General features: G+C 35.7%; 46 protein-coding genes, 3 tRNA genes and 2 pseudogenes (1 of these 51 only partly in view). 36 read left to right on the forward strand and 15 right to left on the reverse strand.

Annotation, left to right across the window (positions count from 1 at the left end; all coding sequences use genetic code 11):
* The 3 genes and pseudogenes from pyrC to B9T31_RS12610 all read right to left on the reverse strand — a co-directional run.
* Positions 1 to 36: the 5' end (the start) of a dihydroorotase gene (gene pyrC / locus B9T31_RS12600; RefSeq protein ID WP_086182302.1), read on the reverse strand. 999 nt of this gene lie to the left of the window's left edge; the window shows 36 of its 1,035 coding nt (coding positions 1-36); it begins with the start codon at positions 34 to 36; its stop codon lies off the left edge, out of view.
* Between the two features lie 322 nt (positions 37 to 358).
* Positions 359 to 1,702, reverse strand: coding sequence for an argininosuccinate synthase (argG, locus tag B9T31_RS12605; RefSeq protein ID WP_086182303.1), 1,344 nt, complete (start codon positions 1,700 to 1,702; stop codon positions 359 to 361).
* Between the two features lie 223 nt (positions 1,703 to 1,925).
* Positions 1,926 to 2,777 (reverse strand): annotated as a pseudogene (locus tag B9T31_RS12610) (LysR family transcriptional regulator).
* 158 nt (positions 2,778 to 2,935) lie between these two features.
* Here B9T31_RS12610 and B9T31_RS12615 point away from each other — a divergent pair.
* Positions 2,936 to 3,853 carry a DMT family transporter gene (locus tag B9T31_RS12615; RefSeq protein ID WP_086182304.1) on the forward strand — a complete coding sequence of 306 codons (918 nt, stop codon included), beginning with the start codon at positions 2,936 to 2,938 and terminating at the stop codon, positions 3,851 to 3,853.
* A gap of 209 nt (positions 3,854 to 4,062) precedes the next feature.
* On the opposite strand, the pseudogene B9T31_RS18060 reads toward B9T31_RS12615, so the two are convergent.
* Positions 4,063 to 4,222, reverse strand: a pseudogene (locus tag B9T31_RS18060) (IS5/IS1182 family transposase); the annotation flags it as partial.
* A 397-nt stretch (positions 4,223 to 4,619) separates the two neighbouring features.
* Between B9T31_RS18060 and B9T31_RS12620 the strand changes: the two are divergent.
* The 12 genes from B9T31_RS12620 (at position 4,620) to B9T31_RS12675 (ending at position 20,289) form a co-directional block, all read left to right on the forward strand.
* Complete coding sequence (locus B9T31_RS12620; RefSeq protein ID WP_086182386.1) at positions 4,620 to 6,218, forward strand: hypothetical protein; 1,599 nt, start codon at positions 4,620 to 4,622, stop codon at positions 6,216 to 6,218.
* 164 nt (positions 6,219 to 6,382) lie between these two features.
* Entirely contained in the window at positions 6,383 to 6,604 is a 222-nt protein-coding gene (gene tatA / locus B9T31_RS12625) for a twin-arginine translocase TatA/TatE family subunit (protein WP_086182305.1), read from the forward strand.
* 29 nt (positions 6,605 to 6,633) lie between these two features.
* A complete protein-coding gene (tatB, locus tag B9T31_RS12630) occupies positions 6,634 to 6,999 on the forward strand; it encodes a Sec-independent protein translocase protein TatB (protein ID WP_086182306.1) in 366 nt (121 codons plus the stop codon).
* Entirely contained in the window at positions 6,986 to 7,756 is a 771-nt protein-coding gene (tatC, locus tag B9T31_RS12635; protein WP_086182307.1) for a twin-arginine translocase subunit TatC, read from the forward strand. The genes tatB and tatC overlap by 14 nt, the downstream gene beginning before the upstream one ends.
* A gap of 858 nt (positions 7,757 to 8,614) precedes the next feature.
* Positions 8,615 to 10,285 carry an L-lactate permease gene (gene lldP, locus B9T31_RS12640; protein WP_171264756.1) on the forward strand — a complete coding sequence of 557 codons (1,671 nt, stop codon included), beginning with the start codon at positions 8,615 to 8,617 and terminating at the stop codon, positions 10,283 to 10,285.
* 21 nt (positions 10,286 to 10,306) lie between these two features.
* Entirely contained in the window at positions 10,307 to 11,050 is a 744-nt protein-coding gene (gene lldR / locus B9T31_RS12645; protein ID WP_086182309.1) for a transcriptional regulator LldR, read from the forward strand.
* A gap of 2 nt (positions 11,051 to 11,052) precedes the next feature.
* Positions 11,053 to 12,207 (forward strand): FMN-dependent L-lactate dehydrogenase LldD, encoded by a 1,155-nt coding sequence (gene lldD / locus B9T31_RS12650; RefSeq protein WP_086182310.1) that lies wholly within the window; start codon positions 11,053 to 11,055, stop codon positions 12,205 to 12,207.
* 186 nt (positions 12,208 to 12,393) lie between these two features.
* Positions 12,394 to 14,085 (forward strand): D-lactate dehydrogenase, encoded by a 1,692-nt coding sequence (dld, locus tag B9T31_RS12655; protein WP_086182311.1) that lies wholly within the window; start codon positions 12,394 to 12,396, stop codon positions 14,083 to 14,085.
* A 678-nt stretch (positions 14,086 to 14,763) separates the two neighbouring features.
* Positions 14,764 to 15,357, forward strand: coding sequence for a common pilus major fimbrillin subunit EcpA (gene ecpA / locus B9T31_RS12660; protein WP_086182312.1), 594 nt, complete (start codon positions 14,764 to 14,766; stop codon positions 15,355 to 15,357).
* 57 nt (positions 15,358 to 15,414) lie between these two features.
* Complete coding sequence (locus B9T31_RS12665; RefSeq protein ID WP_086182313.1) at positions 15,415 to 16,095, forward strand: hypothetical protein; 681 nt, start codon at positions 15,415 to 15,417, stop codon at positions 16,093 to 16,095.
* A gap of 5 nt (positions 16,096 to 16,100) precedes the next feature.
* Complete coding sequence (locus B9T31_RS12670) at positions 16,101 to 18,617, forward strand: CS1-pili formation C-terminal domain-containing protein (protein WP_086182314.1); 2,517 nt, start codon at positions 16,101 to 16,103, stop codon at positions 18,615 to 18,617.
* Positions 18,610 to 20,289: a hypothetical protein gene (locus tag B9T31_RS12675; RefSeq protein ID WP_086182315.1), complete on the forward strand. Its 1,680-nt coding sequence runs from the start codon at positions 18,610 to 18,612 to the stop codon at positions 20,287 to 20,289. Before B9T31_RS12670 ends, B9T31_RS12675 begins: the two co-directional genes overlap by 8 nt.
* A 167-nt stretch (positions 20,290 to 20,456) precedes the next feature.
* Here the strand turns inward: B9T31_RS12675 and B9T31_RS12680 are convergent, their stop codons facing one another.
* Together B9T31_RS12680 and B9T31_RS12685 are read right to left on the reverse strand one after the other, a co-directional pair.
* Positions 20,457 to 20,741: a cell division protein ZapA gene (locus B9T31_RS12680; protein WP_086182316.1), complete on the reverse strand. Its 285-nt coding sequence runs from the start codon at positions 20,739 to 20,741 to the stop codon at positions 20,457 to 20,459.
* On the reverse strand, positions 20,742 to 21,293 hold the full coding sequence (locus tag B9T31_RS12685) for a hypothetical protein (protein ID WP_086182317.1): 552 nt from the start codon (positions 21,291 to 21,293) through the stop codon (positions 20,742 to 20,744). It lies immediately after the preceding gene.
* A 64-nt stretch (positions 21,294 to 21,357) separates the two neighbouring features.
* Here B9T31_RS12685 and B9T31_RS12690 point away from each other — a divergent pair, with 64 nt between their 5' ends.
* From B9T31_RS12690 to B9T31_RS12745, 12 genes are all read left to right on the forward strand, one after another.
* A complete protein-coding gene (locus B9T31_RS12690; RefSeq protein WP_086182318.1) occupies positions 21,358 to 21,975 on the forward strand; it encodes a UPF0149 family protein in 618 nt (205 codons plus the stop codon).
* Positions 21,976 to 22,055: 80 nt separating this feature from the next.
* Positions 22,056 to 23,378, forward strand: a complete 1,323-nt coding sequence (locus B9T31_RS12695) for an aminopeptidase P N-terminal domain-containing protein (protein WP_086182319.1) — start codon at positions 22,056 to 22,058, stop codon at positions 23,376 to 23,378.
* Positions 23,379 to 23,808: 430 nt separating this feature from the next.
* Entirely contained in the window at positions 23,809 to 25,161 is a 1,353-nt protein-coding gene (locus B9T31_RS12700) for a spinster family MFS transporter (RefSeq protein ID WP_086182320.1), read from the forward strand.
* Between the two features lie 159 nt (positions 25,162 to 25,320).
* Positions 25,321 to 26,310 carry an AraC family transcriptional regulator gene (locus B9T31_RS12705; RefSeq protein ID WP_086182321.1) on the forward strand — a complete coding sequence of 330 codons (990 nt, stop codon included), beginning with the start codon at positions 25,321 to 25,323 and terminating at the stop codon, positions 26,308 to 26,310.
* Positions 26,311 to 26,421: 111 nt separating this feature from the next.
* On the forward strand, positions 26,422 to 27,528 hold the full coding sequence (locus B9T31_RS12710; RefSeq protein ID WP_086182322.1) for an NAD/NADP-dependent octopine/nopaline dehydrogenase family protein: 1,107 nt from the start codon (positions 26,422 to 26,424) through the stop codon (positions 27,526 to 27,528).
* A 1-nt stretch (position 27,529) separates the two neighbouring features.
* A complete protein-coding gene (locus B9T31_RS12715; RefSeq protein ID WP_086182323.1) occupies positions 27,530 to 28,525 on the forward strand; it encodes a 3-hydroxybutyryl-CoA dehydrogenase in 996 nt (331 codons plus the stop codon).
* A gap of 507 nt (positions 28,526 to 29,032) precedes the next feature.
* A complete protein-coding gene (locus B9T31_RS12720; RefSeq protein WP_086182324.1) occupies positions 29,033 to 30,094 on the forward strand; it encodes an HlyD family secretion protein in 1,062 nt (353 codons plus the stop codon).
* Positions 30,094 to 32,844 carry a ribosome-associated ATPase/putative transporter RbbA gene (gene rbbA / locus B9T31_RS12725; protein ID WP_086182325.1) on the forward strand — a complete coding sequence of 917 codons (2,751 nt, stop codon included), beginning with the start codon at positions 30,094 to 30,096 and terminating at the stop codon, positions 32,842 to 32,844. Before B9T31_RS12720 ends, rbbA begins: the two co-directional genes overlap by 1 nt.
* 1 nt (position 32,845) lies before the next feature.
* Positions 32,846 to 33,973 (forward strand): ABC-2 transporter permease, encoded by a 1,128-nt coding sequence (locus tag B9T31_RS12730; protein WP_086182326.1) that lies wholly within the window; start codon positions 32,846 to 32,848, stop codon positions 33,971 to 33,973.
* 158 nt (positions 33,974 to 34,131) lie between these two features.
* On the forward strand, positions 34,132 to 35,340 hold the full coding sequence (ubiH, locus tag B9T31_RS12735; RefSeq protein ID WP_086182327.1) for a 2-octaprenyl-6-methoxyphenyl hydroxylase: 1,209 nt from the start codon (positions 34,132 to 34,134) through the stop codon (positions 35,338 to 35,340).
* A 5-nt stretch (positions 35,341 to 35,345) separates the two neighbouring features.
* Positions 35,346 to 36,581 (forward strand): FAD-dependent monooxygenase, encoded by a 1,236-nt coding sequence (locus tag B9T31_RS12740; RefSeq protein WP_171264758.1) that lies wholly within the window; start codon positions 35,346 to 35,348, stop codon positions 36,579 to 36,581.
* A 178-nt stretch (positions 36,582 to 36,759) separates the two neighbouring features.
* The gene (locus B9T31_RS12745; RefSeq protein WP_086182329.1) at positions 36,760 to 37,008 is read left to right on the forward strand and encodes a hypothetical protein; all 249 of its coding nucleotides are present in this window, start codon (positions 36,760 to 36,762) and stop codon (positions 37,006 to 37,008) included.
* 114 nt (positions 37,009 to 37,122) lie between these two features.
* On the opposite strand, the gene rsmI is transcribed toward B9T31_RS12745, so the two are convergent.
* Entirely contained in the window at positions 37,123 to 37,962 is an 840-nt protein-coding gene (gene rsmI / locus B9T31_RS12750; RefSeq protein ID WP_086182330.1) for a 16S rRNA (cytidine(1402)-2'-O)-methyltransferase, read from the reverse strand.
* Between the two features lie 134 nt (positions 37,963 to 38,096).
* Between rsmI and B9T31_RS12755 the strand changes: the two genes are divergently transcribed.
* From B9T31_RS12755 to B9T31_RS12765, 3 genes are all read left to right on the forward strand, one after another.
* On the forward strand, positions 38,097 to 38,516 hold the full coding sequence (locus tag B9T31_RS12755) for a YraN family protein (protein ID WP_086182331.1): 420 nt from the start codon (positions 38,097 to 38,099) through the stop codon (positions 38,514 to 38,516).
* A gap of 72 nt (positions 38,517 to 38,588) precedes the next feature.
* The gene (locus B9T31_RS12760) at positions 38,589 to 39,242 is read left to right on the forward strand and encodes a BON domain-containing protein (RefSeq protein WP_086182332.1); all 654 of its coding nucleotides are present in this window, start codon (positions 38,589 to 38,591) and stop codon (positions 39,240 to 39,242) included.
* On the forward strand, positions 39,232 to 40,113 hold the full coding sequence (locus B9T31_RS12765; protein ID WP_086182333.1) for an alpha/beta hydrolase: 882 nt from the start codon (positions 39,232 to 39,234) through the stop codon (positions 40,111 to 40,113). The genes B9T31_RS12760 and B9T31_RS12765 overlap by 11 nt, the downstream gene beginning before the upstream one ends.
* Here B9T31_RS12765 and nudC read toward each other — a convergent pair.
* On the reverse strand, positions 40,110 to 40,886 hold the full coding sequence (nudC, locus tag B9T31_RS12770) for an NAD(+) diphosphatase (protein WP_086182334.1): 777 nt from the start codon (positions 40,884 to 40,886) through the stop codon (positions 40,110 to 40,112). The genes B9T31_RS12765 and nudC overlap by 4 nt on opposite strands.
* A gap of 324 nt (positions 40,887 to 41,210) precedes the next feature.
* Positions 41,211 to 42,584 carry a DNA polymerase III subunit epsilon gene (gene dnaQ / locus B9T31_RS12775; RefSeq protein ID WP_086182335.1) on the reverse strand — a complete coding sequence of 458 codons (1,374 nt, stop codon included), beginning with the start codon at positions 42,582 to 42,584 and terminating at the stop codon, positions 41,211 to 41,213.
* A gap of 200 nt (positions 42,585 to 42,784) precedes the next feature.
* Between dnaQ and B9T31_RS12780 the strand changes: the two genes are divergently transcribed.
* The 6 genes from B9T31_RS12780 to B9T31_RS12805 all read left to right on the forward strand — a co-directional run bounded on the left by B9T31_RS12780 (position 42,785) and on the right by B9T31_RS12805 (position 52,246).
* Positions 42,785 to 45,943 (forward strand): lytic transglycosylase, encoded by a 3,159-nt coding sequence (locus B9T31_RS12780; RefSeq protein ID WP_086182336.1) that lies wholly within the window; start codon positions 42,785 to 42,787, stop codon positions 45,941 to 45,943.
* A 32-nt stretch (positions 45,944 to 45,975) separates the two neighbouring features.
* Complete coding sequence (locus tag B9T31_RS12785) at positions 45,976 to 47,814, forward strand: extracellular solute-binding protein (RefSeq protein ID WP_086182337.1); 1,839 nt, start codon at positions 45,976 to 45,978, stop codon at positions 47,812 to 47,814.
* A gap of 22 nt (positions 47,815 to 47,836) precedes the next feature.
* The gene (locus B9T31_RS12790; protein WP_086182338.1) at positions 47,837 to 48,901 is read left to right on the forward strand and encodes a microcin C ABC transporter permease YejB; all 1,065 of its coding nucleotides are present in this window, start codon (positions 47,837 to 47,839) and stop codon (positions 48,899 to 48,901) included.
* Positions 48,901 to 49,914 carry an ABC transporter permease gene (locus B9T31_RS12795; RefSeq protein WP_086182339.1) on the forward strand — a complete coding sequence of 338 codons (1,014 nt, stop codon included), beginning with the start codon at positions 48,901 to 48,903 and terminating at the stop codon, positions 49,912 to 49,914. Before B9T31_RS12790 ends, B9T31_RS12795 begins: the two co-directional genes overlap by 1 nt.
* On the forward strand, positions 49,889 to 51,472 hold the full coding sequence (locus B9T31_RS12800; RefSeq protein WP_086182340.1) for an ABC transporter ATP-binding protein: 1,584 nt from the start codon (positions 49,889 to 49,891) through the stop codon (positions 51,470 to 51,472). The genes B9T31_RS12795 and B9T31_RS12800 overlap by 26 nt, the downstream gene beginning before the upstream one ends.
* Before the next feature lie 210 nt (positions 51,473 to 51,682).
* Positions 51,683 to 52,246, forward strand: coding sequence for a CC0125/CC1285 family lipoprotein (locus tag B9T31_RS12805; RefSeq protein ID WP_086182341.1), 564 nt, complete (start codon positions 51,683 to 51,685; stop codon positions 52,244 to 52,246).
* A gap of 154 nt (positions 52,247 to 52,400) precedes the next feature.
* On the opposite strand, the gene B9T31_RS12810 is transcribed toward B9T31_RS12805, so the two are convergent.
* The 3 genes from B9T31_RS12810 to B9T31_RS12820 form a co-directional block, all read right to left on the reverse strand.
* Positions 52,401 to 52,476 (reverse strand) — tRNA-Glu (locus tag B9T31_RS12810).
* A gap of 38 nt (positions 52,477 to 52,514) precedes the next feature.
* Positions 52,515 to 52,590 (reverse strand) — tRNA-Glu (locus B9T31_RS12815).
* 25 nt (positions 52,591 to 52,615) lie between these two features.
* Positions 52,616 to 52,691, reverse strand: a tRNA-Glu gene (locus tag B9T31_RS12820).
* Positions 52,692 to 53,034: 343 nt separating this feature from the next.
* On the opposite strand from B9T31_RS12820, the gene B9T31_RS12825 reads away from it, so the two are divergent.
* Positions 53,035 to 54,489, forward strand: coding sequence for a M48 family metalloprotease (locus tag B9T31_RS12825; protein ID WP_086182342.1), 1,455 nt, complete (start codon positions 53,035 to 53,037; stop codon positions 54,487 to 54,489).
* A 243-nt stretch (positions 54,490 to 54,732) separates the two neighbouring features.
* Here B9T31_RS12825 and B9T31_RS12830 read toward each other — a convergent pair whose 3' ends face one another.
* On the reverse strand, positions 54,733 to 55,179 hold the full coding sequence (locus B9T31_RS12830) for a GatB/YqeY domain-containing protein (protein WP_086182343.1): 447 nt from the start codon (positions 55,177 to 55,179) through the stop codon (positions 54,733 to 54,735).
* Between the two features lie 33 nt (positions 55,180 to 55,212).
* On the reverse strand, positions 55,213 to 55,428 hold the full coding sequence (gene rpsU / locus B9T31_RS12835) for a 30S ribosomal protein S21 (protein WP_001136722.1): 216 nt from the start codon (positions 55,426 to 55,428) through the stop codon (positions 55,213 to 55,215).
* 146 nt (positions 55,429 to 55,574) lie between these two features.
* Between rpsU and tsaD the strand changes: the two genes are divergently transcribed.
* Positions 55,575 to 56,600, forward strand: a complete 1,026-nt coding sequence (tsaD, locus tag B9T31_RS12840; RefSeq protein ID WP_086182344.1) for a tRNA (adenosine(37)-N6)-threonylcarbamoyltransferase complex transferase subunit TsaD — start codon at positions 55,575 to 55,577, stop codon at positions 56,598 to 56,600.
* Positions 56,601 to 56,659: 59 nt separating this feature from the next.
* On the opposite strand, the gene B9T31_RS12845 is transcribed toward tsaD, so the two are convergent.
* Positions 56,660 to 57,625 carry an Lrp/AsnC family transcriptional regulator gene (locus B9T31_RS12845; RefSeq protein WP_086182345.1) on the reverse strand — a complete coding sequence of 322 codons (966 nt, stop codon included), beginning with the start codon at positions 57,623 to 57,625 and terminating at the stop codon, positions 56,660 to 56,662.
* Between the last annotated feature and the right edge of the window lie 46 nt (positions 57,626 to 57,671).

Consider the following 57,671-nt stretch of genomic DNA (forward strand, 5'->3'; position numbering starts at 1 on the left):
CCAATCATCTGGTTGGACTATAGTAATCGTATTCAAAGCAATTCATACAATGCAAATAATATGAATGATAATCTAAATATAAGGAAAAAGATAATCACAAATTATAAAAAATGGGTCGGAAAAAATAAAAATCTAGTTTTAAGGATTGAAATTAATTTTATGATGAAAGTATTGATATAATATTACAAGATACGATAGTTCACGTAATAGGGAATGCTTTGTTTGATACAAATTATTTTATTCTGGGGTGCTAGAATATCTTTGAATAAGACATCGAGTTTTTCTGTATGATTGATAAAAAAATTAGAAAATGATTAAAAAAACCACCAAGAGGTGGTTTTTTTATAACCAGATCAACTTACTTTTCTTTATCTTTTAACTGAGGAATGGCTGAACCCGTACCTACAGCAAGTAAGCCTGAATTGGTATAAATACCTAATTTTGCACGTGTATCAATGATATCAAGATTACGCATCGTTAACTGACCAATACGATCTGCTGGACTAAACATAGAATCACCTTTTTCCATTGTTAAACGCTCAGCTTCATAAGTGAGGTTTGGAGATTCAGTGTTCATAATAGTATAATCATTACCACGACGTAACTCTAAAGTTACAGTACCTGTAATGGCTTTAGCCACCCAACGCTGAGCAGTTTCACGTAGCATGAGTGCTTGAGAATCAAACCAGCGACCTTGATACAGCAAACGACCTAAACGTAAACCATTAATACGGTATTGTTCAATCGTATCTTCGTTGTGAATGCCAGTCACTAGGCGTTCATATGCAATATGAAGTAATGCCATTCCTGGTGCTTCATAAATGCCACGAGATTTTGCTTCAATAATACGATTTTCAATTTGATCAGACATGCCTAAACCATGACGACCACCAACACGGTTTGCTTCTAGAATAAACTCTACTGGGTCTTCAATTCGTTGACCATTTAACGCAACTGGGAAGCCTTCTTCAAACGTAATAGAAACTTCTTCAGCTTCAATTTTTACATCATCTTTCCAGAAAGCTACACCCATAATTGGGTCAACAATTTTAATACCTGCATCTAAGTATTCTAGATCTTTAGCTTCATGTGTCGCGCCCAGCATATTCGAGTCAGTTGAATATGCTTTCTCTTTTGACATTTTGTAATCAAAACCATTGTCAATTAAGAACTGTGACATTTCTGCACGGCCACCTAATTCATCAATGAATTGTTGGTCTAACCACGGTTTGTAGATTTTAAGTGCTGGGTTGGTTAATAAACCGTAACGATAGAAACGTTCAATATCGTTTCCTTTATAAGTCGATCCGTCACCCCAAATATTGACGTCATCTTCTTTCATTGCAGTAACAAGCATGGTACCAGTCACTGCACGGCCTAATGGGGTAGTATTAAAATAAGGTACACCACCAGTACTGATATGGAATGCGCCACATTGAATTGCAGCAATGCCTTCTAATGCAAGCTGTAAGCGACAATCTACCAAACGTGCTTTGACAGCGCCATATTCTTCAGCTTTTTTAGGGATTGCATCATAGTCATCTTCATCAGGCTGTCCTAAATTTGCAGTATATGCATAAGGTTCTGCGCCTTTTTGTTTCATCCATAATAAAGCTGCTGAAGTATCTAGACCACCAGAAAAGGCGATACCAACTTTTTTGCCTACTGGTACATTCTGCAAGATCGTTGCATTATCAGTCATTGCGAGTCCTAACTATTTTCAAAATAGGCACCACATTACATGGGTGGCCAGAGAGAATTTTATAAACGCAGTATTATAACACTCTCAAAACAATTTTTTGTTGTTTTAGCTCGAATTTATTCTTTTAATCAGAAAAAGAATAAATATCTTGTAATAAGCAATGCATAAATTCAAAAAGTTAATTTTAAATAATACATCTGTACGCATCGTAAAAATTGTGTTGTTAAAGCTTATCGTTTAGACCAATAAATTGTTTTTCAATTGAAGTAAATCCGTGATCTTGCCGAGCAATTAAATAGAGCCCAATATTGCGATATTGTTCAGGAAGTTCCATATAGTGTTGAATTTTGTGTTTTTCAACCAAAGATTTTGCCACAATGGAAACGCCCATTCCCAGTTGAGTAAATTGAATCAAGGCTTCATAATCATAAATGTGTGTAAGCTCACCTTTTGTCACTTGGTAGTCATTGTAAATGGCTTGAAGTGTTGTCAAACAGCAACAATCTTCTGATGCGAACAAAATATTTTGGCGATCAATACAATCTGCAATATTATCGTGATTCAAAACATTCTTTCCAATCAGGACTAAATGCTCATCGGCTTTATGAATATATTGCAAATTCTTATGTTTTGGATAACCAAGTACATAGGCAATATCTAAATTTCCCTGTAAAACTTCATCTTCAATATAATTAGTTGCACCCGTTTTCATGGTAATTGAAAGATCAGGATAAGTTTCATAAAGTTGACGAAATGAAGGATAAAACAACATTCCCCCTAAGCTTGCATTGGTGCCAAAGCGTAAATAACGCTCTTGTTGATAAATTTTATGTTCTGTTTCTTCCCACGTAAACATCATTTTTTTGTATTACTGATAGAGATTAAGACCTGATTCGGTCAGCTCAACGCCTTTAGGTTTTCGAATAAAAAGTTGACGTTTATAGTGATTTTCTATTTTTTTTATTTTGGCAGTCATATTCGATTGCAGGTAATTGAGCTTGTTGGCTGCTGCGGTAATGCTTTTCATTTCAGCAACAGTTACAAATGATCGGATATCACTCATATCAATATTCATGTCTATTTCTCGGTTATATTTACATTAATATTTAAAGTGCTTTTTGATTAATCTTTCATAGGCATCAAAAATAGTGATGGACACATTAAAACATAGCATTATTCATGATGTCATTTATTTTTTACACTAGATTGACTCAACGTTGTTAGATGTAGCAAATGAATATTAAAGTGATTAGTGCCATTACTGTGTTATGTCTAATTTGGGGGTCTTTATGGGGACTCATTAAATTTAGTTTACAAATTTTTCCACCTTATTTATTTATTTCTGTGCGACTGATTTTGGCGGCATTAACACTTACTATTGTACAATTATTGCTTAAAAAATCAGTCGTTCCAGAATTCGGAGATTGGCGAAAACTCTTTATTCTTAGTTTTCTGACATGTTTAGGTTTTTATGCAACTCAAACATTCGCGATGCAATTTGTAGATTCAGGTTTATCTGCTGTGTTGGTCTTCACTATGCCGATATTTGTTGGTGTTCTGGCGCATTTTATTTTAAATGAGAGGCTGAACAAACAGAAAATAATTGGTCTTATATTTGGCGCATTAGGATTATTTTCTATTCTTTTGCCTCAACTTCAACATATCCACTTTAATTTGTCATTGCTGGGACAAGGACTTTTAATTTCATCTGGTTTTTTCTGGGCACTGAGTACGGTTTATATTAAGAAAAATTTTGCAACATATGACAAAATTAAACTCACCATTTGGCAAATGTTACTTGGTGGCACGGTGATTCTAATAGGCGCCTTAATTTTGGAACCTATTGAAGTTCATGTATGGTCAAATCCTTTGCATAATAGTATTTTATTCTATACAGCAATTATTGGAACTGGTTCGACCTTAGCACTTTGGGGCTGGATTATCAGTCAGGTTGATACGTTTGTAGCTTCAATTTCAATTATGTGTATTCCAATTCTCAGCCTTTTATTTGGTTATATTTTTTGGCATGAGCCGATCACAATTAACATTTTAATGGGTGCGATGTTTATTTGTATTGGTATCATTTTTAGCTCAATGAGTTTAAAAATGAAGAAGAAACCAGAAATACAATTAAAATTAGACCGACGTTAACTGATTTAATTTACTAGAATGTGAGGGGGTAAAAGAAATCAGAGATTAAATAACTAAAGTTTTATATAAAAATAATTAGAAAAAATCTTGGTATTTTTAATATGTTAGAAATGAATATGAAATATTTCGGAGAAAGGATTTTATAGAGAGTATAATACAAAATTATTTTGCATGATTTCTATAAAAAATTAATAACCGTTAATATTCCATTTAGTACTATTTCCATGAATGTTTTTAGAAATAGATTGGTCTTTAATTCCTATTGTATGTTGATGTGCTCTTATATGACCTAGCATCAATAAATATTCAATCTAAGTCAGCATGACTAGATAATAGTTTAAATATTTTGAGCAACTTATGATCTTTAGACTAGCAATTAACCACAGAGATTAATGGGGATAGATTCTAGCTTATATCCGTATTGATGATTCAGTATTGTTCGAGGTATAGCGGAAGTAAATTTAGTTTAGCAATTGAATTTTACTTCCTCGCTATTATTTTGAACAGTAAATATCAATATACACGAATCAATATTTTAAAAATCTGGGTGAAATTAGTTTTTTGACATTTCCAATGAGTAACGTTATTAGCTTATTAAGTATGCAGTTAAAGATGATTATGAGAAATATAATTGATTTCATATGGATATATGAACTTAATGTAATAATTTTAGTTAGTTTAACTTTAATTATTAGTTAGGTAAATTAAATATTGGCATGAAAATTGTTTAAAAAATTACTCGAAGATGAATCTAGAGAAATTATTAATGAGTAATCAACAAGAAAAACAGACTTATCAAATTTTAAATACGTTATTAACACGACGTTCAGTCCTTATTGGTGGTATGGCTTTACCTGCAATATCAATGTTTACGGCATGTACTGAAGAAAATGCTCAGAAACATTCAATTAAGTCTGATTTTATAATACCTTTTGGTCCATATTCACCAGAAGATGCACCAAAAAAATTAGAAAATGCACCAATTATTCCCGATGAAAAATCTGAGCCTATTATTGACCCTAATGCTATAAAAATGAATGTAGGCATTTATAACTTTGAATATAATTCATTTAAACAATTGCGAGGTCGTCGTCTAGTGAGTAGGGGTACACCTGGATCGGTGGTATTTAGAGGTAAAGATGGTTCATTTGCTGTATATGAAAGCATTATCGACTATGTGAAAAGATCAGTTGATAACCGATTTGTACTTCTATATAGAGGGATGTTAACTGCATTTAATGCAAGATCTCCTAAAGATTATGATGTTAGTTTTTTTACTGCACCAGAATTTTACTGGAATGTTCCTTGGGGAGAATTTTTAAATATTGATGAGGTTTTAGTTGCTTCAGATTTATTTTTAAAATTGGTTACTCAAAAAGTCCGCAGCTTGATAGCTAATTTTCCAGAATGTGATTATGGGAAATTAATTTTATTACCAGGAACCATTGCTGCCTTAAAACCATCAGTGAGTGTTTTTAATAAAGATGGCAGAACAGCCAGCACGAAAGAAAAGCCAATTTATAATGCATCTAATCATTTGGTTTGTGTACATAATTTGCCCTTAAATGACGTATATCAAAGACCAGCTTATATGATTTGGCCAAAACGTACCGTTTCAGGAATTGATTTTATTAATGGTAAAAGATGTGAGTTTGATGAAAATACGAAGCTTGCAGCGAATCGAATAAATCCAGATATTAACCATCGTGTAAAAATATGCAAATTAAATCCAGATAAAAGTTTAGTTATAAGAATTCATAATGTTTCTTCAGATAAAGTTGAAGCATTTGATGACTATGGTCGACAACTTTTAGATACAAGCTTTAATAATGAATTAATCCCAGGTTTACCATTTGGAATAAATATTTGTTTAGATCATGTAGCAGCTAGTTCTACACATGATCGCTATCGAATGGCACAACTCAAAAATACGAAGTTTAAATTAGATTTTGTTATTGCAGCAGGCATTGGATTGGACGAAAATAGTTATGGAAAATCAACAACCGTACAATATGCGATCCATAATGATGGTATTCAGGGAAGTAATCAGAATCCTCAGCAATTAAGTAAAATATTTTATAGTAATGTATCACAGGTTATTTCTGATCAAAATAAAATACGCTTTTTAACATTACCAGCGCTAAAAATATCAAAAGATGAAAAAAATAAATATCCGAGCATGATACGCATAGATCATAGTGCTGATTTTAATTATCCAGATAGATATTCAGGAATGCCCTCTATTATTGGTCCTATTAATCCAGCAAACGTACGTGTTTGGAATATTCCTGTCGATGTGAGAGATACATTAAAAACTCCAGAAGAGCTTAGAAGGGTTGTATCGGAAAAATGTGCATCTGTTTGAGCAGTGTTTTATTGTCTAAATTAATTAATTTAATATTATAAGTGAGTTTTGTAGCTTAAATAAACTTTTATTAATTAAATTTAATATTTTTTAGTTTTTTCGATATTTTAAATATTTAATTATTTTCTATATCAATAGATTTTATTTTTATTTGGATTTTTATTATGATCGGTTTATCTATTTGGCATATTTTATTGTTTTTATTGATTGTTATTTTATTATTTGGAACATCTAAAATAAAAAACCTAGGAAGAGATATTGGTAGTGCCATTAAAGATTTTAAAGAATCAGTAAAAGATAATGGAAAAGAATGTATTGAGGAGGATAATAAAATTATTAATCTTCCTTTAGATAATGTTCAGAAAATTTCAGCTGAAAAAAAATAGTTTAAATTATTATAAAGGTAATATGATCTATGTTGGACATGGGTTTTAGTGAAATATTATTATTTTGCATTGTTATGGTTGTTGTACTTGGTCCAGATAAGTTACCACAAGCAATGAGATTTGTTGGACATTGGTATAGTAAAACTCGACGATTAATAGTGAGTGTTCAAAGAGATATAGAGAGAGAACTGAATCTATTAGAAATGAAAGAACAACTTCATAAAGAACTGGAGCAAATCCGAACCTTAGAAGAAGATATGCAGCAACAACTTAAAGAAATGAAACAATTGATTAATGTCAGCCCTGATCATTCACAAGAGAATGTTTTTCAGAAATCTGAAGCATCACATCAAATAAAATCGAATGAAATGGTGAAAAACAATGATATCAGATGAGTTAAAGCAAGAAAAAAATTCATTAGCTTCTATGGAATTATTATCTCATATTATCGAGCTTCGTAAATATTTAGTAAGAATTTTTGGAATAATATTAATTCTTTTACTCTGTATTATCCCTTTTTCAAATAATTTATATGAAATATTATCGGAGCCTCTTCGTTTGCAGTTGCCAACGAATACGACGATGATTGCAACAGATATTACGACAACATTTATGGCGCCATTAAAACTGAGCCTTTTTATAGCAATGATTGTTGCGATGCCTTTTATTTTATATCAAATTTGGTTATTCGTAACGCCAGCTTTATATAAACGAGAAAAAAAAATTGCAATTCCGCTATTGTTTTCAAGCATTACATTATTTTATATTGGAATTTCTTTTGCCTATTTTATTACCTTACCTGCTATATTATCTTTTTTTATACATACCACTCCTGATGCTGTCGTTCCGATGACGGATATTAGTAGTTATTTGAATTTTTGTTTAAAACTATTTTTAATTTTTGGCTTAACATTTGAAATACCTGTTGCAATAATCTTATTGATTTTAATTAATGTTATCTCGGTAAAGTCTTTAGAAAATAATAGGCGTTATATTATTGTCGGTTGCTTTTTTGTTTCTATGTTTATTACACCACCTGATGCTTTGAGTATGTTAATGTTAGCAATTCCAATGTGGGTGCTGTTTGAAATTGGATTAGCTTTTGGTAAATTTATAGAAAAAAGTATTATCGTAAGTAATAATAAACAATAACCAGATTTAAGGACAAAATATGTTGATTTTTATTAATAAAACTAATATTAGAGTAAATAAAAGGCGTAAACTACTGGTTGGACTTTAGGGAAATTATTATTTTAATAATAGAGCTGTGTAATATTATAAGTTTAAAAGATTGCCTATTATTTTATTTTTAGGCAATTTTATATTAAATATTAGATCTTTTTCATCAATCAAAAATCGACTAATTTGGGGGGTAATCGTTAATATTGAACTATCTAAATTGAAATGCTGACCATTTAAGAAACACTGTGTAGTGTAGAGATAATTTAGATGTATTTCGTGCTCTACTTTCTAATCAAGCCATTTAAACTTGAGTGAGGAGTCATCTATTAAAGAGCAAAATTGGTGCGATCGAATATAAAAACTAGAGTCATGAGATTTGTGTCGTAACTCAAGGCTTTAATTTTGCAAATATTTAAGGTATATACTTTTTCGATATTCTCATTGATTTAATTGATCAGACCAATATTTTGAGAATTAAATTATTTTAATCAGACAATTATTCGATCTAAATTACATCATAATGATCGAAACAAGACTAAAGTTGTATAAGAAATTATTTATTTAATTAAAAGATAATAAAAATAATTAGTTATGATATTTCTCTGTCTGTGTGTTTGGAAATAAATCTATTTTTTGTCTAAAAATTAAAGTAATATTGGTCATACCAATATTATATTTTATATCTACACCTTGATCTTTAAGTGTTCAGAAATTAATATTTTTGCATATTTAGTGTTAGTTCTCTGTTTGATAAGCATTTATTGGTCATACCGATCTTGAGCAACTAAGCTACCCAATCTTCTATATTAGCCTTAGCATTTCAAGGAGATGAGAATGCTTCAATCTTGGCAACAGATTTATGATCCGATGGGTAATATTTGGTTATCTAGCCTTATTGCATTAATTCCTATTGTATTTTTCTTTTTGGCTTTAGCGATATTTCGCTTAAAGGGAAGTGTAGCGGGAACGATTACGGTAATTTTGGCACTAGGCGTATCTCTATTTGCATATGATATGCCAACACCTATGGCACTCGCATCGCTTGTATATGGTTTCCTTTATGGTCTATGGCCGATTGCATGGATTATTATTGGTGCTGTTTTTCTTTATAAAGTATCGGTTAAAACTGGGCAATTTAATATCATTCGTTCTTCAATTTTATCGATTACAGAAGATCAACGTTTGCAAATGTTATTAGTTGGTTTTGCATTTGGTACTTTTTTGGAAGGTGCGGCAGGTTTTGGTGCACCAGTTGCAATTACCGCAGCATTATTGGTTGGACTCGGTTTTAAACCTCTTTATGCAGCTGGATTATGCTTAATTGTAAATACAGCACCCGTTGCATTTGGTGCGATGGGAATTCCAATTATTGTTGCGGGTCAGGTTTCAGGGGTAGATACCTTAGAAATCAGTCAGATGGTCGGTCGTCAACTTCCATTTATGGTACCGATTGTTCTGTTTTGGATTATGGCAATTATGGATGGTTGGCGTGGTGTAAAAGAAACTTGGCCTGCGGTCATTGTTGGTGGTGGTGCATTTGCAATTGCGCAATATTTAACGTCAAACTTTGTTGGACCTGAACTTCCAGATATTACGGCAGCAATCGCATCATTGGTTTCTTTGACCATTTTGTTGAAATTTTGGAAGCCTAAGCATATTTTCCGTTTTGATCAAGATGAAACAACGAGCAATAACGATTTAGACGCTGAAAAACAAAAAAAATATACATTGGGACAAATTGCGAAAGCATGGTCGCCATTTGCAATTTTAACCGTGATGGTTACGATTTGGAGTATCAAACCATTTAAAGATTTATTCGCAAAAGATGGCGCATTACATGATTTAATTATTGCAATTAAAGTTCCATATTTACATCAATTGGTACAAAAAATGCCGCCAGTTGTTGCAGATATTCAAGATTATGATGCGGTTTTTAAATTTGATTGGTTGTCTGCAACAGGCACAGCAATCATGATTGCTGCAATTTTAAGTATTATTTATCTAAAACTTAAACCTAAAGAGGCAGTTGTTACATTTGGCGAAACTTTAAATGAATTAAAAACTCCAATCTATTCCATCGGGATGGTTTTAGCATTTGCATTTATTGCAAACTATTCAGGTATGTCTGCGACATTAGCCTTGGCCTTGGCACATACAGGTCATGCATTTACTTTTTTCTCACCCTTCTTAGGTTGGATTGGAGTGTTCTTAACAGGATCAGATACTTCTGCAAACGCACTGTTTTCAGCCCTTCAAGCGACGACTGCACAGCAAATTGGTGTGCCAGAAGTATTGTTGGTGGCAGCAAACACCAGTGGAGGGGTAACTGGAAAAATGATTTCTCCTCAGTCTATTGCTATTGCTTGTGCGGCAGTTGGATTGGTTGGAAAGGAATCAGACTTATTCCGTTTCACGGTAAAACACAGTATCGTTTTTACCGTAATGATCGGTATTATTGTCACTTTACAAGCTTATGTGTTCCCATGGATGATTCCATGACATATCAATAAAGGTGAACGAATGAAAGTCTCTGACCAAGTACTACAAAACTTACGTATATTTATTGAAGAGAATAATATGCAGGTTGGAGACCGTTTACCTGCTGAGCGAAAGCTATGTGAGCAGCTTGGTGTATCTCGCTCTTCATTACGTGAAGCGATTCAGCAACTGATTAGTCAAGGTCTATTAATCAGTAAAGTTGGTGCGGGTACATATTTAAAACAGGCATCTACAGATTGGTCACATCATCAAATTGTTCAGCCTTTAAGTGGGTTAATTGATGAAGATCCTTTATATCGATTTGATATACAAGAAGCTCGAATTGTTTTAGAGGGTGGTACCGCTTGGTATGCTGCACAGCGTGCGACGCCTGCGGATATTAAAAAAATACGTGAATATTATGAACAAATTTCATATTTTCAATCGATTGGTGATGCTGATCAGGCTTCTATGGCAGATGCCTATTTTCACCAAGCCATTGCGGAAGCTACGCATAATTTAGTCCTCATTCAGGTAATGCGTGGTTTTTTTGATTTATTGCAATATAACGTGGTTTTGGGTAGACGAAAAATTTATTCAGATCCAGAGCGTTTTGATCAAATTCGTGATCAGCATTTGCAAGTGATGGAAGCGATTGAACGTAAAGATCCAGAAGCTGCACGTAATGCAGTATGTGGACATATTGAATTTGTCATTCAACAAGTACGTTTAATTGAAGACGAGGAAGCTCGCTTTAAACGTGCAAGTCGATTAAACAGGATGTAGTTATGATTATTTCTTCTGCTAATGATTATCGTGAAGCTGCAAAACGCCGCTTACCACCATTTTTATTTCATTATATTGATGGAGGTGCCTATGCAGAATATACTCTCAAACGTAATGTAGAAGATCTTTCAAAAATAGCACTTAGACAACGTGTTTTAAATGACATGTCTCAGTTGAGTCTCGAAACACAATTATTTAATGAAACTTTATCTATGCCTGTTGCATTATCTCCCGTAGGACTTACAGGAATGTATGCACGTCGTGGTGAAGTACAAGCGGCTGTGGCTGCAGATCAAAAGGGCATTCCATTTACCTTGTCAACTGTTTCCGTTTGTCCAATTGAGGAGGTTGCACCTGCAATTTCACGCCCCATGTGGTTTCAATTATATGTATTGCGTGATCGAGGTTTCATGAAAAATGCATTAGAGCGAGCAAAGGCAGCGGGTTGTTCCACTTTAGTTTTTACCGTAGATATGCCAGTGCCAGGTGCACGTTATCGTGATGCTCATTCAGGTATGAGTGGGCCAAATGCTGCAATGCGTCGTTATATGCAATCATGTTTTCACCCGCATTGGGCTTGGAATGTAGGATTGATGGGGCGCCCACATGATTTGGGGAACATTTCTAAATATTTAGGAAAACCGACAGGTCTAGAAGACTATATTGGTTGGTTGGGTAATAACTTTGATCCTTCAATTTCTTGGAAAGACTTAGAATGGATTCGTGAATTCTGGGATGGCCCCATGGTGATTAAAGGAATTTTAGATCCAGAAGATGCAAAAGATGCTGTACGTTTTGGTGCAGATGGTATTGTGGTTTCAAATCATGGTGGTCGTCAGTTAGATGGTGTTTTATCGACAACGCGAGCGTTGCCTCCAATTGTTGACGCTGTAAAAGGTGATCTTAAAATTCTGGTAGATTCTGGAATTCGAAATGGTTTAGATGTGGTACGTATGCTGGCCATGGGGGCTGATACATGTATGCTTGGACGTGCATTTGTTTATGCTTTAGGTGCGGCAGGCGGTGCTGGCGTCAGTAATTTACTTGATTTAATAGACAAAGAAATGCGTGTTGCTATGACACTTACAGGTGCGAAGACAATTGCTGACATTAACTCAGATTGCTTGGTTAGATTAGATCGTGAGCTTACGAGTTAATTGATGTATTCAGTTCTTTTTCACTGAAAAGTAAATTGGTTTTATGAAAACCTAAAGTGTTTTTAGGTTGCTCATTATTCTCATGACATGATGAGTCATTTATTCAATGACATATACATGATCTTAGTTTTAGTAAGTTTGTCAGTTGCGGTTGTTTAAGTGAACTGTAGAAAAGTAGGGTTTAAAATGCAAATTGATTCAGTAAAAACCATTCAAAACCTGATAAATATTGTAGGTAAACCGCATGTATTAACGAGTGATAGCGATACACGTTTATATCGTCAAGGGCGTCGTTATGGTTCTGGAAACGTGTTAGCAGTGGTTATTCCTGGAACACTACTTGAGCAGTGGCAAGTTTTACAAGCTGCAGTTGCTGCAGATTGTATTGTAATTATGCAAGCTGCGAATACTGGATTGACAGGTGGTTCAACACCATTTGGTGATTATGATCGTCCCATTATTCTACTCAGTACTCGACGTTTGACGGGTATTCAGGTGATTCAAGATGGCAAACAAGTTGTTTGTTTACCAGGGGCTACGCTTGATGCACTTGAAAAGCAGCTGGCAGTTTATAATCGTGAACCTCATTCAGTGATTGGCTCCTCTTGTATTGGTGCTTCTGTATTGGGTGGGGTCTGTAATAATTCAGGAGGTGCTTTAGTGCGCCGTGGTCCTGCTTATACAGAATTAGCACTTTATGCACGTGTCAATGCAGAGGGAACGTTAGAACTGATTAATCATTTAGGCATCGAATTAGGTGATACACCTGAAGAAATTTTAACTAATTTAGCAAACCAAAAGTATGTTCCGCTGAATATTAAACAAGAAGAACATCGCTGCGCATCTGATCAACGTTATGCGCATGATGTGTGTCAGGTGGATGAAGATACTCCAGCACGATTTAATGCGGATCCAACACGTTTATTTGAAGCATCTGGCTCTGCTGGAAAAGTTTGTGTATTTGCTGTGCGTTTAGATACGTTTGAAAAAATACCGAGTCAAGTGTTTTATGTTGGAACAAATTCACATGATGATTTAACTGAAATTAGACGTTTTTTATTAAAAGATCTACCACGGTTACCGATTGCAGGTGAGTATATTCATCGAGTTGCATATGATATTGGTGCCGAATATGGTAAAGATACGTTTATGTTTATTGAAAAATTTGGTACTGCAAAAGTACCCGCGGCATTTGCTATGAAAGATAAGGTAGATGGCTATTTACAGAAAATAGGATTACACGGATTAAGTGATAAAATTTTACAACTTATTACGAAACTATTGCCATCTCACTTACCAAAACGAATGAATGAATTTCGAGATTTATATGAACATCATTTGGTGTTACGTATCGAAAATCAAGATATCGAGCAAGTCAAAAACTTTTTTAAAACATATTTTAATCAGCATTCGACGGGCGATTATTTCCATTGTAGTGAAGAAGAAGGGCGTAAAGCATTTTTGCATCGTTTTGCTGTAGCGGGTGCAGCAATACGTTATCGAGATACACACAAAAGTGAAGTTGAAGATATTGTTGCCTTGGATATTGCATTACGTCGTAATGACCGAGAATGGGTTGAAACCTTACCTATATCAATGAATGATAAAATTCTTCATAAGTTGTATTACGGACATTTTTTATGTCATGTTTTCCATCAAGATTACATTGTAAAAAAAGGCGTAGATCCTTTAGCAATGGAACATGAAATGTGGGCTTTATTAGATGGTCGTGGTGCTGAATATCCAGCAGAACATAATGTTGGACATTTATATATTGCGAAGCCATCACTTAAAAATCATTATCAACAATTAGACCCAACCAACCAGTTTAATGTAGGTATAGGGCATACATCTAAATTAAAGAATTGGCAAAAATAAATTAAAATTCAATTTTTAAAGAAGGTATCTACATCACTTGTACAGAGAGTGATGTAGATACCTTAAAATTTGGTCAAATTATTTTGATATTACCGTTAGTTAAGCTAAAGCATAGCTATGAATTTTTTATTATAAAAATAACAACCTCATATTGTCAGTAAATTGTACTATTCCAAAAATCAGCTTCTCATTAATATTTAGTCATTTATGTGAATGTTAAAGTATTTCTATTAAAATGGATTCATAAATTGTGTGAATTATATTTTAGTTTTAGATCGAAATGTGCTGAATTTTAGCTTTGGAATGTTCATATTTAGATAATTTTGAATGGATGAAAATTATAATTATTTTTTAAATTTAAGCAATGTATTTATTGAAATAATAATAAATCCTTAAGTAATGGAATGTTAAAAAAAAACTATAGCTATTACTTAAATATACAAGTAATTAACTAGTGTGATTTTTGCACAGGCTCTTTAATGTAGATGTTGTAATTACTGACTTATTAGATGAAAAATAACTTTTTAATTTAATTTTATTAAATAAATTAGTTATTTAAGTTGAGTTTATTTAATAAGAATATTTACAAGCATTAATAATATCAATCAATTATTCATATGGAAAATATAGTCATATTCAAATGATTGTATAAATTAATTTAATATCAGTGAGGTTTTTATGAAAAGTACACTTTCTAAATTAGCACTCTTATCTTCATCTATTTTACTTGCAACTTCTGCAATGGCTGATGTAACTGCATCTGCTACAGCACGTTGGGATGCAACTGCAACTAAAGATACAACGTCTAGCTTAGTTGTAACGCCGTTGCGTTCTTTGAGTTTCCAATATGCTGAAGGTGAGAATGCCTTTAACCAACAAACGGGTGCTTTTGATGTCACAATTCAAGGTCAAAGTGGTGCGACAGATTTTGAATTATCCTCAAAATTAGTCGGAAATACGTTATCTCGTACAGGTGATACTTCAACGCTTCAAGTGGGAGTTGCATGGAATGGTAGTAAACTTTCTCCAACAGAACCAGTATTTTTAATCAATACTGCTGATGATGACTTTGCTAATGCTGGTTTAGAAGCACTTGCTCAAAGTACTGCATATGCAGGAGCTGATCGTAGTTCAGCTCGAGGTAGTTTTATATTTACCGTTGATAATGCAACAAGCGATGGTTCTACAGATGCAGCATTTGCTGATTTAGCTGACGGTACATGGGATGGTGAAGTTGCCGTTCAATTCACAGCACATTGGACTACACCTTAAGTTTTCTAATATGAGGGAGAATTCTCCCTCATATCTTTTTTATTTTGGGATTATAGAATGAATAAAATACTTCCTGTCATTGTTTGCTGTTTCGCAATGAGTGCAAATGCTGTGAATGTGGGTGACATTACTTCTATTATTAATGCCAACGAAAAAACACTCGCGAAAGAAGTCGAAAATACCACTAATGTTGCACGATATATTGCTTTAAAAATAGAAAAAATATCCAATCCAACGGCAGAAGGTGTGGTCATTCCTTTAGCCAATAATGAAGTGCTTTCAACCCCCGCAGGTCTGGTTTTACCTGGCGGTGGACAAGATGTTTTTAAAATTTTCTATAATGGTCCCGAAGATGATCAAGAACGTTATTATCGTCTTTCTTGGTTAGATGCCCCAGTATTAGGTGCAGAAGAAAATACAGCCAATAAAGGTGCTTTAGCCACCACTTCAGCGCTCATTAACACCATTTTAGTGGTCACACCGCGCAAAGATAAATTTGATTATCAGTATGCCAATGGAACAATTACCAATACTGGAAATGCCAGCTTTCGTATTGTTGCAGCTGGAACTTGTCTAGATAAAGCAAAAGATATTGATGGTAAAGGATGCCGGGAACGATACTATGTTATGCCGGGTAAATCAGCCACCTTAAAATTTACAGATTGGAATTCTCCTAAAACTCATCTCGGTGTGTGGTATGGCGGACAATATATCAATGTAAATAAAAATAAAAAGTAAGGCCTATGAAAAGATATCTATTACCTGGTGTTTTGTTAAGTGGTTGCACTTTTGTGCCCATATTGTCTCATGCAAAAGGGGAGCGTATCGTTATTGGTGACTATACTTTTCCGACTGTATTGTCTCATGCTTTACAGCAAGGTATTAGTATTCCTGTCTATTTAAAATATACCAAAGACACTGCAATTATAGATGACAAGAGTCAGCAGAAAGTTGCCGATGCAACCTTAATTTATAAAAATGATCATTTATATGTAAAAACCATTGATTTTGAGTCTTATCAGCAAACCACTACACTGTCTTCAGAATTAAAACAAAACCTAGAGTCATTAGACAAGAGCTTTAACCAACAGATGCAGTTGCAAGTGAATGATGATTCTGCATTAAAACTAGATTTAGAGTCTTTATATTTAGAACTTTTGGTTGATCGAGATGCTTTGGAAACCACCTTTATTCCGCGCTCTGATATTCTAGAAAAAGCAACCTCGAATGAAGTCTCGTCAATCTTAAATTATCGCTTTGGTTATGCTTATAATGAATATGATGATCGCTCAAACTCAACAAACTACTTAAGTTTAGATAGCATTAGTTCATTTAAAGAACATCATTTAAGTTTAAACGGTTCAATTTATGGTATTGGTAAAGGTTCATCGAATGCAGATCTCTATCGTGCCATCTATGAACGAGATTTTGAAGGTTATCGTCTTGCTGCGGGGATGATGGACACTTGGAGTATGCAATCCATTGCCAGTCTTTCAGCCTTAAATACCAGTAAAATTTATGGGGTCACTTACGGTAATAAAAGTAATACCACCATTGAAGACAATAAACAGTCTTTAACGCCAATTGTGGTGTTCTTACCGAGTGCAGGAACGGTGCAAGTTTACCGAGATGGTCGTTTATTAAGTATCCAAAACTTTTCCATGGGTAGCCATGAAATAGATACTTCAAACTTCCCATATGGTATCTATAATGTTGAACTGAAAACCATTATTGATGGACAAGAAACCACCTCGAATGCGCAAGTGAATAAGTCCTATGGTCGGAGCTCTAGTGTCACTGGAAAACTGGATTGGCAAGTTTTTGGGGGAATGCTGGAATATTATAAATCTGATCGTAGAGAACAGATTAGAGATATTAATAAAAAAGACACCTGGTTAATGGGTGTCGCATTAGCAAAAAACTATAATGTCTTATCAGGTTTAGGCTTAAGAAGTACATTTTATGCTTTTGATGAAAATGCAGTAGCCGAAACCCAAACCACCTTATCGGTCACACCGAGTACCAACCTGACGCTACAAACTATGTTGGCCAGTGATGGTTCTTATTTGGCATCTACTTCTGTTGGTTATACATTGCCTAAAGGTTATGGGAGTGTCTGGGGTGCCTTTAACCGCAGTGAAGAAGGCAATAAACTCTATTTCACCCAAAGCCACAGTTTTGATTTAGGTTTAAGTTTAAACCTCAAACAAGTGTATTCTAAACTAGGTTTTTTAAATACCAGTTATAATAAAGACTTGCAACGCGGTTATAGCAACACCAATATTGAATATTTTCAGAATGTATTTAATGGGCGTTATGCCAATGTGAGCATAAGAACTGGTGTACAAAAATCAACGTATGACAATCAACGCTCTGATAATGATAAATATATTTTTTTAGATTTAAGTTTACCAATTTCCAGATGGTTTAGTGCTGGAATTAACAGCCGAAATAGTAACCTCCTTGCCAATGCCAGTTATAAACAAAACTTTAGCAATAGTGTTGTGCAAAGTGTTGGCGTGGATTTAAATCAGGTGATTAAAAGAAAGAATGATTATTTAAATAGTGATGATTTCTCAGCATCGGCTTATTTAGCGTACCAAACCAGTATTAATGCAGGAACCTTGTCAGGAAGTGCCTCATCACACAGCAAGAATTTCAACTACAGTACCCAAGGTTCGATTGCCAGCTCTAACTTTGATTTAGGACTTGGCAATAACAGTCATGGTTCAGGTATTTTGATTAAAACAGGTTTACCACGTGGTACCACCATGTCCGCACTGATTAATGGACAAGATTATACTTTAAAAGGAAATCGTAACTTTATTCCGTTATCACCGTATAAAAAATACACAGTAGAATTAAGAAGTGATAAGCATTCCATGGATAGTGTCAGCGTCGGTCAGGGTCGTAAGAGCACGGTAGTACTTTACCCAGGGAACGTCGCAAAACTTGAGCCTGAAATTAAACAAATGGTGACGATCTTTGGACGGATTCGTTATCCAAATGGTGAGATTGCCGCCAATACACAGCTAAATAACCATATTGGTAAAACCAAAACTGATAATAACGGTGAGTTTTCTCTTGATATTGACAAGAAATATCCAGTAATTACTTTAATTCGTGACAATGGAGATATTTGTGAATCTGAATTGGCACTGAATAAAGAACAAGGTGTGGCTTGGTTAGGTGAAATTTCATGTGTATATAAAGTCGCGAGTCATAGTAAGAATAATTTAGAGGTACGTAATCATGATTAATTATAGAACTTTATTTCTTGGCGCACTTTCAGCGTTTTCTATTCATCATGCTGCGCATGCCTTAAATCCACCGACATCATTTACAGGTGGGGGAACAAACAGTTTTATTTTCTTTGAAAATAATATAGACCAAGAATACTTGATTTCAGCTGAGCATCTCAACCCGCGGTTCACTGGGGCAAACGTTTGGACACGCTATGGACGAGACCAACAAGACTCCTTAGGTTATATGGGAACAGATACAACGTTACGCAATCGAAATAACGTGGATATGTGGTTAGAAAACTCTAGTATGTTAACGCCTTTTCAAGGGATACGTTGTCGTATACGAAATAACGGGGCATGTCCTGCAACTGGGTTTTTACCCGCAGAATTTATAGATCAATTCGGTGCCTATAAAATACGTTCAGCATCTGGTGATTTCGATGGGGGATATGCTCGTGCGTCATTTGGGCCAGATGCATATGAATATTTGAAGGAATTAGCTCCTGGAGATGTTCATCAGTTTATTATGCATTATTGTGAAACCACAGAAGACTATAATCCAAGCGCAGGAGGACGCTGTAAAGATGCAACAACGGGCAGATGGCGAAAAACGCAACTTAATATTACCAAAGATGCGCATATTAAATTTATAGATACTCGAGCTTTTAGTGAAATCTGGGTGGCAACCGATGGAACGCCAAGTATAGCACAAAATAGTGAGCTTTGCCGAGATCTTGTTGTGCCGCGGGGGGGAACTGCTGATCAACGCGAAGGCATTGCTTGTAAAATGGTACAGTATGACTTGAATGGACCAACCTCCGCATTTAATAACTCAACTCATTTATACATGGCTGTTGATCAGGCTGCATTGAATAATATGGCAATTGCAGCTTATGATCTTCGAATCAATGCTGGTGGTAATGATGACTGGGTTCGATACGATGCAGATACAAGGGTTGAGAACCTTATGAACAGAATGTTGCAGAGTGGAAGGCATTATATTGAAGTTTTATTTACTAAATCCTTCTTCAAAAAAATGTTAGCAGCTGAAGCTTCTACCTCAGGAAGGCGTGGTGTCTTTACATTTGCTGTAAATAATACGGCTACTCCACAATCAGGCTATTATCAATTTGCCACAAATATGGATATTGATATTATTCCACGTGAATATGGCATTAGCATTCGCCATCAAAACCAAAATGAACGCGTTAAAACAGGAAAAATTGGTGAAGAAGACATTACATTTAATTATGTAGTGACTCAATCTGCACCAAAAACAACGGGTGCGAATGGCGGAAGAGCGGATGTAGTAAAAGCAAGAGTACTCGGAGAGTCGACGACTGTTAGAGGGAATAGTTATTGTTTATTTAAGTCGAAAGATGAGGTCTTGCAGGTTCCTATTCCAGCTTATTTGTCCTATACCAACAGTGCTGGGCAAAAGATTGAGCAGTATAGTGGCTGTAATGCCAGTGCGACGCTTGATTTAACGGATGCGAATTGGAATGCGGTACCATGGGACCAACAACAATCAGGATTTTTTCACTCAACTAATTTGGACTTAAGATTTCCCATGAACGATAGAGTCTCTTTATTTACAATAGATGGCATAGATTGGTTGGGAAGTGTGCGCGCTGAAGGTGATGTTGAAGTTGAAGCAACTTGGATCGGTGTAACTAGACCCAAATAATATACATTGGTGTAGAATTTTGCTCAATTGAGCAAAATTCTACACAATAGAAGTAAAAGTTTATTCATGCTTTTCAACAAAAAATAAAATGACAACAGGTAATTTCTGACCTCACTTTTCGATCAATAAAATTTATAACTTTATAATCATGAAAATGATCAATTGTTTTAATTAAACTGTTTGACCTCATCTAAAATATTTTCTAATAGACGCTCACAATGCTCATATTCTTGTAAAGATTTATTCATTGAAAGTACTTCTTGCATGAGTTCTAATGCCACCATAATGGTTAATTTACTTGGCTCCATACGAGGCGCCTTTCGTCGTAATTCATTATAACGTTCATTTAATAATTCAGCAGCACGTTCTAAGTCTGTAGAACCTTCTTTGGTTGTTGCTAAACGAAAACTATGCCCAAGAACTTTCAGTTCAACTGGAATTTGTTCACTCATTTATACTTCCTCATTATTTTCAGAAGGGTGGGCAAGTTGCTGAATTTCTTGGGTATAAGAATCTTGAGCCGTTCCTAAAATGCTTAAACGTTGAATAATGGTTTCAACTTTTGCTTTTGCTAAATCATTTTTTTGTAATAAACGCTCACGCTCACTTTGAAGTGCTTGAATTTCATGTTGAGCATGGCGCTGATCATTTTGAAATTTTTCTTTCAATATGCGTAATTCATTACGTTCAGCAAGTATTTCTTGAAATCGATTTTTTAAATCTGTACAGCTTTTTTCTAAGCGATTATATCGATCTGCAAGAGCTGTAGCATCATCATTAATTTGCTTTAGCTTTGATTGCGTATTTTCTAGCTGCTCAGCGAGTTGATCACATTCTGTTTGCTTTTGCGTAATCGTATTGTTTTTTAAGTCAAGTTGAATCTTAAATTGTTGATTTGAATTTAATTTATCATCTTCTAGAGCATTGTTTTCAGACTCAAATTGAGATAAACGTGATTTGAGCGCACTAATATGCGCTTGCAGACGCTGTAATTCTTCTAACATATCGTAGTCGCACAGTATCGTAAACAAGGGTAATATATAAGAAGTATAAAGATTGGATAGACGAATGCAAGACGATATTTCAGGTTGGTCAGATTGGACCCTACATTTTTCAGAAATTGAAGAAATTTCAAGCCCAAGTGAGCTTCATGGCTTAGTAACAGGTATCGTTTGTGTAACTCAAGCACCAACAGATGAAGAATGGGGGCAAATATTAAAAACGTTAGAAGTTCCAGAGCTCAGTGCAGAAGCACTTGCGCTTTTAACGGAAGAGGCGGAAGATATTTCACATGCTTTAGCAGATGATGCATTAGATTATTTACCCATTTTACCCGATGACGAACACACACTTTCAGAGCGTGTTCAAGCACTGGCAGATTGGTGTGCAGGTGTGGTGTTAGGTTTTGGTCTTGCATCTGGTCATTTACGTGCAGATGAAAAAGAATTGATTGAACATTTACAAGATGTTGCATCTGTTGAGTTTGATGAGTCGGATGATGACGAGGAAGGCGAAGAAAGTTATCAGGAATTATATGAATTTGTTCGACTCATTCCGATCAGCTTATCCATGGGGCGCAAGAAAGTTCCATTAGCTGAAACGCCACTTTTACAAAAAGTTTCAACAAGGCAGCCAAATAACACCAGTAATGTGGTTGAAATGTTTACACCACATCGTCCAAGTTAAATAGAAATTTAATGGCAATTTTAGGGTTTATTGGTTAGTCCTAAACCCTAATTTTATCCAAACAGATGAAGAAACACTGAATGAAGAAATTAGCTCAAATACATTTTGCACACCGTCGAGATCAACTTGCAGCAGAAATAGGATTACGCAGCATTGCAATTATTGCAACGAATCCTGTCATGATGAGAAATAATGATGCAGATTATAAATATAGAGCTGATAGTAGTTTCTTTTATCTAACAGGTTTTGCTGAGCCTGAAGCGGTTGCAGTGATTGAAACATTTGATACGGAAGAGGAAGGATATTGTTACAGTTTATTTTGTCGTGAACGCAACAGAGAAATGGAAATATGGAATGGATTTCGTGCAGGTTTAGATGGCGCACTGAATGACTATGAAGCAGATGAAGCTTATGTCATAGACCAGCTAGATGAAAAAATTCTTGAAAAGTTATTGAATAAAGATCAATTGTTTTATCGAATTGGTCATCAAGCAGAATTTGATACACAGATGACCGCTTTGCTTAAAAAAGCAGAAACAACGCATCGTCACGGTAGTGTACCTACACAAATTATTCAATTGAATCATATTGTGAATGAAATGCGTTTACATAAAACATCAGAAGAAATTGAATTAATGCAAATTGCATCAGACATCAGTGCACAAGCACATACATGTGCAATGAAAAGTGTAAAAGTCGGAATGATGGAATATGCTTTGGAAGCAGAACTCAATTATATTTTTGGCAAAAATGGTTGCGTACCTTCATATAATAGTATTGTTGGAGGTGGCGAAAATGCATGTATTTTACATTATGTAGAAAATGATAAAGAACTCAAAGATGGCGACTTAGTTTTAATTGATGCTGCTTGTGAATATCAATTTTACGCATCAGATATTACACGAACATTTCCTGTGAATGGTAAATTTAGTGAAGCGCAAAAGGCGCTATATAACGTGGTACTTCAAGCACAAATCGCTGCGATTGATGCTGTTCAAGTTGGTCATTCTTATCAAGAACCGCATCATGTAGCTGTCAAAATTTTAGTTCAGGGATTACTTGATTTAGGAATTATGCAAGGGCAGTTGGAGGAAATTATCGAAACTGAACGTTATCGTCAGTTTTATATGCATGGTACAGGTCATTGGTTGGGAATGGATGTACACGATGTTGGCTCCTATCGTATAGATGGAAAGTGGCGGACTTATGCAGAAGGAATGGTTGTTACAATTGAGCCAGGTTTGTATATTGCACCAGATGATGACACAGTTGATAAACAATGGCGTGGAATCGGCATTCGTATTGAAGATGATATTGTGGTAATGAAAAATGGACCACATGTTTTAACTTCTGCAGTGGTAAAAACAGTTGAAGAAATAGAAGCCTTGATGATGATTTCTTAAAATTAAAAAAAATATGACTTGAGAACTTCTTCTGTTAAAAGGAGAAGTTTTTTATTTTCATCTTCTAATGATCAAATTACTTATGTTATAAAAATTATTAAATATATGAATATAAAAAATATTTATACTTTTCTGTATAGTGTCCAATTTTTATTGTTTTGATTTGAAATTTCTATTGAAATATCTAAAGGTATTAAAAAAAGTATTAATTTATGCATAAAAAGATATGGAAATTTCCATATAAAAATGGAATATTAGGCGGATGCTGTTATGAATCAGGATTTTAAAAGCTCAAGACGGAATTTTTAAAGCGTCTGTTGATTAAAAATAGTGAGAATGATCAATTATTTTTACAACAGTCCTTTCCTATTTATATGGAGAAAATAACGACTTATGAGGAATATAAGTCGTCATACAAGGATTAAGTTACATGAACAGTTCTGTTAAGGATCCAGTAGAATCTGGAAGTAAAAAATCGAATATTTATGCATGGTATGTCGTTTTACTATGTATGTTGGCCTATATTTTCTCATTTATTGATCGTCAAATTTTAGCGTTGATGATTGAACCCGTAAAAGCAGATTTAGATTTAACTGATACGCAATTCAGTCTTTTACATGGATTGGCGTTCTCATTATTTTATGCATTTATGGGCTTGCCGCTCGCCTACTTAGCTGACCGTTTTTCACGACCAAAAATTATTGCTGTTGGTATTATTTTTTGGAGTGTGGCAACTGCAATGTGCGGCTTAAGTAAAAACTTTATTCAACTGTTCCTCAGTCGTATGGGGGTCGGAGTTGGTGAGGCTGCATTGTCGCCTGCAGCGTATTCAATGTTCAGTGACTTGTTTAAAAAAGATAAGCTTGGTCGAGCTGTCGCAGTTTATTCAATTGGCTCTTTTGTAGGCGGTGGTATTGCATTTTTAGTCGGTGGCTACGTCATTGGCTTGCTTAAAGATTTAACTTTAATTGAAATTCCATTATTTGGTGCAGTAAAAGCATGGCAAATGGCATTCATTTTAGTGGGCATCCCTGGTGTTTTTATTGGTTTATTATTTATTTTGACTGTTCGTGATCCAATGCGTAAAGGGCAAAAGCTCAATGCAGATGGTCAGGTTGAAAAAGTAACAATGAAAGCTGCATTCACCTTTCTTAAAAAACATCGTACCACTTTTACTTGTCATTACCTCGGTTTTACATTTTATGCGATGGCGTTGTATTGCTTAATTAGTTGGTCACCTGCATTCTTTATGCGTAAATTTGGTTTAACACCAACAGAAGCTGGTTATATGCTTGGAACGGTATTACTGGTTGCAAATACATTAGGTGTATTTGCTGCAGGTTGGTTGAACGACTGGTTTATTCAAAAAGGACGTAAAGATGCTCCAATGATTACTGGTGTGATTGGTATTGTCGGTCTTGTTTTGCCATTAATTGCATTCACTCAAGTTTCTGAATTGTGGTTGGCAGTTACATTATTGGCACCAGCAATGTTTTTTGCTTCTTTTCCAATGCCAGTTTCTACAACTGCAATGCAAATGCTTGCACCCAACCAATTACGTGCTCAAATATCAGCAATTTTCCTTTTAATTAGTAACTTAGTTGCTGTTGGTATTGGAACAACATTGGTGGCTTTGGTTACAGATAGAGTATTTGATAATCCATTAATGGTTGGAACATCACTGTCTATCGTGGGTGGAATTTCATGTGTATTGTCGTTTATCTTACTGAAAAAAGGATGTAAAGCATTTAAGGACAGTATGCAACGTGAATATGCATCTTAAAATCGCTTTTCTTTCACTCATTTATATGATGTATTAGGTAATACATCATATAAAGTAAGAATCAAAAGGAAGGATTCACTTTATATCTTTTTACACTTGCCCATTGATGACGAATGGGCTTTTGTATTTAGAACAAAAATATAATGAATGGAGTGAGTGATGAATCAGTTGTCGAATTTGAACCATTTACATTACATGGATGAGTTTTTATTATTTAATTCAGATGATTATCAAACGATTAAAGATCAAATTAGTCATTATTTATGCCCTCATCAATTTGATGTTGATAGATTAACCACGTTAAATACACGCCTGAATGGATTTAGCTTCGGAAATTCTGCGTTATATGACTTAAAGTATAATGCACCCGTTGCCATTACTATCGATGAAGCATCGCAAAATTATTTATTTCGTATTACCTTAGAAGGCGAATGTGAGGTGGATAATGCACATAATCAGGTGCTTCAATCTGTGGGTATTATGACGGTAACGCATCCGAATAGTAAGAACCGTATCGTTACAAATCAGCGTTGTCGGAATATTATTTTAAAGTTAACTCAGCAGGATGTCGAAACTCAATTATTTAAAATGTTAGGTTATACTTGTACTCATCCAGTGATATTTAACAGTGGATTATCTTGTACAAGTGAAGGATTAAACTCAATTATAGAAACACTTAATTATTTATGTCATGCTTATTACAATATTCAAAATTGGAGTTTTATTTCAGGTAGTTTTACACAATATTTAATTGAACTAATTTTATTAAAAGTTCCCAATAATTATAGCCAGAAATTGAATGAGCAACGACAACTGGTTTTACCAAACTATATGAAAAAAGCACAACAATATATTCAAAATCATATTCAGGACAATATTGTATTGGCTGATTTGAGTGTCTTTTGTGGTGTGTCCAGTAGAACAATACAGAAAGGGTTTAATCAATATTTTCAACAAACACCGATTGAATATATTCGAGATTTACGCGTTGAACGGATACATCAAGATTTGCTGAAAAGCCATGGCAATGAGACAGTAACTGATATTTTATTGCAGTATGGGATTCAAAGTTTTGGACACTTTTCTAATGTTTATAAAAAGCGATATGGTTGTTTACCTTCACAAACATTAAAAATGTACATGGCATAAATTTTCCAAGGGAATAGATGACTTCGCAAATGGAATAGTCTTTTCGCATACGGGGGAGTACAAAGTAGATTGATCTTCTATGATGAGATAAGTTAATCAGGAGGATTTAAAATGAAAATTACAGTACTTGGTGGTGGTCATGGATGTTATGCAGCAGCTTTAGAAATGGCTGAGAAGGGGCATGACGTTGTATTATGGCGTCGTGATGCAGAAGCATTGAATGAACTTGCAGCGACTGGACAGCTTTTTGTTCGAGATTACCGTGGGGAGCGTTCAGTTACTGTTGGTTTTGAAAATAGTCAGATTAATTTACAAAATAATTTAGAACAAGCGATTCATCATGCAGAGCTTATTATTATTCCTTTACCATCGACAACCCATCTCAATTTAGCACAACAAGCAGCACCTTATTTTAAAGATGGGCAAGTTGTTTATTTACCACCAGGTACATTTGGTAGCTTTGTTTTTGCTCAAGCGATGAGAGAAGCAGGTAATCAAGCTCAAGTTGCATTTGCTGAAACAGGAACACTCCCTTATTTAGTACGTAAACATGGGGTGAATCGTATTGTGGTGAGCGGTTATGCAACGCGTTTACCGACTGGTGTATTTCCATCTAACCTCTCTGAGCATGCATTTAAAATTTTGCAACAAGCGTACCCAAGTGTAGAGCCTATTGAAGATGGCTTAAGCGGCGCTTTGATGAATGCGGGCCCCATTATTCATCCACCATTGATTATGATGAATGCTGGTCCTTTAGAACATTTTGAAGCTTGGGATATTCATAATGAAGGTACTCAACCTTCAATCCGCCGTGTGACAAGCGAGCTTGATGCTGAGCGGATGCGTGTTCGTGAAGCATTAGGGTATCCTGCACCCCATTTTCCTCTTGCGGATCATTATAATAAAGATGGTGAAGGTGATGAGTGGATGTATGGTCGAGGGGCACATGGTAAGTTGACGGATAGTGGTGATTGGCGTGAAGATATCGACTTACAAGAACATCGTTATATGCTTGAAGATACACGCTTAGGATTATCTTTAATTGTATCTGTAGGACGTTGGGCGGGTGTGCCGACTCCTGTTGCTGAAGGACTACTAAATATCGCATCTGCGGTGACAGGTCGAAATTTATATGCAGAAGGTCGCACTTTAGAAAATTTAGGATTGGCTGATAAGTCTAAACAGGAAATGTATGTGATTCTGCAACAAGGAGTTTGAAATGAATAAAATTCAACATGTTGCAGTGATTGGTGCAGGGAGAATGGGAAAAGCAATTGCCATTGCTTTTGCTTATGCGGGACTGCACGTGAAATTGGTTGATGCGAAAGAACGTACTGAGTTGGAATTTAAGCATTATCAACAACAAGTGATACAAGATATTGTACAAGAGTTAGCACTGCTCAATAAAATTCAGTTTATCCAATCGAATCAAAGTGAAGATATTTTAGATAATATTCAGGTGCTTGCTAAACAAGAGTCGATATCATTTTTACGGCAATGTGATTTAATTATGGAAGGCGTGCCTGAACAAACTCAGGCGAAACAAGATATCTTCACTTGGTTAGATCAATATATTTCTCCTAAATGTATTGTCGCGTCAACCACATCAACATTTTTGGTGACCGACATTGCTCAAATGCTGTCTCATCCAGAACGCGTTGTGAATGCACACTGGTTAAATCCTGCATATCTCATTCCTTTGGTTGAATTAAGTCGTTCGGAACAAACATCTAATGATATCGTTGAAAATTTGAAAGCATTTTTAACCCAAATCGGTAAAGTTGCTGTGGTGTGCAATGCGAAGGCTGGTTATATCGTACCTAGAATTCAAGCATTGGCGATGAATGAAGCAGCACGCATGGTGGAAGAAGGTGTGGCTTCTGCGGAAGATATTGATATTGCAATTCGAACTGGGTTTGGGCTACGGTTTTCAGTTTTGGGCTTGCTTGAGTTCATTGATTGGGGCGGTGGTGATATTTTGTATTATGCATCGCAATATTTACAGCAAGAATTAGGTGAACGTTATCGTACACCACAAATTATTGCAGACAATATGCAGAATAAACGAAATGGTTTACGTGAAGGTCAGGGGTTTTATGACTATGCGACAATGGATATAGACGCATATAAATTTAATGTGTTGAATACTTTTGCTCGTCGAATTGAAACTTCTCAATTAAAACCAATATTCAATGTTTTAAAAAGTGAATCGTGAAATTTTTATTTTTAAATTTCAAATGAAATAAAAAAGCTCATCTATTATGGATGAGCTTTTTTATGATCAGATATGTTGGAATGCTTTAATGATAAAGTATTCCATTCTCTTTATTAGAAGGCGTCATCTTTGAGATAAAGCACTGTTTATCTTTGAAATATATAATTATAATTTTTGTTTGATATACACTTTAATAATGAATAATTTAGATTAATTATCTTTTTTTTAATCTAATCATTTGATTTATATCTATATTTATTTAATAAAATTAAATATTTTTAAAATAATAATATGGTGATATTATGTGATTTATTTGGCATTTTTAATTGTAATTGATATTTTTTACCATTAATCTTTGGGGTTGTTTTTGCATTAATCTACAACTTTCAAAGATTTGAGTTCAAAACCTATTATTTTTAGATTAAAAATATTTTCAAAAATCTATTAAAAAATTCCAGAAAATGATGAGAATTTTTAAATAAAAAGATTTATAGAGTTAATAATTACATGAACATTAAAAAATATTTTACTTTTGGAGCTACGCTTGGTCTTTTTATTGCTGCCTATTTTATTTGGCAAAAGTTACATACTGTAACGCCTGATACCATTCTGAGTGGTAATGGTCGCATTGAGGCGACTGAGGTGAATATCGCAAGTAAATCTGCGGGTCAATTAATAGAAGTCCTAGTGAAAGAAGGAGAGTTGGTAGAGGCAGGACAAATACTTGCGCGAATAAAAGTATCTGCTTTGGAAGCAAGAATTAAAGAAGCTGAAGCACAGCAGAAACAAGCTGAAGATGCAGTAAATATGGCTGAAGCACAAGTTGATATGAGGATAAGTGAGAAAGAGGTTGCAAAAGCAGTTGTTGATCAACGATTGACAGAGTTAACCGCTGCACAGAGACGAGTAGAACGCCTTGAAGCTTTAGCAGAAGATGGAGCAGTATCCATTCAGCAACTCGATAATGAGCGTGTTGGCGTAAAAAGTGCATTTGCTGTTTTAGGCTCTGCAAAGTCACAAGTGAGAAGTGCTGACAGTGCTATTTTAGCAGCGCGTAGTCAAGTATCGAGTGCAAAATCTCAGGTTGAGGCGGCTAAAGCAACGGTTGAACGTTTAAATTATGATATGGAGGATGCACAGCTCAAAGCCCCCCTCAATGCGCGTGTACAGTTTCAAATTGCACAACCTGGCGAAATGGTCGCAGCAGGTGGGCGGGTGATGAATCTGATTGATTTATTTGATGTCTATATGACATTTTTTTTACCCGAAAAAATAGTGGGGCGTATTGCGATTGGTTCAGAAGTTCGTATTATTTTAGATACTGATAAAAATACAGTCATCCCTGCAAGAATATCTTTTATTGCTGATACAGCACAATTTACCCCGAAATCAGTGGAAACTGAAAATGAACGTCAGAGATTGATGTTTCGTGTGAAAGCAAATATTGATCCTCAGCATTTAGAAAATGGAATCGGAAATGTAAAAACAGGTCTACCTGGGGTTGCATATATCAAAATTGATCAACAAGCTGAATGGCCAATCTTCTTAAATGATCAGGTTGCATTGTAATGCAACAAGATACTCAAGAATCGATTGTTGCTGAAGTCAATCATGTGAGCTTACATTATGGTAAGACAGTAGCATTAAAAAACGTATCTATTGCATTCCCCGCAGGGAAAATGGTGGGTTTGATTGGGCCAGATGGTGTAGGTAAATCAAGTCTTCTTGGCTTATTATCAGGCGCTAAAAAAATTCAAACAGGTACGATTCAAGTTTTGGGAATCAATCTTGCACATAAAAATGATCGAAAAAAGATTTGTTTACATGTTGCTTATATGCCACAGGGTTTAGGTTCTAATTTATATAAGACTTTATCTATTGAGGAAAACTTGCAATTTATTGCTCGATTATGTGGGCATAATAAACAAGAACGTAGAAAAAAAATTGATGAACTCACAAAAAGTACGGATCTATATGCATTTTTAGACCGCCCAGCAGGTCAATTATCTGGTGGAATGAAACAAAAACTTAGTTTATGTTGTGCGCTGATTCATGACCCTGATTTTTTGATTTTAGATGAACCTACCACAGGGGTAGCACCATTAGCACGAGCCCAGTTTTGGGATTTAATTCAGAAAATACGCAATGTACGCCCACAAATGAGTGTGCTTGTTGCTACGGCATATATGGATGAAGCCCAAAAATTTGATTGGTTGGCCATGATGAATGATGGCGAAATTCTTAAAACAGGAACTCCTCAAGAATTATTAAATCTAACCAACAGCCAAAATTTAGAAGATGCTTTTATACAGCTTTTACCAGAGGATAGAAAACATGGTTATCAACCTGTTGTTATTCCTCCATTAGTGACGGATGATTCAGATGAATATGTAATAGAAGCACAAAATCTAACTGTTAAATTTGGAAATTTTACGGCTGTAAATCATGTCGATTTTAAAATTAAACGTGGTGAAATTTTTGGCTTTCTAGGCTCAAATGGGTGTGGAAAATCAACCACAATGAAAGTGCTGACAGGACTCTTAGAAGCGACTGAAGGCGAAACATGGTTATTTGGTCAGCCTATCGACGGGGGGAATATGAATACTCGTCGTCGTATAGGATATATGTCACAATCATTTTCACTTTATACTGAGCTTACCGTTTTACAAAATCTAGTACTGCATGCGAAATTATTTCATATTGCGACAACAGAAATGAACTCTCGGGTTGAATTAATGTTACAACGATTCAATTTAGAAGATGTTAAAGATAAGTTACCACACGATTTACCTGTCGGGCTTCGACAAAGGTTGTCTTTAGCCGTTGCATTAGTACACAACCCTGAAATCTTAATTTTGGATGAGCCAACTTCAGGTGTTGATCCGATTGCACGTGATAATTTTTGGTATTATTTGATTCAACTTTCACGTGATGATGGCGTAACAATCTTTATTTCTACGCATTTTATGAATGAAGCATCACGCTGTGATCGTGTTTCATTGATGCATGCAGGATCAGTGCTCGATAGTGATTCGCCCGTGCAACTCATGAAAAAAAAGCAAACTGAAACATTAGAAGATGCATTTATTCAATATTTATTGGATGCAGGCGCAGGTACGTTAACTTCATATGCATCAGAAAGTGAAAGCAACACAGTAACACGGATTAATGACAAACAAACGAATAGGTTGGCACACTTTAGTTTTTTAAGACTATTTAGTTATGCTTGGCGTGAGTCTTTAGAACTTGCTCGTGACCCTATTCGCGCAACTATGGCGTTGCTTGGGTCTATTCTTTTACTTTTTGTGATGAGTTATGGCATTAATTTAGATGTAGAAAATTTAACATTCGCCGTATTGGATCATGATCAAAGTAGTTTAAGTCAGAACTATACAATGAGTATTGCAAGTTCTCATTATTTTATGAAAAAACCATCATTACAAAATCATGACGATATTGATCGGCGTATGCGACGTGGGGATATTGCTTTAGCTATTGAAATTCCACCACATTTTTCTAGAGATATTGCACGTGGTGAGGCGGTTAAAATAGCTGCTTGGGTAGATGGAACGATGCCATCTCGTGCCGAAACGGTTCAGGGATATATGAATGGCATTCATAGTCATTGGTTATTGAGTAAAGCCTTAGAGCAGACAGGTTATCATCAAGCCAATTTAGTGAATATCGAAACACGATATAGATATAACCCTGATATTAGAAGTTTACCTGCAATGACAACAGCTATTTTGCCGTTATTATTACTTTTAATTCCAGCAACGTTAACAGCATTATCGGTTGTGCGAGAAAAAGAATTAGGTTCCATTGTCAATTTATATGTTACGCCTGTAACGCGTAGTGAATTTCTGATTGGTAAGCAAATTCCATATATTATTTTAGCCATGTTTAATTATTTTTTAATGTGCTTCATTATTGTGTATGTATTTAAAGTACCAATGAAAGGAGATTTTTTCGTTCTGACTATTGCGGCATTCCTCTTTTCAATTTTTGCAACAGGGACTGGAATGCTCGCATCGACATTAACGAAAAGCCAGATTGCGTCTTTATTTTTGGTTTTAATCGGTACGCTTATTCCTGTGACCCAATTTGCTGGATTAATTAATCCAGTTTCTTCTCTTGAGGGATTTGCTCGGTGGTTTGGTGGCATTTATCCAGCAACAAATATGATCAATATTAGCCGAGGCGTATTTAATAAAGGTTTAGGTTTTGAAGATTTATCCTCTCAGCTTTGGGTTATTATTATTTCAATACCTGTTGTCATACTGACAGCGATTGCCTTGTTAAAAAAACAGGAGTCGTAACATGATAATCAGAAAAATACAAAATATTTTCCAATTAGGACGCAAAGAACTATGGAGCTTATGGCGTGATCCAATAATGCTAATCTTAATTTTATATACATTCACGATTTCAGTGTATATCGCAGCAACAGCAATTTCGGATACGCTTTATAATGTTCCTGTTGCTATTGTAGATGAAGATCAATCACTTTTATCAGAGCGAATAACATCTGTATTTTATGAACCTTATTTTGATCGAAAAATAACAGAACTTAATTTGATCGATTCTGGAATGAATACTGGAGAATATGCATTCTCAATCGATATTCCTCCGAAGTTTAATGAAAACATTTTAGCTGGAAATCCAACCGCAATACAGGTCAATGTCGATGCAACTCGGATGAGCCAAGCGATGTCAGGTGCAGGTTATATTCAACATATTATTCAATCGGAAGTGAGAGAATATATTCAACGTTATCGTGCTTTTGAAAATGTTGCCGTGGAGCTAGAGTTGCGAGCACGATATAACCAAACCTTAGATTATAAATGGTTTGGTAGCGTGATGCAGATCATTAATAATGTTGCCATGTTATCGATTGTATTAACAGGTGCTGCTTTAATTCGTGAGCGTGAACATGGAACCATTGAACATTTAATGGTGATGCCAATTACATTTCTTGAAATTATGGTAGCAAAAATTTGGTCAATGAGTCTGGTTGTTTTATGTGCCGCTTTTTTAGGTATTAAATTAATTGTTGAGATGGTACTTACCATACCTATTGAGGGCAGTTTATGGTTGTTTTTCTTTGGTGTATTACTCACCTTGTTAGCAACAACTTCTCTCGGTATTTATTTGGCTACCATTTCGAAATCAATGCCCCAATTTGGTTTATTGACAATGCTTATTATTATACCATTGCAAATGCTTTCTGGTGGATCAACTCCTAGAGAAAGTATGCCAGAGGTTGTACAGCATATTATGCTTATGGCACCAACCACACATTTTGTGTCATTAGCCAAAGCAATTTTATATCGAAATGCAGGAATAGAAGTTGTTTGGCCTACTTTTTTATGGTTAATCGTCATCGCAAGTATTTTTTTCTATATTTCATTAAAAAGGTTTAAATCTACCATTCATACAATGGCTTGATTTTATGGGTAAGTAGATTTGATGTGTATTTTAGTCAGTGAGTGTACAGATGAATAGGGCTGATCATGTCAAAATGATGAACCTTCATGTAATATAAAACCACTTAATATTATAAAAATCTGTCGCGACATTACGGTCACACTAGTGAGGATAAAAGCATGCAGCAAGACATTATCATTGTAGGTGGTGGGATGGTTGGGTTAAGCCTAGCGCTCATGCTGGCAAAAGCGAAGATGCGTGTAAAGCTTTTGGAAGCGATTAAATATCCAGATTATGACGATGCTAATCTTGTTCCTTACCATTCAAGTTTTGATGCACGCAATAGTGCTTTATCACGCCGTACCGTACAAATTTATCAAGAGTTAGAGCTTTGGGATACTTTACAAGCGCATGCAACACCAATTTTACAAGTACACATTACTGAGCAAGGAAGTTTTGGTAAAGCACGATTGGATGCCAAGCAAGAGCAAGTAGAAAGCTTTGGTCAAGTGATTGAAAATGCTTGGTTAGGTCGAGTATTACTGACCCAAGTACGTCAACAACCATTAATCGAACTGATTGATGGAGTAATAGTGACATCACTAACTCAAAATGAAAACTATGCACAGATTAAGGCAAATCAAGGAGATAATTTACTTTCTTTTCAAGCTAAACTGATTATAGCCGCAGATGGTCGAGACTCTTTTTGCCGTCAGGCTTTGGGTATTGGTGCCTCTGAGCATGATTATGATCAAATGGCAATCGTGACGACAGTCCAAACATCCAAACCACATCAGCATGTAGGATTTGAACGGTTTAGTCATTTAGGTCCTTTAGCTTTGCTGCCTTTACCTGGTGAGTATCGCCGTTCAGTGGTTTGGCCAGTCAAAAAAGGAACAGAAGAAGAGTGGTTGGGTGAGCAAAATGACCAACATTTCTTAAATGCACTGCAAGAAACTTATGGTGATCGTGCAGGAAAATTTCAAAAAACAGGCAAACGTTTCTGTTTTCCATTGTCTCAAGTTCTGGCAGAAAAACAGGCGGTTGGGCGTGTAGTATTAATGGGAAATGCTGCACACACCATTCATCCTGTAGCAGGGCAAGGATTTAACTTGTGCATGCGAGATGCTTATGTTTTATTACGATATCTAACTGAGCAGCAAGCAAAAAATGCCGATATAGGTGAACCGAAAATGTTATTAGCGTATGAACAAGCGCGACTGACCGATCAACAACGTGTGATTAAATTTTGTGATGCTGTTGTTCGTGGTTTTAGTAATCAAAATCCATTGTTAAAGTTCATTCGAAATACGGGCTTATTGGCTTTTGATAACATCCCTGGCGTTAAACCCTTAATTGCAAATTATGCGATGGGATTAAAGGCATGAGCATAATGAATGATTCAGTTTTAGATGTTGTCATTGTTGGTGGTGGTCTTGTTGGTGGTTTAACCGCTTTACTTCTTGCACAAGGCGGTGTGCAGGCAACGGTTTTAGATGCAGCACCTATTTTAGATGAGGAAAAAACCATTTCAGTTGCAAACCCTCGTGTTTTAGCACTGAGTCAGGCGACAATTCATTTATTAAAAACAGTAGGTGTGTGGGAAAAACTTGCGCGTCAAATGCCCTATAGCGGCATGCAAGTATGGAATAAGAATGGCTACGGTGAAATTAATTTTGGAAAATTCTCTGAGCAGCCGCCTCACATTGATCAAGCTTTAGGTTCAATGGTAGAACCAAGTTTATTAAATTTGGCCATCCAACAAAAAATGTTAAAAGAATTAAAAGATTATCGAACAGAAGTCAAAGTGGTGAGAATTGAAGAAGGCGTCGGGGTTTGGCATATTGATTTAGCTGATGGCACACACCTAACAACAAAATTAGTGATTGGTGCAGATGGTGCAAATTCATTTGTTCGCGATCAGGCTTTTATTGATTTTGATATTTTAGATTATCAACAAGCGGGCCTAAGCTGTGCGATTCGAACTCAGTTCCCTCATCAATATGTTGCACGACAAATTTTCTTAGAAACAGGGCCATTGGCATTTTTACCTATGGCAAGTTTAAACCCTGAGCAAGAAGGTTATTGGCAATCTATTGTATGGACTTTACCTGATGATTATGCAGATGAGTACGTTGCATTATCAGATCAAGCATTTACTCAGCTTTTAACGCGTGAAAGTCATCATATGCTTGGAGAAGTATTAGAAGCAACACCACGTGCGAAGTTCCCACTGAAAGCACGCGCTGCACAAAAGTATGTTAAGTCTGGGTTGGCACTTATTGGTGATGCTGCTCATGTGATTCATCCACTTGCAGGGCAAGGTGTAAATATTGGTTGCTTAGATGCAGCGATTTTATGTGATGCTTTATTGCACGATAAAAAGCGTGGCGTATGGGCACATGAGCAAACCCTTCGACGGTATGAACATCGACGAAAAGGACAAAATGATGCCATGATGCATAGTATGTCAGCAATTGGATGGCTTGAAACAACAACCTTATATCCAATCATTTGGGCAAGAAATTTAGGTTTAAAACATGTTGAAAAACACAATGTACTTAAAGATGCATTTATGATTCAAGCCAATGGATTAAATATTTTAAAAGGAACACAATATTCGGTTTAAAATTAAATTGAGTATATTTTGTTCGGTTGAACATGTTTTTTTACAGATTTGCGTAAAAAAAAAGCTGATTTTTGTTATGGAGTACTATGCGAAATCCTTAGAGATTGTTAAATTTCTTCATAATTCAGAACCCAATATTTAGATCAATTAATGAACGCCATCTGTAAGGAGTTTTAATATGACGGATATGAATGATTATGACGAAGTAGATGACACAGCAGTTGATGAGGATGAAGCCAAAGCAGCTGAAAAAGGAGCATCGGATAGCGATGATGCACCTCATGATGGTGATGCGACTGAAGCAGAAACTTTAACTGTAACGGCCAAGCTAAAGCAACGTCAGGCATTAGAAGATGAGGTTGCTGCATTCTTAGCGCGTGGAGGACAAATTACTGAAGTCCCACCAGATGAGTCAGCAAAAGAATGAAAAAAAACACCACGATTGAGTGGTGTTTTTTTATGATACATAATTTGCAGTATTTTAGAATTTTAACTGAGATAACCAAAGTATATATTCAGCGAACTAAGCAAAAATATAAAATTAAAGCTTATCCGTTAATTCTAAAGCACGTTGATAGGCGACTTTCTTTTTGATGCCAGTTAAGTCAGCAGCAAGTTGAGATGCAGCCTTAACTGATAAATCCTGTAAAAGACGATTTAGAAGTTGATCTAATTTTTCTTGTTCCATATCTTTTTCTTGGGTTGCGCCACCGACAACTAAAACAATTTCACCTTTTTGTTGATGATGATCATTGGCAATAAACTCAACCAATTCAGATAACGTCATTTTTTTGATGGTTTCAAATGTTTTTGTAATTTCTCGTGCAAACCCCACAGGGCGATCGGCACCAAAAGTATTGACCATATCTTTGACACATTCTAAAATTCGATGAGGTGCTTCATAAAAAATTAAAGTTTGTGTTTCATCTTTTAACTTTTCTAAATTTAAAATTCGTTGTGATGATTTTGAGGGCAAAAATCCTTCAAAGCTAAAGCGGTCACTAGGCAGGCCAACAGCACTTAATGCTGCAATTGCAGCACAGGCGCCAGGGACAGGAATCACACGAATATGATTCTCTTGCGCAGCACGAACTAATTTGAAGCCTGGATCGCTAATGAGAGGCGTCCCCGCATCACTAATTAATGCAATGTCTTCACCAAGCAATAACCGCTGAATGAGTTGATCGACTTTATTACTTTCATTGTGATCATGGCATGCAGTTAAAGGTGTGGAAATATTAAAATGTTTAAGTAATAAAGCTGAGGTACGTGTGTCTTCTGCTGCAATCACTTTGACAGATTTTAAAACGTTAATTGCACGATAACTAATATCGTCTAAGTGCCCGATGGGGGTTGCAACAACAAATAACTGGGCACTCATAATATTCTCCACACATGCTAAAAAATTTAGCTCAATCGATGAATGGAGCATTTTACCTGAATAGTAAAATGAATGCGAAGTGAGTTAAAATTAAGTATATATTTAAGGGATTAGAAGAAACGATTAGAATAAAAATGACCAAAAAGAATCCTATGGGAACATGGGCAGAATTGGAATCTTTGCGATATTTGCAAAATTTAGGTTTTAGACTTATTCAACAAAATTATCATTCAAGGTTTGGCGAAATTGATTTGATTCTGTATAAAGAAAAGGATTTGATATTTGTAGAGGTGAAAGCAAGATCAAAAACGCAATTTGGGTGCGCACATGAAGTTGTTTCTAAATCTAAACAAAAAAAGATTATTCAAACTGCCGCAGATTTTTTAAGTAAGAAACCTGAATATCATGAGTTTTATTGCCGATTTGATGTCATTTGTTTTAATTTTGCGCAACGATTTTCAAAATCGATACAGTATGATTTTTCTAATCGTCATTATGATTTAAATTGGATTGAAAATGCTTTTACTTTTGATTCAGAGTTTATTAGTCTTTAAGCATAATTTAGGTTAATTTGAGCCTTTGGCATATTAAAAAGATCAAATAAAGTAATGAAGGAGTTTGTTTGAGTGTTTAATCGTATTGCTGTTACTTTGCTGTGTGTTGCAAGTTTATCGGGTTGTGCAAGCTTTATTGCAGGCGGAACAGGAAGTACGCCCGTCGGTACTGAAAGTGGATCTCGTACTTTGGGTCAAGTTTTCATTGATAATTCAATTGAACGTACAGCCAATATTAATATGTATAAATTGGATTCCAGATTTAAACAATCTCGTGTCAATACTGAAAGTTTTCATAGTAATGTTTTATTAACGGGTCAAGTGCCTGATGCTCACTTAAAAAAATTAGCAGAAGATAACGTACGTTCAATGAGTGATGTTAAATCGGTGCATAATTATATTACGGTTGGTGACAAAATTGGTTACGGCACAATTATGCAAGATACCTCGGTGACAGGAAATACGAAGGGCTTAATTGCAAGAGCAGCTGTTATTTCTGGTGGAAAAGTTCGAATACATACTGAAGATGGTGTGTTGTATGTGATGGGGCGACTCAATACAGCTGAAATTGCAGATTTAAATGGAGTTTTACAAAAAGTTGGTAATGTCACTAAAATTGTGATGCTTGTCGATAATATAGATACACCTGCGGCATCTACTCAATCGACAATTATTACGCCTACAGCAATTGAATTAGATCAAATTGAACCAACAAATGCGCAATAAATTAAATAAACTGTCAAGGTATGCAAATCAGAAAATATCAGTTGCAAAAGCATATTATTCAGAATTTCGACTTTATAATGTAGGTCGTTTTGCATTAAATCATTTTGTTTCAAACAAAGGATTTTATAAAAAAATAGATATCGCTTATGGTGAATATGAACGACAGAAACTTGATTTATACCAGACAGAACGAAAAAAACGGGCTTTATTGGTTTTTGTTCATGGTGGTGCATGGTCGAGCGGCGATAAAAAAGATTATCATTTTTTCGGACAAGCCTTTGCAACAGAAGGTTTTGATGTTGCAATTGTGAATTACCGACTTGCACCCCACGATATTTTTCCGAATTATGTAGATGATCTTGTCTTAGCACTTGATTACTTGAATGAAAATCAATCATCTTTAAATATTGATACTGATAATATGATTCTTATGGGACATTCAGCAGGTGCTTTTAATATTATGTCTGCTGTATATTATCCTGAAAAGAATGGTGCCTATACACAACAAAATATTAAAGCATTGATTGGGTTAGCAGGACCGTATCATTTTAACTACAAAAATGATCCTTTATGTGCTGATGCATTTGATCAAGAACAGCCATATCAACATGTAATGCCTTATTATTTTGTACATCATAATAAAATTAAACATTATTTATTTATGGCTGAAAAGGATCAAATTGTTGCCGATTGGAATGCAATTGATTTAAATCAGAAATTAAAAGATCATAACAATCATTCTGAAATGATTGTTATTCCAAAAACTGGACACATTACAATCATGGGTTCAGTTTCAAGTTTATTTAGCCCATTCTTCCAAACAAAAACAGAAATTTTAAGAGCGTTAGATGAAACTTTAAATGAAGTTTAAAGCCATTCTTTTGTGTCATCTGCAACAGCACTACCTTGGGTGACATGCATAATCATGGCATGTGCAATACTGCCTTTAAAAGGTGTTTTAGGTAATTGATCAAACTTAAAGAAATTGGCATCACTAATTTCTTCTTCTTGAAGCAAAATGTCACCCGATTCATATTCTGCTTTAAATGCGATCATTAAATTACTTGGAAATGGCCAAGGCTGACTGGCTAAATATTGTATATTTTTGACTTTAATCCCGACCTCTTCTAACGTTTCGCGTCTTACTGCTTCTTCTAAGGTTTCACCAACTTCAACAAATCCTGCGATCAAACCATACATATCATTATTGTTTCTTGCATTTTTTGCTAAAAGAACTTGATCTTGTCCTTTCGTGATGACTGTAATTACACAAGGTTGAACACGTGGATATTGATGATAACGACAAGAAGGGCAAACCATGGCATATTCTGAATGATGAACGTCAGTTTTATGTCCACAATGACTGCAAAATTGATGATTCCGACGCCATTCTAGCAATTGAATCGCTTTACTGGCTTGTTCAAATTGCGCTGTTGTCCAATATTGTAGTAATTGGCGTATAGGGACTAATTTTAAACCGTTTGGAATTGATTCATGTTCGAGTAAATCTCGCGCGATAACTTGATGATTTTCATTCAGACTTAAATCACTTGCTAAACGCTCTACTTGAGGAAGTTGGAATTCATCATCAACCAATAATTGTTGTTGATGAAAAATATAGGCAAGAGAGATATTTGTGGTCATTAGATATTTTGAGTTAAGTGGGTACTGTTTTCTAATCCTACAATAAACTTTAGTGATATAACAGGTTATAAATATGATAAATAATGAATAAAAAGTGCGATATAAATATATTGTTATATGGGTATTTAAGAAAAAAGCTTGAAGTAAATTGAATGATTACCTCATGTTATTTGGAATTAAAAATATAAAATAAGTTGAAAGAAGATGAGCTAATGGACCAATCGTAAAATTAGCCCATCTTATGAGGTAAAATAAAGGAAATTACATAATAAAAATATGCCCTATCTTTTAGCCGTATAGGTGCCGCTGTTTTAAATCAAGTTTTTAAGAATTAGAACTGGTCTGTTCAAATATACATGGCCGACCATGCTTTTCTGCATATTGTTTTACCCAGTTTTCATGCGCTTCAAGATCAGAAATAGAAGGTAAAATGACAGGTAATTCTACATTGATTTCACGTCTTTCAGCTGTGCCTTGAGGATTTACAGATTGAGAGAGGGCATCCATGTCAAAGGAAACTTGACCGCCTGTCATGGCTAAATAAACATCCGCTAAAATTTCAGCATCGAGTAATGCACCATGAAAAGTACGGTCACGTGCTGGAATTTCATAACGACGAACTAACGCATCTAGGGAGTTTTTTTGCCCTGGATGTTTGCTTTTAGCGAGTGCTAAGGTATCTGTTACTTCACATACTTGTGATAATTTACCTAAACCTACACGGTCAAACTCCATATCTAAGAAGTTCATATCGAAGGTGGCATTATGTGCAATAATTTCTGCACCTTTTAAATAGTTAAAGAGTACATCTGCAATTTCAGCATACTTAGGTTTGTCTTTTAAGAATTCATCACTAATACCATGAATATTTTCAGATTCACCCACGAGTCTTTCAGGATTGATATAAATATGAATTGAGCTTCCTGTCAGTTTCCGATTGATCATTTCAATGGCACCAACTTCAACAATACGATCACTATCTTGAAAATAAAAACCTGTTGTTTCTGTATCTAGGATGAGTTGTCGAGGGCCAATCGCATCAATTGTTGCAGGCGTAATTACAATATGTGAAGGTGAATTTTTTGCCACTTCAATTTCGGAAGTCGGTGCTATGAGTGGTTTATTAGTGCCCGTTATTTCATATTCCATTTGGTCTGAGCCATGTAACATGTCGAAGTCAGTATGATCTTCAGTCTCTTCTTCATCTAAACCAAAAGGGTCTGTTAATAACCAATCAGATTCAACTTTTTTTTTATCATTTATATGCTTGCTTTGAGCACTAAGATTGTCAGCGCCTTGATTAGCAAGCTGATCCGCCATTTCATTGCCCGCATGACCTGCATGACCTTTAATCCAATTCCATTCAATTTCACGACCTTGGCATGTTTGATCTAGTTTTTGCCATAAGTCTGGATTTTTAACATCTTTCCAATTTTTCTTTTTCCAACCGTCAATCCATTCAGTAATACCGCGTTTTACATACGTGGAATCTGTCCAAACAGTCAGTTTAGCGTCAGTGGGACAAAATAGAATACCTTCAATTGCTGCAGTTAGCTCCATACGATTGTTTGTCGTATCGAGTTCTCCACCACAAATTTTATGTTCATCTTTTTCAGTAATAATATATGCACCCCAACCTCCTAATCCAGGATTACCACGACAAGCACCGTCGACATAAAGCGTGATTGTTTGAGTCATAGGTGTGAAATCCATATTTAATGCTAAAAGTTTTGCTATTGTATAACGCAAATTGAAGAATTAAGAGGTTTATATCTTAATATTTTAATTTCTTGTAACATTTATCTTGAATTGACCTTAGATTATTACCTTGTTTCATTGTGATGCTCCTCTACAATAGTCTTATTAAAATTAAATTGTACGAGTTGTTTGGATTTCTTATGTATAAACCAACCACGAATATGTGGCAACCGACCTTACCAGCATTATTTAAAATTACAGTATTAGGAACAGCACTGATTGCATTAGGCGCGATCACAGGATGTAGCTCTACACCAAGCGCTTCCAAAGTGGTCAAAACACAGGGAATCAGTGGAAGTGGTTACCTTGATGCAGATAGTCTTGATTCGTTAGAAGGGTTACTTTCTGCAACTGATATGCGTGCAGTTGAAGGTGATCGATTACTGATTTTAAAACATGGTGATGTTTGGAAGCGTATGAGTGTGGGTTCTAAAATGGATACTGAAGTTTGGAATCCACGAATTGATGCTCAGCGTAGTTGGTTTATTTCACGTCAACCATATATTGATCGTTTAAGTGCTCGTGCTTCACGTTATTTATTTCATACGGTAAAAGAAGCAGAACGCCGTGGTATTCCGACTGAACTTGCGTTATTACCTGTGATTGAGAGTTCGTATGATCCGGCTGCAACCAGTAGTGCAGCAGCAGCAGGATTATGGCAGTTTATTCCGAGTACAGGAAAAATTTATGGTTTACGTCAGACATCTATGTATGATGGGCGCCGTGATGTTGTCGAGTCTACACGAGCAGCCTATGAGTTTTTAGGCAGTTTATATAATCAATTTGGTTCTTGGGAATTAGCCCTCGCTGCATATAATGCAGGGCCAGGTCGTATTCAGCAGGCAATTAATCGAAATAAAGCAGCTGGATTACCGACTGACTATTGGTCATTAAAATTACCTCAAGAAACAATGAATTATGTGCCACGATTTATTGCTGTTGCGCAAATTATTAAAAACCCAAATGCATATGGTGTTTCACTACCACCCATTGCAAATAGACCTCACTTTAGAGAGGTTACTGTTGGAACGGTAAGTTTGAATGATGTTGCTGCTGTAACGGGTTTAAGTCGTGCTGAACTTTATGCGTTAAATCCTGCATATCGTGGAGATTTTATTGACAGTGAAAGCCCGATGAAGGTTTTAATTCCTGCTGATTTAAGTCCGACGATAGATGCAAGATTGAAAAAGTTATCAAATAATAATTCCTCAGCGTTATTAGCAAATAATACCGTTACTTCTTCAGTCAAAGAACCGTTGGTGAGTACAAGCTCTATCACGAAACCAGTGACGCCAAATATATCTGTTACTACAACCAGACAAGCTGCAACGACAAATATGACCGCAGCTTCGACAGCGGCAAATACAAGCTCCTCTAATCTTTCTGTAAATGCAGGAACTCGAGTTACCAATGCGGTTACTACACCTACGGTTAAAGGCGTAACACCAAAAGGTTCTTCTGCACTTGCATCGTTTGCATCTAATTCAGATATACCAAGTGCACCACGAATTCCTGTTGCCGTGATACAAGCCAACAATGTGAAACCCATTTCGATAGAGCCACCAATTACAGAGGCAGAGAGAGCACAAATTTTATCAGCAGTTGCAGCTGAAGGAAGTAAGCAAACGCTAGAACAAGTATTAAAACCTGTTGCTTCAAAAGCAGAGCAAGATCAAGTGGTGGCTGAAATTCAGAAAATTGCACCACAAGGAACAGAAATTTTAGATCCTTATGATGGGAGAATTAAGCTGACTGCAATTCAAACTAGCTTATCGGTTGCAGAACAGCAAGGAAAGGAGTTAACGAAAGGTTTTGCATATCCTAAATCAGTTACATCCAATACAAACCCAAATTCTGATGAAGTTAAACGTAACCAAGGTAAAAATGTTATTCAGACCGATTCTGAAGTGGTCGTGATTCCACCGAAAGGAAAACGAACCTTATATACTGTAACGTCAGGCGATACTTTGGCAATTATTGCATCTAAAAATGGACTGAATTGGCGTGATATAGCGAATTGGAACCAAATTGATCCATCGGGAACCTTATTTGCAGGTACAACGATTTATTTATATGATGCAAAACCGCAAATTGATGCACCAACTAAAGAAAAATCGAAACCAGAGAGTTATATTGTACAAGCCAACGATTCTTTGACAGGTGTTGCATCACAGTTTGGTTTAACGCTTAAACAACTTGCAGACTATAACGGATTGTCTGTCACCAGTAATTTAATTGTTGGTCAAAAACTTGCGTTAAAAGATACGAATAATGTCAAAGCAAAAGAGCCAGAAAAGAAGACTGAGCAATCGAACACAGTTGCTGCAACTTCTATAAAAATAGCAACGAAGCCTTATGTTGTTAAACGTGGTGAATATTTAAAATTAATTGCAGACCGTCATGGATTATCATTACAAGAATTGGCTAATTTAACACCAGAGTTGACACCGACCAATAGCTTATTCGTTGGACAAAAAATTAATATTCCTGCAACGGGTATTGTTGAGACCCAAGCCAATGTTGTGAAGAAAGAGACTAGAGCTGAACCGTCTATTAAAGTTGATAATTATGTCGTTCAGCGTGGGGACACGCTCTATAATTTAGCGATCAGTCGAAAAATAAGTGTTGCAGAGCTTGCAGCTTTAAATGATTTAACTAGTAATGCAAATTTGCAAGCTGGTCAAACATTAAAAGTACCCGCGCTTAAAGAAGAGATTAGCAATAAAACACCTTTAAGTTATACGGTGCAATCGGGTGATTCATTGTCTGCAATTGCTGTTAAATATAATTTAAATATCGAAGATATTACCAATTTAAATGGAATTAATCGAAATACGAATCTACTGGTTGGGCAAAAGCTAAAATTAGTTGAGGATGAGCCAAAATCATCAACGAAAACTGGGGCAATAACGGATAGAAAAGCCAAAGTAGAAAGTGAATCAGTGAAGAAAACAGAAGCCCAAGTACCGAAAAAAGAAAACAACAGCAATAGTACTAAAAATACAGAACAATATGTGGTGAAATCGGGTGAGTCTTTACATGTGATTGCAGGACGTATCGGAATATCTGTTGCGGACTTGGCTGCGTTGAATGATTTAAGCGCTAGAGCAGGTTTAAGAGTTGGACAAACCATTTTAATTCCACAGCTCATCACCAATTATAAGGTAAAACGTGGTGATACTTTAATTGGTCTCGCAAGCCGTTACGGTATGGAAACATCGGCATTGGCGGAGTTAAATGGCATTCAGCCTAATACACAATTAAAAATTGGGGAAACCATCAAAGTCCCTAATCTTTAATTATCATATTTCATATAGGGATATACATATTTATGTCAAAAACTTTTGCCAAACAGTTATGTCTTGTCTTAAGTTGGATCGTCTATCCTCAAATGGCGTGGTGTGAATTACAGACCACGCCTTATATTGCATTGAATGAAATCCCCAAATATGCTGGTGCAAAGGCGTTGCCTTATGCGAATCCTCAAGCGCCTAAAGGGGGGTATATTAGTACCGCGAATACAGGTACTTTTGATAATTTAAACACCATGAATGGTAAAGGGACGCCAACCAGTGGGAATGAGTATTTATTTGATACTTTAATGGCGAAATCCTTAGACGAAGTGAGTGTGATGTATCCGCTATTGGCGGAAAAAGTTACCTATGATCCGCAAAAACCTAAATTTGTTATATTTCACTTAAATCCTAAAGCGAAGTTCAGTAATGGAAATCCACTCACTGCTGAGGATGTGAAATTTAGTTTTGATGTATTTCAACATCAGTCTAATCCTGGATTACAGACTTATTTAGCAGATTTAGATCACACTGTTGTACTATCAAAGTATCAGGTGAAAGCCATATTTAAATCAAATAATAATAAAGAAATGCCCTTAATTTTGGCTGAACTTCCTATCTATTCTAAAAAAGATTGGCAAAATAAAGACTTTACGCGAATTACCATGAAACCTATTTTAGGTTCAGGGCCGTATGTGATTGATCGTATCGACTCAGGTCGAAGCATTAGTTATAAGCGCAATCCAAATTATTGGGCAAAAGATTTACCTGTGAATCGAGGAAAATATAACTTTGATCAAATTAAAATTGTGTATTATCGTAGTCTAGATATTGCTTTTGAAGGATTTAAGTCAGGGCAGTACACGTTTCATACAGAAAATATTGCACGTAAATGGGCAACTGAATATCATTTTCCAGCTGTTAAATTAGGTTTAGTGAAACAAATGGAATTTCACCATCAAAACCCAATTACCACGCAAAGTTTTGTATTTAATACACGTAGAACACCTTTAAATGATATTCGCTTTAGACAAGCAATTAGTTATGTTTATGATTTTGAATGGCAGAATAAGGCTTTATTTTATGGGAAATATCAACGTTTACAAAGTTATTTCAGTAATAGTGAATTAGAAGCGAAAGGCAGACCTTCAGATGCAGAAATGCGGATATTAAAACCATATCTTGCAAAGTTAAACCCAGTACAAAGAGCAGGTGTATTGGCTGACTGGAAAAATCATGTTTCTGATGGCAGTGGATTTAATCGCTCTGGATTGCTCAAAGCACGAGAACTTTTGCTCAAAGCAGGATATCGTTATAACGGTGGCATATTATTAGATCCTCAAGGACAACCCGTTAAAATAGAGTTTTTGATTCATCAAGATGGTTTAACACGTACCTTAATGCCATTTGTTCGCAATATGAAAAAGATAGGAATAGCGGTGAATATTCGACAAGTGGATGTTCCTCAATATATTGAAAGAAAAAGTAATTATGATTTTGATATGACCACAGATGCAATGCCACAATCTTTAAGTCCAGGCAATGAGCAAGCGCAGCTATGGGGGAGTTTGGCAGCAGATCAGCCAAGAAACTATAATTATGCAGGGATTAAGAATCCTGTTATTGATGATGCTATTCAAGGTGTAATTCGTGCGCAAAATCGTCAAGAGTTGATCATACGAACGCGGGTGCTAGATCGATTATTAAGAGCAGGTTATTATCAAATACTCACTTATCAAAAAAATGCCTATTGGTATGCCTATTGGAATATGTATAAGCAACCTACAATAAAACCAAAACTGGCAGTAGGATTAGAATATTGGTGGAGTGATCCACGTGAGGCACAAAAAGTAGCCCAGTATTTACGAAAAAAATAATCCCAGCGAGAAGGATTGTCTGATGGGTGTATATATTTTAAAAAGATTGTTTCTCATTGTTCCTACACTATTCTTTATTTTAGTCATTAATTTTGTCGTGATTCAAATTGCACCAGGTGGTCCTGTAGAGCAAGCGATTCAGCAAATTGAAATGTCGAGAGGATTAGGAATATCTGGGGGGGAAACGGCAACAACCTCAAGCCAATATCAGGGGGCAAGAGGATTAAGCGAAGACATGATTAAACAAATTGAAGCGCAATATGGTTTTGATAAATCAGCCGTAGAGCGTTTCTGGATTATGCTTAAAGGCTATTTATCATTTGATTTTGGAACGAGTTTTTTTAAAGATAAACCTGTAACTACATTGCTTTGGGAGCGTCTTCCTGTTTCAGTATCATTGGGATTATGGAGTACATTGCTCATTTATTTGATTTCTATCCCACTTGGAATTAAAAAGGCACGCGAGCATGGTTTAATATTTGATAAAGTCAGTTCATTGCTACTTGCAGTTGGATATGCCATTCCAGTTTTTGCTTTGGCAATTATTCTAATTGTATTTTTTGCAGGCGGGTCATATTGGCAATGGTTTCCGCTACAAGGTTTAGTTTCTGAAAATTTTGCACAGCTTAGTTTATTTGAAAAAGTTAAAGATTATTTTTGGCATATGACATTGCCTTTATTTACAATGGTGATTGGCGGTTTTGCTGGTTTAACGTATTTAACAAAATATTCATTTATGGAAGAGTTAAATAAACAATATGTACTGGCTGCGCGAGCTAAAGGTCTGACAGAAAATCAAGTTTTGTATGGACATGTCTTTCGCAATGCCATGTTGATTGTTATCGCAAGTTTGCCCGAAGCACTCATTGGAATTTTCTTTGTGGGTAATTTATTTGTTGAAGTGATCTTTAATTTAGATGGCTTAGGTTTGCTCGGGTTTGAAGCAATTACGCAACGCGATTATCCCGTCATTTTTGGAACATTATTTATTTTTACTCTTATCGGGTTACTGCTCAGATTAATCAGTGATGTCATTTACCAACTCATAGACCCTCGTATTAATTTTGATTCGAGAGGTGCTAAATAATGTCACCTATTTTAAAAACACGATTGAAAAAATTTAAACAAAATAAATTAGGTTTTGTGTGTTTTATTATTTTTAGCATCATTTTTGTATTGTCTTTGGGTGCAGAGTTTATTGCAAATGATAAACCACTGGTGGTGAAATATGAGCAATCATATTATTTTCCTGTGTTTAGGGAATACCCTGAAACAGCTTTTGGCGGTGTCTTTGAGACAGAAGCAGACTATAAAGATCCAACAGTTAAAGAATTAATTCATGAAAAAGGTTGGACAATTTGGCCGGTGATTCCATTTTCATATCAAACGCCTAATTTAGATTTGGCAGTTCCTGTACCCTCGAAGCCTACTGCGCAAAACTGGCTAGGCACTGATGATCAGGGGCGTGATGTTGTTGCTCGTATTTTATATGGATTACGTATATCGCTTTTATTTGGTTTTGCATTGACTTTGGCATCGGCCTTTTTAGGAGTCAGTATTGGGGCAGTTCAGGGCTATTATGGTGGATGGATTGATTTAGTCGGACAACGTATTTTGGAGGTATGGGGAGGATTACCCATGCTTTTCATGGTCATGGTTTTGGTCAGTATGTTCACTCCCAGTATCTTTTGGTTATTCATAATTATGTTGATCTTTGGCTGGACAGCATTGGTGGGATTGGTCCGCGCTGAATTTTTAAGAGCTCGAAATTTTGATTATGTGCGTGCGGCGAGAAGCTTAGGTGTCAGCGATTCTACGATTATGTTTCGACATATATTGCCAAATGCAATGAGTTCAAGTTTATCGCAGCTTCCATTTATGCTAACTGCAAATATCACCGCCTTAACAGCTTTAGATTTTTTGGGTTATGGATTGCCACCCGAAGCGGCATCTTTAGGGGAATTGTTGGCGCAAGGACGGGATAATATTACAGCACCTTGGCTTGCATTTTCAGGCTTTTTAACTTTGGCTATTGTCTTGTCTTTATTGATTTATATTGGGGAGGCGACACGTGATGCATTCGATCCAAGACGCCAATAAACCAGTAGTTTTACAGGTTGAGCATTTGAAAATTCAAAATGAACAGCATGTTTTACTTCAGGATTTAACATTTACACTGCATGCAGCTGAAACTTTAGCTTTGGTCGGTGAAAGTGGTTCAGGAAAATCAATCAGTAGTTTGGCACTTTTAGGGTTATTACCGAGTACATTAGAAATTACGGGTTCTGCACAATTTAATGGTCAAGATTTATTTGAAATAACAGAAACACAAAAGCGCCAAATCCGTGGAGCTAAAATTGCCATGATTTTTCAAGAACCGATGACGGCACTCAATCCGTTACATCGGGTAGAAAAAATTATTGGTGAAAGCTTGTGGTTAAATGGGTGGTCAAAAACAAAGGCGCAAGAACGAATTATTCAGCTTTTAACTGATGTCGGTATATCTGAACCTGATGAAAAATTAAAACGTTATCCACATGAATTGTCGGGCGGTCAGCGCCAACGTGTCATGATTGCAATGGCTTTGGCTTTAGATCCAGATATTCTTATTGCCGATGAACCTACAACAGCATTAGATGTCACTTTACAAGAGCAAATTTTGACTTTATTAAAATCATTACAAGAACAACGAAACATGGCGATGATTCTAATTAGTCATGATTTAAATCTGGTAAAGCATTATGCAGATCAAGTGATTGTTTTGAATAAAGGTCAAGTGGTTGAGACAGGTTGTGTTCTAGATATATTTAATCATCCGCAACAAAATTATACTCAAAATTTATTAAATCATAATTTTGGTGAAGCTTTAGCTCATCAAGCATATCCTGAACTTTTGAAACTTATAGAACTAGATGTAAAGTTTCCAATTAAAAGAGGCTTATTCAATAGAACTGTAGATTATTTTGTTGCGATAGAGCCACTGAGTTTAGCTTTAATGCAGGGAGAGTCTATTGGTATTGTTGGAGAGAGTGGTTCTGGAAAAACATCATTGGCATTGGCAATTGCACGTTTAATCAATAGTCACGGTCAAATTATCTTGAATAATATCGAATTGAATCAGTTGTCTGAAAAAAAGTTGCGACCTCTAAGATGTCAATTTCAAATGGTTTTTCAAGATCCGTTTAGTAGTTTAAACCCCCGTTTAAATGTAGAGCAAACTATTGCAGAAGGTTTATATTTTCAAAAACTTTCTAAACAAGATATTGAACAGCGGATCAACTATATACTCGAAAAAGTTGAGTTATCAGTAGATTTTAAAAGCCGATATCCACATGAATTGTCAGGTGGACAAAGGCAACGTGTTGCTTTGGCACGTGCACTTATTTTACAGCCTCAACTTTTAATTTTGGATGAACCAACTTCAGCATTAGACCGAACCACACAGCAAGCCATTGTTAAACTTTTAAGGCAGTTGCAAAAAGAATTCCAAATTGGTTATATATTTATTAGTCATGATTTAAAAGTGGTTAAAGCATTATGTCAAAAAGTTTTGGTACTAAGACATGCAAAAGTGGTCGAGTTTCAAGAAACTGAACAGTTGTTTAAGTCCCCTAAAACTGAATATACGCGTCAATTAATTGCAGCAAGTCAATATTAATGGATTGGATGTGGAGTGATATAGGATGGTTGAATAATATTTTTATCATTATGTATTTTATATCACTATTATTATATTTTTCGAAGTTTATATCATATTTTTCGCATGAAAATAAATAATCTCTTATTGTTTTATGATTTAAATGAATTATAGAATCTTAAAGTTAAAAGTTATATGAATTTTATTTGATTATTATAAGCGAGGAAAATAATGAAGAAGTTAATTCCAGCATCAATTGCATTAGCACTTGTGATGACAATGAGTGGTTGTGCGATTACACCAACTCAACCATTAACCTTTAATCAATTAGGTGAATTTTCTGCTTATCCTTTAAGTAAAGAATCTTTCCGAATTTCTTATAAAGCACGTGATAGTGTAAGTTATTCGCAAGCTCAAAATATTACTTTGGTCAAAGCGGCTCAAACTGCAGTTTTAAATGGTTATCAATATTTTACCATTTTAAACGGTCCAACTACGGTAAATAGAAAGCCTCAATCTGAAGTTGTGTATCCAAATGCAGGATGGGGGGCTGGACCATGGGGTCCATGGGCTGGTTTTGGACCAGGATGGAGCGATCCTTTCTATGGTGTACCGCAAACGATTCGTACAGGTTCGGCTGAAATTGCTTACAATATTGAATGCTATCAAAATGAAAAAGATGCACCAGCAAAAGCCTATGATGCACGTTTAATTTTACAATCAATTGGTTCACAGTATGGTGTAACACCAACGGGTCAAGTGTTAACGCCTCAACCACAAGTTGCAAATAAATAATTTTTTACCTATGTGGAAGAAACATCACCTGTGGGTGATGTTTTTTTATGTATAAATAAGATTGTTATTGAGTGAGAAATAAGATAGGTAATAAAAAAACTCAAGTCATAATGCTTGAGTCTTTTCATTAATCAATATTAAATTGATCTAAATATGGCGTCCCTACGGGGATTCGAACCCCGGTTACCGCCGTGAAAGGGCGATGTCCTAGGCCTCTAGACGATAGGGACAAAAGAAGTAATGTATTTTAAAACCATCTTATATTAAATGGCGTCCCTACGGGGATTCGAACCCCGGTTACCGCCGTGAAAGGGCGATGTCCTAGGCCTCTAGACGATAGGGACTTAATAAAAAATTACTTCTGAAAATTGGCGTCCCTACGGGGATTCGAACCCCGGTTACCGCCGTGAAAGGGCGATGTCCTAGGCCTCTAGACGATAGGGACGTTTCAGAGGTGGGCGTATATTAGGGCGAAAATGAGAGGGTGTCAAACGCTTTTCAGCAAAAAAAACAGACTTAGGAAACGTTTGCATAAAAATAAAACAAATCATGCTTTTTGGTATAAAAATAAAGCAGTATATTGATTAAAATAGAAGTTTTAAGAGATTTATCTTATGATGTTATTTATTACATGAATGGATTTGAAAAAATAATTTAAGCGAATTAGAAATGAAGTTGATTCAGTAATGCATTTATCAATAAAATATGTTAACACTTCATTGCATTTTTATACTTTATTCAATGGTATATTGGCAATTTAAAACCACAAAAATAGACGAGGAAGAATATTGAAAGGTTGGATAATCGCTTGTGGTTTAGGTTTATTGGCATCGTCATCAACTTTTGCGCAAACTACGAATACAACAAATCCTTTTTCTTATGTTCCAAAATTTGAAGTTCCTGAAATAGGGAGCGGCATTGGTTTCTTGGATAAACAACGAGAAGCGCAAATTGGTGCACAGGTTTATCGGCAAGTTTATCGCGTAATGCCAGTGATTCAAGATCCTTGGTTGGAAGATCAATTATTTTCGACTTTTTCTCAGTTATTAACTCAAACACAATTAGGGAAACCCATTGGGTTATTATTGATTAATGATAAGCAAATTAATGCATTTGCAGTACCTGGTGGATTATTTGCATTAAATGCTGGATTAATTACGCATGCACGTAATTTAGATGAAGTGGTCGGGGTGATGGCACATGAGGTTGCTCACGTCTCACAGCGACACTACAGTCGCTCTCAGGAAGCTTTTAAAGGGCAAGGTTTACTTGCTTTGGCTGGGATTGTTGTTGGTGCATTAATCGCGACTCAAGGTGGGGGGGATGCAGGTGCAGCAGTGATGCTCGGTTCACAAGCGGCTTTAATGGATAAACAACTTAATTATAGTCGAAATCAAGAGCGTGAAGCAGACAGAATTGGTATGCAGTACATGTACGCGCTGGGCTATAACCCACAAAGTATGGCAGATTTTTTTGAAGTGATGCATCGTGAATCAAGTCGTGTTAGTTTTTTACCAGACTTTTGGTTGACACATCCTCTAACGTCAGAACGTATGAGTGAAGCAAGACTTAGAGCAAATCAATTGCCGAAAATTCATAAGCCAACTAATCAAGAAGATTTTGATATATTAAAGCTATATACCTCGGTTTTATCTAATCAAGCAACAGAACAGCAATTATTATCGGTTGCACAACAAAATAGTTTTGCAGGAAAAATTGCTTTATCGACTTATTATTTGAAGTCTGGTGATTATGTAAAGTCTCAGCAAGCACTGAATGATGCAATGTCACAAGGAAAAAAACATAACTTAATTCCACTCGTGCAAACTGATATTTATTTAGGGCAAAATCGCCCAGATTTAGCCTTAAGCACGATTCAATCTATTGCAAAAGTAACACCTGAAAATAGAGCGCTTAATTATAAGTTAGCGGAAGTTTATATTCGTCTGAATCAACCACTAGAAGCACAAAATATTGTGCAGAAGTTTGTGCAGAAAAACCCACAAGATGTACAAGGGTGGGAGTTAATGCAATATGCTGCAAATACAGATAAGTCTAATCCTTTACATGCTGTAAATGTACTTAGATACAGAGCAGAAGCCCAATTTTGGTCTGGTTGGGAGCAAGAGGCGGTTAAATCATTATTGCAAGCACAGCGTATTAGTAAAGACAATAAATCTATGGCTGCAACCTTGAAGAAGCGTATTGCTGAAATGCAAGGAGATATTACGGCAAAGGTCTAGATCAAATATTTTTATATATCATTCAAAGTATGGGTATTTTTCAGAAGTTCAAGTTATTGATCTCGAAGAGATTTACTCAAGACTATATGATTAAGATTGAACGTAATGAATGGATTTATTTAGAATCCATGGTGATTTGAATACATTGAAGAGAAATCGATTTTTATTGATGAATAAAATTTAGTTTACCGAGACGATTGAACTGCTTTTATGGCAGTTCAACGTAATAGGAGCTGAAGATTATTAAGCGAGTTTTGCTTTAATTTTAGCAGAAACTTGAGCAGGATCGGCGCGCCCGGCTATGAGCGGACGCAGAGAGTTCATCACCTTACCCATATCTTTCATGCTAGTAGCTTCTTGCGCAGTAATTGTTTGCGCAATGATGGAATCAAGTTCTTCCTCAGTCATAGCTTCTGGTAGAAATTGAGATAACACCTCAACCTCGGCTTGTTCCTTACTAGCTAAATCTTCTCGACCAGCACCTTCGAAGGCTTTGATCGATTCTTTACGTTGTTTAATTTGCTTTTCAATGACCGCAAGAACTTGTTGATCGTTAAGTTCAATACGATCATCGACTTCAATTTGCTTAATTGCTGCTTGCAGACCACGTATGACCGTTAACTTATTCATTTCTTTAGCACGCATTGTTGCTTTTAAAACTTCAGTTATTTGGTTTTTTAAAGTCGTCATTATTTATTCCAAGCAGTCAATCACAAATTAATTTTAGTAAAGACGTGTAGTACGAACTGATTCGCGAGCCAATTTCTTTTGGTAACGTTTTACAGCAGCAGCTTTTTTACGTTTACGTTCTTGAGTTGGCTTTTCATAGAATTCACGTTTACGAACGTCAGCTAAAACACCCGCTTTTTCGCAAGAACGTTTAAAACGACGGATAGCTACGTCTACTGGTTCGCCTTCTTTCAATTTAACTTGTGGCATGAAGAATCCTCATTAAGTTATGGATAAGATCTCAGGCAAAATTACCTGTGATCACAAGTGAAGGTCAGTATTTTACTCATTTACATCTCATATCACAAGTCTATAATAGCAACTGCATAAAATTGAGATAGGTTATAGGCAGTTTAATGATCGTTTTGGGCTTGGAAACTTCGTGTGATGAGACAGGACTTGCACTGTATGATAGTGAGCAAGGCTTACGCGGACAGGTATTGTATAGCCAAATTAAACTGCATGCAGAATATGGGGGGGTTGTCCCAGAGCTTGCTTCTAGAGATCATGTGAGAAAATTAATTCCGTTGATTAATCAGTTACTTGAGGAAAGTCAGGTTGCAAAATCAGAAATTGATGCGATTGCTTATACTCGAGGGCCAGGTTTAATGGGGGCATTAATGACAGGTGCTTTATTTGGTCGTACTTTGGCATTTGCTTTAAATAAGCCTGCGATTGGTGTGCATCATATGGAAGGTCATATGTTGGCACCATTATTATCTGAAAAACCACCAGAATTTCCTTTTGTGGCACTTTTAGTGTCTGGTGGACATACGCAATTGATGGCAGCATATGGCATTGGTCAATATGAATTACTGGGTGAGTCGATTGATGATGCTGCTGGTGAAGCTTTTGATAAAGTTGCGAAAATGATGGGTTTACCATATCCAGGTGGCCCGAATATTTCAAAACTTGCTGACCAAGGCGATATAAATGCATTTGAATTTCCACGCCCTATGCTTCATAGAGGCCTAGATTTTTCATTTAGTGGTTTAAAAACGGCTGTATCCGTAGAAATGAAAAAATTAGGTGATGAAAATAGAGATGCAGATATTGCAGCAAGTTTCCAAGAAGCCATTGTAGATACATTAGTAAAAAAATCTGTCAAAGCATTAAAGCAAACAGGCCTAAAACGTTTAGTGATTGCAGGTGGTGTGAGTGCGAACAAGCGTTTACGTGAACGTTTAGAAGCAGATCTCACTAAAATTCGTGCTCAAGTTTATTATGCAGAGCCAGCACTTTGCACGGATAATGGTGCAATGATTGCATTTGCAGGTTATCAACGCTTAAAAGCTGGACAACATGATGGATTGGCAGTTACGACAACACCACGTTGGCCAATGACCGAACTGAGTTCTCCAACTGAAATAGCCGTAGAATAAAATATTCATGAAATAAAAAGAACCCAATAGAGGGTTCTTTTTATTTGAAATAGCCGTTTTTAATTCTGAAGATAAAATTGTGCATGACCGACTTTTCGCATAAAGCCTGCACGTTTTAATGCCAAAGTTACCATGTTGGTATTACAAGATTGAATACCTTCAAAATTACCTAAATCTTCTGTAATAAGCTTCCATAAGTCACTTAAATCTTGGCATAAAACATGCCAAAAGAATTGGGAGTCTCCACTGATTCCAAATAAACAGCGTGTGTTTTTTAATTCAGACAAAGTTTTTGCAATTCGATTGGCAGCTTCTGGACGTGCTTTAATGAGAATAATTGCTTCAGATTTAAAACCCATTAAACTTGGTTCAAAGTCAATTCGAATATTAAAAATTCCTTCTTCAAGTAGATCACTTAAAAGCTTTTGCGTTTTATGTTCACTTAGTTCGACTTGCTCAGCCAAACTTTTGATGGATGAACGGCCATCAAGTGATAAAAGATGAATAAGCTGTAATTCCGTTTCTGTTAAAGCTCGAATTTCATTTATTTTTTGCCCAGTAGCATCTACAACTTTAGGTTTGCTGGCCCAGGTAAAAGGCTTTAATACTGCTTGTGTTTCTACAGTTTTAATATCTGGAATTTGTGTCACAAAATCGTGCATCCAGATGGAAAGATCAGCTGGTTTTTCTAAACCGATTTCTAAGAAGATATCTGCAAGTCCTGTGGTTAAAAATACAATACGAACTTCAGGTCGCTGTGCAAAAAATTGAGCAATTTCTTTTTCTTTGCCAAATTTCACACTAATCCAAACATGAACTGTATACCCTTTGTTGGTAACAATTGGATTAAGTTCAACAGAAGTACGAATCACTTGATCGTCAAATAATTTACTTATTCGTCGAGAAAGTTTTTTTTCTGGAACGTCACTGATTAAACTTAATTCTCGCCACGATCCTCGTGGATTGGCAATTAAGGCATTAATGCAGGCGATATCGATATCATCGAGATTAAAAGTTTCACTCATAAAGGTTGACTTGTCTAAAAACTAAATATAATCTTATTTTAAGTCT

Origin of the sequence: Acinetobacter sp. ANC 4558 (assembly GCF_002135375.1) — a bacterium.
In the GTDB taxonomy this organism is placed as follows: Bacteria; Pseudomonadota; Gammaproteobacteria; order Pseudomonadales; family Moraxellaceae; genus Acinetobacter.

Coding starts and splice junctions, on each gene's coding strand:
- argG (WP_086182303.1), bottom strand. CDS start 1,702: ATGACTGATAATGCAACGATCTTGCAGAATGTACCAGTAGGCAAAAAA.
- B9T31_RS12705 (WP_086182321.1), top strand. CDS start 25,321: ATGAATCAGTTGTCGAATTTGAACCATTTACATTACATGGATGAGTTT.
- B9T31_RS12685 (WP_086182317.1), bottom strand. CDS start 21,293: ATGTTAGAAGAATTACAGCGTCTGCAAGCGCATATTAGTGCGCTCAAA.
- tsaD (WP_086182344.1), top strand. CDS start 55,575: ATGATCGTTTTGGGCTTGGAAACTTCGTGTGATGAGACAGGACTTGCA.
- dld (WP_086182311.1), top strand. CDS start 12,394: ATGCAAATTGATTCAGTAAAAACCATTCAAAACCTGATAAATATTGTA.
- lldP (WP_171264756.1), top strand. CDS start 8,615: ATGAGAATGCTTCAATCTTGGCAACAGATTTATGATCCGATGGGTAAT.
- ubiH (WP_086182327.1), top strand. CDS start 34,132: ATGCAGCAAGACATTATCATTGTAGGTGGTGGGATGGTTGGGTTAAGC.
- B9T31_RS12680 (WP_086182316.1), bottom strand. CDS start 20,741: ATGAGTGAACAAATTCCAGTTGAACTGAAAGTTCTTGGGCATAGTTTT.
- B9T31_RS12670 (WP_086182314.1), top strand. CDS start 16,101: ATGAAAAGATATCTATTACCTGGTGTTTTGTTAAGTGGTTGCACTTTT.
- B9T31_RS12805 (WP_086182341.1), top strand. CDS start 51,683: ATGAAGAAGTTAATTCCAGCATCAATTGCATTAGCACTTGTGATGACA.
- B9T31_RS12720 (WP_086182324.1), top strand. CDS start 29,033: ATGAACATTAAAAAATATTTTACTTTTGGAGCTACGCTTGGTCTTTTT.
- B9T31_RS12615 (WP_086182304.1), top strand. CDS start 2,936: ATGAATATTAAAGTGATTAGTGCCATTACTGTGTTATGTCTAATTTGG.
- tatC (WP_086182307.1), top strand. CDS start 6,986: ATGATATCAGATGAGTTAAAGCAAGAAAAAAATTCATTAGCTTCTATG.
- B9T31_RS12715 (WP_086182323.1), top strand. CDS start 27,530: ATGAATAAAATTCAACATGTTGCAGTGATTGGTGCAGGGAGAATGGGA.
- B9T31_RS12695 (WP_086182319.1), top strand. CDS start 22,056: ATGAAGAAATTAGCTCAAATACATTTTGCACACCGTCGAGATCAACTT.
- rpsU (WP_001136722.1), bottom strand. CDS start 55,428: ATGCCACAAGTTAAATTGAAAGAAGGCGAACCAGTAGACGTAGCTATC.
- B9T31_RS12845 (WP_086182345.1), bottom strand. CDS start 57,625: ATGAGTGAAACTTTTAATCTCGATGATATCGATATCGCCTGCATTAAT.
- B9T31_RS12700 (WP_086182320.1), top strand. CDS start 23,809: ATGAACAGTTCTGTTAAGGATCCAGTAGAATCTGGAAGTAAAAAATCG.
- lldD (WP_086182310.1), top strand. CDS start 11,053: ATGATTATTTCTTCTGCTAATGATTATCGTGAAGCTGCAAAACGCCGC.
- B9T31_RS12690 (WP_086182318.1), top strand. CDS start 21,358: ATGCAAGACGATATTTCAGGTTGGTCAGATTGGACCCTACATTTTTCA.
- B9T31_RS12730 (WP_086182326.1), top strand. CDS start 32,846: ATGATAATCAGAAAAATACAAAATATTTTCCAATTAGGACGCAAAGAA.
- nudC (WP_086182334.1), bottom strand. CDS start 40,886: ATGACCACAAATATCTCTCTTGCCTATATTTTTCATCAACAACAATTA.
- tatB (WP_086182306.1), top strand. CDS start 6,634: ATGTTGGACATGGGTTTTAGTGAAATATTATTATTTTGCATTGTTATG.
- B9T31_RS12745 (WP_086182329.1), top strand. CDS start 36,760: ATGACGGATATGAATGATTATGACGAAGTAGATGACACAGCAGTTGAT.
- B9T31_RS12740 (WP_171264758.1), top strand. CDS start 35,346: ATGAATGATTCAGTTTTAGATGTTGTCATTGTTGGTGGTGGTCTTGTT.
- B9T31_RS12795 (WP_086182339.1), top strand. CDS start 48,901: ATGTCACCTATTTTAAAAACACGATTGAAAAAATTTAAACAAAATAAA.
- rbbA (WP_086182325.1), top strand. CDS start 30,094: ATGCAACAAGATACTCAAGAATCGATTGTTGCTGAAGTCAATCATGTG.
- ecpA (WP_086182312.1), top strand. CDS start 14,764: ATGAAAAGTACACTTTCTAAATTAGCACTCTTATCTTCATCTATTTTA.
- B9T31_RS12675 (WP_086182315.1), top strand. CDS start 18,610: ATGATTAATTATAGAACTTTATTTCTTGGCGCACTTTCAGCGTTTTCT.
- B9T31_RS12755 (WP_086182331.1), top strand. CDS start 38,097: ATGACCAAAAAGAATCCTATGGGAACATGGGCAGAATTGGAATCTTTG.
- B9T31_RS12780 (WP_086182336.1), top strand. CDS start 42,785: ATGTATAAACCAACCACGAATATGTGGCAACCGACCTTACCAGCATTA.
- lldR (WP_086182309.1), top strand. CDS start 10,307: ATGAAAGTCTCTGACCAAGTACTACAAAACTTACGTATATTTATTGAA.
- B9T31_RS12710 (WP_086182322.1), top strand. CDS start 26,422: ATGAAAATTACAGTACTTGGTGGTGGTCATGGATGTTATGCAGCAGCT.
- rsmI (WP_086182330.1), bottom strand. CDS start 37,962: ATGAGTGCCCAGTTATTTGTTGTTGCAACCCCCATCGGGCACTTAGAC.
- tatA (WP_086182305.1), top strand. CDS start 6,383: ATGATCGGTTTATCTATTTGGCATATTTTATTGTTTTTATTGATTGTT.
- B9T31_RS12830 (WP_086182343.1), bottom strand. CDS start 55,179: ATGACGACTTTAAAAAACCAAATAACTGAAGTTTTAAAAGCAACAATG.
- B9T31_RS12785 (WP_086182337.1), top strand. CDS start 45,976: ATGTCAAAAACTTTTGCCAAACAGTTATGTCTTGTCTTAAGTTGGATC.
- B9T31_RS12790 (WP_086182338.1), top strand. CDS start 47,837: ATGGGTGTATATATTTTAAAAAGATTGTTTCTCATTGTTCCTACACTA.
- B9T31_RS12620 (WP_086182386.1), top strand. CDS start 4,620: ATGAGTAATCAACAAGAAAAACAGACTTATCAAATTTTAAATACGTTA.
- dnaQ (WP_086182335.1), bottom strand. CDS start 42,584: ATGACTCAAACAATCACGCTTTATGTCGACGGTGCTTGTCGTGGTAAT.
- B9T31_RS12800 (WP_086182340.1), top strand. CDS start 49,889: ATGCATTCGATCCAAGACGCCAATAAACCAGTAGTTTTACAGGTTGAG.
- B9T31_RS12665 (WP_086182313.1), top strand. CDS start 15,415: ATGAATAAAATACTTCCTGTCATTGTTTGCTGTTTCGCAATGAGTGCA.
- B9T31_RS12765 (WP_086182333.1), top strand. CDS start 39,232: ATGCGCAATAAATTAAATAAACTGTCAAGGTATGCAAATCAGAAAATA.